The organism is Pseudoalteromonas citrea (genome assembly GCF_000238375.3).
Classification (GTDB): domain Bacteria; phylum Pseudomonadota; class Gammaproteobacteria; order Enterobacterales; family Alteromonadaceae; genus Pseudoalteromonas; species Pseudoalteromonas citrea.
The window spans coordinates 1-48,157 of record NZ_AHBZ03000026.1 but is presented as its reverse complement, the minus strand read 5'-3'; the positions used below and the strand labels follow the sequence as shown (position 1 = coordinate 48,157).

The following is a 48,157-nucleotide window of genomic DNA, read 5'->3' as shown; positions in this document are numbered from 1 at the left end:
GGGTCGCATTATAGGGAGATGCAGAAAAAGCGCAAGCGTTTATTTGAAGAAAAGTGATAAAAACATAGTTTCACGGTAAAAACCTATCGAAATGGCTATTTACCAGACTTTTTAGTTTAAAAAACGCACACTCGCATCGTTTTTAATATCCCAATACATACTAGAAAGTGTCACCGCTCCCTGAAAATGCGCATAAACTATACATATTTATACTCCGAGTGCCTCTTCGCTACATTAAAGGCAAGATGAAAGGCGATGAATTAAACTTTAGCCGCCTTTCATTAAGTACTTTATGGCTTAGTCTTTATAACCCCATGGTGCACTTGGAGGAGTAATTGACTTCGTTAAATCAAAGTCCACTCTAAACTCACGACCTTCACGTACAAGTCGATAAGTAAACTTTTCATCATATATGTACATTTGCCAAGTATTCCCCATTGATTGAGGGATCCCTTGACGAGCAAAAGACTCTTTTGAATACTGATCTGCAGGGAACGACTGTACATTCGCAAAACCTGCATCGATGGTGTGGCCACCATACATGGTTGAATCATCATCGGTCCCATCTTTATGACGATGGTCATGTTTGAGACTCAAACCGCTGCCTGTTTTAGTGATCAACCAAGTACGTGACGCATCACTGCCGACATGAAAAGGCACTTGTAATTCACGTTCATTACATCGACGTACATGCATTACTAACTTTTTGCCTGCAAATGAATTTGGACCCGTTGCATTATCAACAGTGATTTTTCCTTCATACGCTTTACCACAGTGTGCTGCGATATTGTCAAAGAATGCGTCATGAGAAGGAATAGAGACCAAAGGTGCAGGACGAGCAATAGCTACACTGCTCATTAACGTCAGCGCTGTTGCGACCACAAATTTCATAGTAATGTTCCCAAAAATTAAAAACCAAAGGGTAGCTAGCCCTTTGGTTGTTTGCAATTAAATGCGCTTAACTCACCGCGCGATATAGTGGGCCGCTTAAAGTAATATTACTGCCAAGGACGTTCTGACCTTAATGTATGCTCAAATGCATTAATCGCATCATTCAACTGCTCCGTTTCACCAATAAAGTCTAAGCCACTTAATAGTCGTGCTTTAATGTCTGCGCGAACTTCAAAGTTAATTGCATCAAAATAAGGGCTGCGTAACTGCTGTTGTATTAAATCCACCTCAACTTGGATGTCATCATGTTGTTCAGCAATTAAGAATAACGACTCTAACGTGTCAGCTCCTAGGGCAATGCAGAGCATTTGATTGTTACCACAGTTATTAAAGAAAATATCGGCAAAGCTTTCAGCGAGTATAATACTGAAGCCATATTGCTTTAGAGCCCATGGTGCATGCTCTCGAGAAGAGCCGCAGCCAAAGTTATCACGGGTTAGTAAAATTGATGCGCCTTTATAGCAAGCTCGATTTAATACAAAGTCTGGATTAGGGGCACCATCGTCTAAATAGCGCCAATCATAAAAAAGCGCTTTATCAAAACCATCACGGCTCGTCGATGTCAAAAACTGCTTAGGAATGATCTGATCGGTATCGACATTATTTTTATCCAGCGGTGCTAATAGCCCTTGGTGATATATGCTCATTATATCTCCCCTCTTATATCCGTGAAGTGACCCGCAATGGCCGCCGCGGCCGCCATTGCTGGACTAACCAAGTGTGTACGCCCACCACGACCTTGTCGCCCTTCGAAATTTCGATTTGACGTTGAGGCACACCGCTTACCAGCGCCAAGTTTGTCATCATTCATTGCTAAACACATTGAACAACCTGGTTCTCGCCATTCAAATCCTGCCGCTTTGAAAATCTCTGCCAGACCTTCTTGTTCAGCTTGCTGTTTCACCAAGCCTGATCCCGGCACTATCAAAGCTTCAACACCGTGCGCAACTGTTTTACCTTCGACCACGGATGCCGCAGCCCGCAAATCTTCAATACGGCTATTAGTACATGAACCAATAAATACGGTATCTACTTTTGCCTCTGTTAATTTTTGCCCGGCTTCAAGCCCCATGTACTGCAAAGCACTGCGAATAGCATCCGCTTTAATTAAATCGCTTTCTTGCTCAGGGTTAGGCACAACTTCATCAATGCCAATCACCTGTTCAGGGCTGGTTCCCCACGTAACTTGAGGCTGAATGTCTTGAGCATTAAGCTCAACCACTCTATCAAATTGCGCCCCTTCATCAGAGTGCAGCGTACGCCAATATGAAACCGCCGCTTCAAACTCGTCCTCAGCAGGTGCAAATGGACGACCCTTTAAATACGCATATGTGGTGTCGTCTGGTGCAATTAAACCCGCCTTAGCACCCATTTCAATACTCATGTTACACAACGTCATTCTCGCTTCCATCGACAAGGCTTCAATACCCTCACCACAGAATTCAGCCACATAGCCTGTGCCACCAGCAGTCCCTAGCACACCAATTACTGCCATAATCAAATCTTTTGCAGTCACGGTTGGGCGCAATACGCCGTTAATTTGTACCTTTAATGATTTGGCTTTTTTTTGCTGCAAAGTTTGCGTTGCCAATACGTGCTCAACCTCAGAAGTGCCAATGCCATGTGCCAGTGCACCAAACGCGCCATGGGTAGAGGTATGACTGTCGCCACATACAATGGTCGTGCCAGGCAAAGTGATCCCTTGTTCAGGGCCCATAACATGAACAATCCCCTGATTTATTGAGTTTAAGTCATACAACACAATGCCAAACTCTTTACAGTTTTCAGCGAGTGCCATCAGCTGGTTTTTTGAAACTTCACTGGCGGCATCTAAAGATCGGCTTTTAGTGGAAACATTGTGATCCATTGTGGCGAAGGTTTTTTCTGGGCAACGCACCGGACGGTTTTTCTCGCGTAAGCCTGAGAACGCTTGCGGTGACGTCACTTCATGGACTAAATGTCTATCTATATAGAGTAAATCAGTTTGTTCGTTGATCTGTGCAACCACATGCGATTGCCAAATTTTGTCATATAAGGTTTGAGCCACGTGCTACATCCTCAAATAAAGCGGTAACCTGACGGAAATCACCACATTGATTGCAATTAAATTCGCGATACGATGGCTTGTGCCACATCTTGGGTGGTGTAACCACCCTCTGGGTAAATATCCGGTGTACCGACACCTGCTGCAACCGCCTCAGCAACGGCCTTTTCTATTGCACGGGCAGCTTCATCTTGGCCTAGCGAATAACGTAACATTAAGGCGGCACTTAGAATTTGCGCTATTGGGTTTGCAATGCCTTTACCGGCAATATCCGGCGCAGAGCCACCAGCTGGCTCATATAAGCCAAACCCTGATTGATTTAAACTTGCAGAAGGCAGTAACCCCATGGAGCCTGTGATCATAGCGCACTCATCAGATAAGATATCGCCAAATAAGTTGTCGCATAACAACACATCAAACTGACTTGGCTGCTTTACGAGCTGCATTGCCGCGTTATCAACATAAATATAATCTAGTTGTACTTCAGGATAATCTTTACTCACTTCAGTGACCACTTCACGCCATAGCACGCTCGACGCCAAAACATTCGCCTTATCTACCGAGGTCACATGGCTGCTGCGTAATTTTGCAGCTTCAAATGCAAAACGTGCAATCCGCTCTATCTCTTTTCGAGAATAACGCTGGGTATCAAATGCAGCTTCTTGCTCACCTTCCCCTTCACGGCCTTTTTCACCAAAATAAATTCCACCGGTTAACTCTCGCACACACAAAATATCAAAGCCTTGCTCGCTAATATCCGCACGTAATGGCGATGCACCACTTAATGCGGGTAATAGCTGTGCAGGACGTAAATTGCAAAACAAGCCAAAATGTTTGCGTAGCGGCAATAAAGAAGCACGCTCAGGTTGCTCGCTCGGTGGTAAGTGCTCCCACTTTGGCCCACCAACCGAGCCAAATAAAATAGCATCCGCGGCTTCACACGCTTTAAGCGTTGCCTCAGGTAATGCTTCGCCGCACTCATCAATGGCGGCACCGCCAATAGCGTGGGTTTGACGATTTAAGGTGAAGTCAAATTTTTCACTCACCGCATCGAGTACTCTGTCTGCTGCGGCCATGACTTCTGGGCCAATGCCATCTCCGGCTAATACGGCAACTTGGTAACTTGCTTGGCTCATCCTGCTTTCCTTTGTTGTTTCAAATCAGAGACTTTTTGCGCTCTGTTAATTAAATTATAAACACGGACCATAGCCCGTACCGATGCTTCAACAACATCAGCAGCAAGACCCGCACCGTGATATTGCCGTCCGTTATATTTTGCAATGATATCGACCTGACCCAGTGAACTTGCACCCTGACCGGTCGCATCTAAGTTGTACTCAATAACTTCTACAGACATACCGATAATTCGCTCAATGGCTAAAAATGAGGCCTCCACTGGGCCATTACCTGTTGCCGCTTCTTGCTTAGATTGCCCTGCCACTGTCATACCAATGGTAGAGCTGGCAACCGACTGTGAATTAGATGTTGAGTTAACAAATTCAAGTTTAAATTGGTCGTCCTCATCATCCATTTGATTAAAATGGATCATCGCCTCAAGGTCATAGTCGTACACAGTGCCCTTTTGGTCTGCTAATGCTAAAAAGCTGGTATATAAGCTATCCATATCGTAATCAGACTTTTGATAACCCAATTCAGATAAACGATGTTCTATGACATGACGGCCTGAACGAGAAGTCATATTCAGTTGATTGTTTGGGACACCCACACTCTCTGGTGACATGATTTCATAAGTATTCTGCGCTTTTAAAACGCCATCTTGATGAATACCTGAACTATGAGCAAACGCATTTTCACCGACAATGGCTTTGTTTGGCTGTACTGACATATTACAAATTTTTGCAACTTGGCGAGATGCTCGGTAAATTTCTTCACTGCGAATATCGGTATGTACTTTTAAGTGGTCTTGGCGCATCTTCATGATCATTGCTACTTCTTCTAATGAACAATTACCTGCGCGCTCTCCAATACCATTAATAGTACATTCGATTTGTCTTGCACCCGCCTGTACCGCAGCTACAGAGTTGGCGACCGCCAAGCCTAAATCATTGTGACAATGCACACTTAAACGTGCTTTATCTATATTCGGCACATTGTTCATTAAATGACGGATCATGGCAGAGTATTCATCGGGTGTGACGTACCCGACGGTATCAGGCAAATTAATGGTTGATGCACCCGCGTTAATCGCCGACTCTACAATACGGCATAAATCTGCATGTGGGGTGCGCCCCGCATCTTCACATGAGAACTCCACGTCATCAGTGTAATTACGCGCTAATTTAATTGATTTAACCGCCATGGCTGTCGCATCATCCAAGCTCATACGTAGTTTGTGCTCAAGATGCAATGGACTGGTTGCAATAAAAGTATGGATACGACCCCGTTCAGCCGGGCGCAATGCCTCGCCACACGCCTCAATGTCTTTGCTGACTGCACGCGCTAAACCACAAATAACCGGATTACGAACCTCGGTTGCAATGCGCTGTACAGCTCTGAAATCTGCAGGGCTCGAAACGGGAAACCCAACTTCCATCACATCGACGTTTAATCGACTGATGGCGTGCGCGAGCTGCAACTTATCGTCTTCCGTTAAACTGGCTTTTAATGCCTGCTCACCATCTCGTAATGTCGTATCGAAAATCCAAACTTTATCCTGCATACCCTGTTCCTCGGCCCAAAAAATAAAAAACCCCGCAATGTGCGGGGTTGAAAAGTAGTTGCTCAGTTGCGCGCACTACACCCCGCTCTTACATTTAATAAGTAAGAGGTTAAGTAGTAGTGACAAACGTGTTATTTTTTTCATTGAGCAAAGTCGTCCTGTTGATGGATTAATTATGTTTTATCATGTTAAAACACCACAAGGCAAGAATAAAAATTCCTAAAACAATGATAAAAACGCAATGTTATGGACTAAACAATTCAAGAAAAGACTACATATAGAATATAAATAACAAAAAACCTAGAAGTTTAGGATTAAAAACCAACCATCTCACTCATGCCTGATTAGAATAACTTTTTACCTATTTGTTACGTATGGGCATGAGGTTTGTGCACTACCACCTCCACTCATAAATAAACAAGTCAGCAATAAAATGTGTAGTGGAAGATTATAAAGAGGTGGCACTGCCACCTTCGCCATCTGATATTATTTACTTATGAGCATTCTGCTAACCAAGGAGATGTCATACATACACTGCGAATACCTTCCATGTCACTTAACAAAATGGTCGCTCGTTCTACTTCCAATTGCGCAGCGTCGAGTTCACTGTCATTTGCAATCGCCAAAAATGCACTCGCTCGTTCTAAACGCCTAACGGCTGCACCATATCGGCTTTCTATTTTTTGCCAGATAAAGTCATAGTGCGGATCGGTTTTTATACTGTGGGTTTGTAAAACATAATGACCAGACTCTTCATAAGAACGTGTCGTAATGCTTCTCGGTGCTTTCTCGATAGCTTTCAGGTCTTTAGCCAATCCTGAATCTCCAAAAACATAATCAGACAAACGCTGCAACGTCGTTAAGCATGGCGTAATATCACTACCTCGACAATGCTGTGTATTGTTATTCAGCAAGGTGGTTAATTCTGCTGGCAAAGGCGCGCTTGAATTGGCGTCAATACTTAATACTGCATTCGCTGCATACTTCTCTATTAACTTGACTTTGGTGATCGTTTTTTTGAAAAATAGTAGCCGTATCTTAATTTTCGTTACAAAACGTTTGTAGTCAGCTTCTGAGCGAAAGTGTAATCGGGTATTGATAAACACATCTCGGCCATAATCAAGCTGATATATAAACGAATTGCCACAGTCGTTATTTTCATATCCTGCCACTAGCTGGCGATTTTCTAACGTGCTATACCCCTCATCAAATTTCAGGTGTAATTGTGACGTCAAACTCAATTTATCAGTCGAGTTGCGGTGAGTGATCGAGGTAGAGACACTGCCTGCAATAATAAATAAATTAACACCACCATGTACTTCACCAAATGTTCTGCGGCGCACTTGCGTTGCATTTAATCGCTGTAGATAGTCAAGCTCACCCGACATAGCGCTATGGTGAGTAACTTGCCCTGTTATACATGCAGGTTTGGGTTTATGTAACTGCTGATCAAACCCTCTGCCCAAATCTGCTTGAGTATACGACTCAGTATAATAACGCTGGGAAAACACACTAAATGAACAACACAGTATTAATAGGCTCACTAATATTCTCATGCCTACTCCTTAGCATGGGCCAAAGCAGTAAGCTTTGGCCCAAAAATTGTTAGTAGTCAGATTAAAACGCTGTGCCATACGTGCTTAATGCACCTTCACACAAACGCCAGTTTAGAATACCAACCGCAGGGGTTTTGGCATTGATAAAAGTAGGGGCCCAGCGCATATTGCGATATTTAACACTCTCATCTTCAGCAATCACACCTGCTCTTACCGCTTCTTGACGTGCAAGTTCACACTGCTTCCAGTCAAGCCTGTCAGAGGAAGGCAATTGTAGTTGCGTTACATCATAACCTGCTGGGCACGTTTTGCCGCGGCGCGTACAGTCATCTCTCATTTTCTGTACTTCAACCTCGCATGACGTACCAAATGGATTGTCACGACAAAATTGCGCTGCATTGAATAAGAACCATGCATTGTCATATGCCAGCTTTTGAATTTGCTCTACCGCATTACTCTGAGAGTCAGGTAAGTAGGCGTAATAGCTGGTCAATAGACTGGTTGCACGTTGCTCATCAAGTACCGCTTGTTTAAAATCATCTTCAAGCTCACTGATCAGCCACTTAGTCGCATTTCTAACTGGTTGATAATTGGCTACTAGCGGTCTTACAGCTAGAGACGCGCTGTCATAACGGGTGGTGTAATATCTCACCACGTTATAGTCGCTTAATGAGTTCAATTGTGCTCTAAAACCATCTTTAGAGTACTTAACAGCCTCATAGAACATATCAAAACATGGCTTTGGGTTATCCAGTGAACACGTAATGATATTATTTGGAATAATACTCAGTAACTGCTTTGGATCGCCCCCATGTTGAATGGCTCGCACTGTGATCTTCACCGATGATTTGGTGTCATCTTGTAAATATTTTAACTGACCACCCACGTTGAATATGCCACCATATAAATCAACATCAAGGTATCCGCCAATTTCAGACTTATCACGGTTACTGCCATAATCTATCTTTAGATTGACCATAATATTGGCACCATATTCAATGGCACTAACAAATTCATCTCCAGCTAGTTTCTGTAAACGAGCTTGATGTTTATTGGCTATTTCGCTGCCTGCTGGCGATAAGGTATAACCGATGTTGCTATCTTCAGGCAAAAATAGTCGTTTCTTCGGGGTACTGGTTGCACTGAATGTATATGAGCTAGAGTAGGTACTTGAGGCCATCTCTTTTGCTAATGATGCCCCTGCTGATACTCGTACCACTGGGAAGTTAACATCAATGTCCACGCTACCATTTAACGTACTAAGCAAATCGTCATAACTCATGTCGATGCCCGTTTTAAATTTAACCTCTGTGTTACCAAAGGTTTCATCAACACGACCCGCTATCGGCTGTACGTTCAAAAAGCGCTTAGTTTGGCTATCATAAGCCGTTCCAATCGCGACGTGGTCATTGATCAACCCGGAAATAGTCGACCCAGAATTCGTAGACAACTGATTATCTACGCTTGGCGCTTTTGCTAGAGCATATTGACTAGCCATGCTCAATAAGAGCACTGTAGAATATAATGGTTTCATAATTAGTCCTTAACGAATTGTCACCAGGTAGTCTTCAACTTCACCATAATGAATACGGTTACACGCATCATCAGAGCCACCACCTGCATCAGTTGCTACACGCATTAACGTAACACCTTCTAATTGTTCAGCAGGTACATTAACTGCAAATTTAAAGATGCCATCTGACGCGGACTTATATGCCATTTCGGAAGCTGAGAACTGCCCATTTTGATCCCAATCAATCCATACTCTCGCAGCGACAAATGATGGATAATCTGGCTCTTTATTTCCTGGTGTGATCGTCATTGATACCGTACGACCAGCAGGCAAAGTAACAACTTTACCAGATACCGCCGTGTAATCTCGACCTAGCGATTCATGGGTAAAATTATCAATGGAGACTTTAGACACCCATTCCCACTCATTATCAAATGCTGAGTTTTCGCAGTATTGGTGCGTCAATATGGTGGTTTTTAATGCAACAGGTACATATTCTGGCGGCATAGTGCTACAGGCATCTGTCGCACTATTACCAGCATGCCAATCATAAGGATTGGTAAAGTCAGTATTCGCAAAGGTTAAATACTGCGCTTTTCCTTGTGCAAGGCGCTCAGGTGAAAGCCATAGGGCTTTAAGCTGCTTTAATTTCTCTTCTTTACTGACAATTTGCGTCGTGTCGAACGCGCGTTCCCACACTTCCACTAACAAACCGTCGTAGCACTTTTCTAGCCATGCGAAGCGACCTTGTGCCTGCGAAACGGTAAGTAAATCCCCTAACTCATTATAACTTGCAGCCTGTTCAAGCTCGGTGTTTGCCAGTGCACTTGATGCAACGCACAACACAGAAGATGCTGCTAATAATTGTTTTATCATGGTCATATCCTTATTTTAAAACTGCACTAAAGCTGCTGTAATCTCGATAATAACTGAGGTTTTGTGCCTCATACTCAATACAGTAATTGCCTTCAGGATTTTGCTCACAATAATCCACCATATCGGCAAATAAATTTGCATTACTGCGGCTTGATGTCTCAATTTCACGAAGTTGCTCTAGCTCAGAGATAGAAAATTGTGACGCATAGTAACGCTGTAAATTTTTAGCTCTACGATAGGTCAAGCGCTCTTCAATCCAGCGGCTGGTGAGTTCTTTCACTACTAACTTAGTCAGGTAATTAACCGCAACATAGCCCTGTGCAGGCACAAGTTGTTGCAACTGTGGACCAGAATCTTGATAATCGGCCAAATAAGCATCTGTCACGTTATAGTCATCTAGCGAATTAAACTGATTGATATAGTCTGTTTTAAGGTAATTAACGGCAGATTCAAACAAAGCAAAACAAGGCTCTGGATTTAATAAAGTACAACGCATAATGCCATTAGGAATAATGCTTAATAGGCGATTAGGATCGCCGCCACTTTGATAGCCACTCACAGAAATTTTGATTGACTGACGCTTACTGTCATCTAATTTTTGTAACTTACCATCTACCTTTACCTTACCGATCCAATCCACACTCAGATAGCCACCAATGGTGCGTTTATCAGATTCGTTGCGATAATCAATCTTCATGTTGATCACGACATTAGAGCCATACGCAAACCCATGCACAAAACCATCACCTAGATTTTTTGCTTTGTTACCTGGCTGTGCTGTCGCTAAGTCGAGTGCGGCTTGTGTTGGTAGATACCCAGTAGCCGATGATGGCATTAACATACGTGCTTTAGGTTTTACCGATGAGTAAACGGTATAAGTACCAGTATACTTATCTGCACTAATGTCTTTAGCATAATTTGCGCCTGCATCAACTCGTACCGCAGGAAACTTAAAACCGGCATCCACTTTACCATCGATCAGTTTTAGCGCCTGCTCATAACCTAAATCAACACCCACTCTAAAGTCTATTTTAGAGTTACCTAAATCTTCAACTTCAGCCCCCGTGACAGACTGCAAGCCAAGGAATACATTGCCTTTACTCTTATATGCCGTACCCAGTGGTACCGTATCTATATTATCAGTTCCCTCAGATGAGATAGTTACGTCAGTTTCTTTTTCGAATGACGGGACCATAGTCGCAGCAAAGCCTGATGCACTCATCAATGCCAGTAATATAGGGGTATAAACAAAAACTTTCATAATGTCCTCCGTGTACGGCCCCGAAGGGCCGTCATCATTTATCGAATGCTATTTAGGTAGTCTTTGTGCCAAGGCTCTGGCAGACGATTTAAGACATCTTGTTGCGTTTCGACTTCATTCTTAAACTCGTTATCACTTTGCATACCCAGATCACCAACTTGGATACCATTGGCGAACATACTGAATGTTTCACCCTCAAGTTGAATATCATCGTGTTTATTACGTTTCAGACGTAAGTTGTAAACCTTTCCGTCAAACTTCACTTCCTCTATTTTGGTAATAAACTCTGTTTTACCCTTAGTATGAATACGCTCACCTAGTTCTAAATCTTTCGCCCAAACCGATTTACCAGATTGCGTGATCACTGGGTGTGACTCAGTTAACAGTAATTTTTTCCCTTCACGTGTGGTTAATTGGATCATAGGAATAGCTTCAACCCCGATAGAAATATCAGCAATCTCAAGATCTAACCTTTGTGCTGGGTTAAACTGGCTCGCACCTACGACCGAGTCACCGACTTGTAACATCTCGATAGGCAATTGCTTTCCACCAGGCAGAGTGATCAGGCTTCCCTCAGCCAAACAGCTATATACAATTTGCATTTGTGGATAATCTGTTTTATCCCAAGATGAATTTAAACCTGATGAACCAATGACATGTACTTCAGGACGCGCACCTTGACTTGCTCGCAGTTCATTATCTAACGCAAGGTTCATGATCCAGTTAGCATCTTGATAACGGCCATATAATGATGCGTCACCAAACACGCCCTGATTTCTTGGAATATTCCAAGAGATCTTTGTCATTATCCTTCTGCCAGTGCCGATATATTCAACATTTAGATTGTCAGCAAAGAAGTTTTGAATATCAGTGTATTGATGTCCTGAAATAGTAGACGCACCGCCACCTTCTTTTGTTTGAACAAAGATATTGGTGCCAAAATCAGCTGTGCCAGGCTTCTCTACCTGCCCACCATCGACTAACTTAATCGTCCCATCGCCATTTTCTTGTACATTGAGTACTGTCCAATCAGGGCGATATATACGCGTCACTTTACCGCGCATCACATATTCGCCCACAAATGGAATTTTGAGTTTTAATTGGTCATTTGGTGTCGAGGTTGGATAAATATTTTCATAATCACAATCACCATAATTACGGTTCAAGCACACGATGATTTTTTGATCTGGGGTAGTAGCACCCGCTTTAGAGCGGACATCTTTTGGATGAATAATAGTGGCGGTATTGCCATTTAAAATACCAATGTCATTCGCTGTGCTCATATCAGCTGCTGATTTAGCAGCAAACTCTGGTGCCACATAACCCAGCTCAGCCAAGATTGCTTCTTTTGAATATTCAACTTTTGAATTACGGTCTTCAACGACTTCATTACCATTGGCATCGGTTGTTACCACAGTCACCCATGCATCTGCGTAGACACGCTCAGCCGTTTTCAATTTAGCTAATACATCTGCGACTTTTGCAGCGGAGTAAATTGATTTACGTTTTTTCTCTGTTCCATCTCCAAAAAATTCAGCATAACGAGGTAGCGTAATCGAGCTACCCTTCTCATCGACTAAGGTGATATCTATAAGCGTATAGTCAGTAGATGTAATTTCACTATTTAATGCAGAAACAACCAAATATTGATCATTTGTGCCTGGCCAATTTAATACTTCGTAGCCCATATGTTTAAAGAAGGTACACAGGCTAGTATGATGTGCATCACAACTTACTGAGTTTCCACCAATCATTTTCTGGTTTAATAACGCATCAACTTGGTGACCATTTTCTAATTGTTTATTAATCAGAGAGAACAAATGTGGGCGGTTATGTTTATTAAGGCCATACTTGTTTAATCTGTCTTTTAAAGCTTGGTTTTTACTTTTATCGGTTAAATTGGCTTTTTCAAACCCTTGCGCAATATTAAAAGGTGCAGCGGTTTGTGTACTTAACTCTGATTGAGTTGCATACGCTGAGATAGACGCACTCCCTAGTGCAAGCGCAATTGATAAACTGAGGACTTTCATCACTTTTCCTTATTATTTTGTAACTAATCAAATTGAATTTTGAGCACATGCCCAGGGTCCTCATATCTTTGATATGAGGACCTTACTGCTGTAAATTGGTTAAATACTAAATGGCTGGATTAACTGCCGTTGACTGTGAATTCAATATCTTCAACTTCACCATAATCAAAGTTGCGACATCCATCGCTGCCATGTTCTGCGGTTGGGTGCTCTTCTAAACGTGCTCGCAGTACATACTTTCTACTTTTCCACCAAGAGATCCATGGTAGACGAATAGACTGACTGGCTTTAATACGACACTCACCATTACGACAATCTTTGGTATAATTACTATTTACATCGTAGTAATTCGCTTCACCGACCGAGAATGACTCATCACGGTCTCCATCGAGCCAAATTGTAAAGCGCACATCACGGTTATCAGGACTCAATAGATTATCAATGGTGCCTTCATCCAGCACATTACTGCGGATATCAACATTCAACTCAAGGCTATCTTCAAACTCTAGGTTAGTTTGCTGCTTCACATAGCCATTGCCATTGGTGCCCGCAGAGCCTGCAATTAAATGGCGTGCATAAATTGAGGTCCAAAGATGCATTTCATCGATATAAATTGTTTGTGCATTCGCGGGGTTATTTATACCGATTTCACATTGTGCAGGGGCACTCAAGGTAATTTGCTGCGATAGTTCATCAAATTGACCACTACCATCTTGATAATCAACGCGTAAATAGACGGTATAACTTCCATCCACAAGTGGATATTGCACCTCATTAGGCTGCGCTTTTGAACTTCCTTGGTTATCGAAACCAAAACGCCATGTATAACTAGGCTGCCTAATGGCATTAACTTGTGAGGTATTGGTAAATGTAACGCGGTTATCAGCAGAAATTTGGTAAGTAAAGCCCGCTTCAAGTGGTAACTCTGGTATCTCTACATCCGCTTTTAAATCAACCACCTGTGAAGACTTCACATAACCACACGTATCATAAAACGCATATTGGCCACCCAACGAAACCCGCATTAACCCAATACCCGCTGAGGTACTATCCTTGAGTTTAAATTTAACTTGCCCATTACTGATGGTTTGATTGGATACCATCATTTCATTTTCTGAGAACAAGCCATCACGGTTATTATCTAATAATACCGACACCAACTTACCATTGAGCGAGCTATCAAACTTAATCACTTGCTGAACGTGTTTATTCAACACATGTGTGTCAGTTAGCACACTTTGATATGGCTGAGTATTTAATGGTATTTGCTGATCATTAATTGTGAGCGAAGAGATACTAGACTGTGCTTGCGCTTGGACTGGAGGACACGCAGCTTGTACTGCACGACTATAAAAATGTCTATAGCCAACCAATTCAGTGTTGTCAGTTTTTAAAACGGCCAGTTTAAACCGGATCAAGTCATCAGTATTTACTAAGCGTTCTCGCTGTAAAAATGCATGAATTGCAGTGGCGCTATTTTTTTGCCAACGCTCAATTGTTCCATCTCCCCACTCAACAGTAATGGCTTTGATTTGATTTGCTGGAACAGAGCTTAGCGTATAACTTACAACGTCATATTGAATAGACCCTTCGAAATCGAGCGTCGAAAGTTGACTATTTTGCGCAATAATCCCCACCGAATGTAGCGTCGTATCTATTTGCTGTTTGACTTCACTTATACTGCCGATATGACTGAAATGGTTCGCCTGATCAAGCAAACACATCCCTGCATCTTGAACGGATATACCTTTGAAGAAACAATTGATGTTGGCACGTAGGAACAGTTTAAACGCATCTTGAATAGACCAATTTTGAGTTTTTACTAACTCATAAAACGCTTTTCTAAATACCCCCGAGGTTTCGTAAATTGATTGGCTCGGATTATATGATTTAAAATGGTCAATACTTTTACCATCCCAAGATGGCATAGCAAAATATCGTGCACCAGTGTCTTCATACAATACATCCCAACCAAACCACCACTTACGATTGCCTCTGTGGTTGGTGTCACTGTCTAAGGATTTACGATTAAAAGCGCTCGAGCCTTTGTAAGAACCTGACACGTTTTGTGATAAATAATCAAATACCGCAATACTGGCAATATCTGAAAATGCCTCATTCAAAGCACCATCTTGCCCTGTTGCATTAAGTTGGCTATTCCAATATGTCACCGCGTGGCTTGCTTCATGGGATACAATATCTAAGGTCGTATGGTAATAGTGCGTACCACCATAATTACCTGTGCCATAGTTTACATAGGTCTCATCCCAGTTAGCCTGTGAATTACCATGAGTATTATTTCCCACATTTTGAGCCAACTGCTTTAGGCAGAACCCCTGCGAATTACACTGAGTTTGTTGGCTAGGATACATTTCAGTCAATAATTTATGGTAATACTGCATCACCAAGCCCGCATTAAAGTGGGCTTCATTGACACCGGAATAACTAAAATAATCATAATATTGATCATCGACCGCTGTCTGCTCAAAATGTTCATTGCTGTTGCCACACTGATAGCTAGCTGCCCGCGTTTTATCTGCCAAATAGTCGATAGTTTTGACATAAGGGTTCTCTAACGTACATACCCCTTGCTGTTTTGAAACTACGAAAGGATATCCAGAGAAGTCAGAAAACAAATGTGCTTGGGGGTCTGAAAAGGTTAATTCAGATGCAGCTGAATCTGATGGGTCGAATTTATAGGATAAACAGTTCTGCATACTTGCAGGCGCTGGAGAGTAACAAATGGCACCTAATTTTTCATTGCCACCTATACCGCCACCAGCAACAAAGCTTTGTTGAGCTGTGAACCCATCGATGTCGTTTTCTTGGCGTAAAACTTTAAAGCTTTGCGCATCAACGATAAAATTAACACGGTGTGAGGGGGTGATTACGTTTGCAACAAATACCGCTTGCAAACCATCATCATTTAAAATAAACGCTTTGCTCAGTTTAGGCTCACTCACAAACGCAACGCCATCAGTGCTTAAACGATGAACCAGTTTTTCTGTTATTTGTTGAGTACTGAGTGCAAATGACGCAGGGCGTGGAATACTAAAGTCTTTGTCTGCAAGCAGTACATTGCCTAAACCTTGTTCAATATTCCCAGCCTTATCGACCAATAAAACAAATCTATTGTCTAGTACTGGAATATCACCAAGGTAGACTTGGTAATGCTGATAGCGGCTGCTTTCACCTCTTGTCTTTACAGCTCGATAATTAACAGTGAGCTGCGCATTAGGTGTTGACTTGCCAGTAACACGTCTCACAGTGTTAGGCTTTAGAAGATGATCTTGTACTTTAGGCCAAATATGACTTTCATTTACCAAAGAGTGCTGCTCAATAGCATGACTGTTCAACGCCACTCCTACCAAGCTGCTTAACGTTAACCACAACCGCTTTTTCATTCGGACTCCCTCATCGTACCCATTATTGAATTTTTTAGTTTGAACTTAGTTAAAGTGCAAATATTCTATTTAGAGTAAGGGATCAAAATTAACAATCAAATAACAAAAAAGTCTTATATGCGATCAAAAAACAATCAAGCCATTTAGATCAGTCAGTTAGATTAAAACAAAAAATTAACATTGGTATTGAAGGGAAAACCTGACGTAGACATCATAAATACGTACAAAAAAAGTGCTAGTATCGAGATTTTTTTAATGTATTACAACTGAGTATAAAAGGTTATGAAAAGTAAATTCGCGTTAATGACCACCATAATGTGCCGACCCTCGAGCAATATAACGCAGTTGCCAAACTAAACGCTCTGTTAACTCTGCTAATTGCTGACTATCTTGGTCTAATGCATCGGCACCTGCATTAAATACCAAAATCACCATAGCTTCTGCTTGCATATAAGCATGGTTTTTATCACATGGTGTTTCTGTTTCTAAATAGTGTGCTAACTCTAAGGTAAAATGCTTAATTTCCCGAGCCACTGCCGCTCGAAAAGCTTTAGATGTGCCTGAGCGCTCACGTAATAAAAGCCTAAACTGGTTACTCGATGTATCAATAAACTCCATAAAAGTTTGCACCGAGGTGTTAATTACACTACCCCCACTGGCAATACGACGTCTAGCTTGGCGCATTAATTGACGCAACGTCAAACCCGCTTCATCAACCATGGTCAACCCTAATTCGTTCATGTCTTTAAAGTGTCGATAAAAAGAAGTCGGCGCGATACCAGCCTCTCGAGCAACCTCGCGTAAGCTTATATTTGAAAAGCTATGCTCAGCGCTTAACTGATTAAAAGCGGCTTCAATAAGTGCTTGTCGAGTTTTTTGTTTTTGCTGTGCACGAACACCTGACATTTTTCATTCCATATATAATTAGATCAAACATTGTAGAGTCTAATACTTGACGGCAGCAGAATGAAATACTATTTTAGCGTACAAGTGTACGCTGAGATTTAAATAATGAAAAAACCGCCGATTATTTGGACAAATGTGCTGTTCTTTAGCCTAACTTTTTTGGCTGCCATCACATTGGTGCCTTGGTATGGCTATGAATATGGCTATACTGCGACGCATTGGGCTATATTTACAGCCTGTATGTTTTATGCAGGACTATCAATTACTGCGGGTTATCACCGCCTATGGGCCCATAAAGCCTACGATACACACCCTGCTGTACAATGGGTATTCGCCATTGGTGGTGCATTCGCATTACAAAATAGCGCTTTACATTGGAGTAGTGATCACCGTGTTCATCATGGTCAAGTCGATGATCCAGTAAAAGACCCCTATGCTGCCACAAATGGCTTTTGGTATAGCCATATAGGGTGGATGCTACGTGATCACCAAGGCGACAGCTATGGTGATTACAGTAATGCTCGAGATTTACAGCGTAATAAAATCGTTATGTTTCAGCACCGACACTACTTAAAACTCGTGCTCGCCACTAATATTGGTATTCCACTATTACTGGGTCTGTTAGTCGGCGATGTAATAGCAATGCTGCTACTTGCTGGATTACTAAGGTTAGTGTTGAGTCAACATTTCACTTTTTTCATTAATTCATTAGCACATATTTGGGGCTCTCGTCCTTACACAGAAAAGAACACAGCACGAGATAATGGCTTTTTAGCGCTATTTACCTACGGGGAAGGTTACCATAATTTCCACCATATATTTGCCAGCGACTATCGTAACGGTATTCGTTGGTACCATTATGATCCCACTAAATGGATGATACGCGCCATGGCAGCTTTAGGTTTAGCGTATAAACTTAAGCGTACGCCCGTGGAACGAATTGAGAAAGCCAAAGCTGAAACCTTACTGATCAAAACCAAAGTTCGCTTAGCAAAATTGCCTTTAGCGCAAGATAAGCTTACATTGTTACAACAAGAGTATGAATTGCTTCTAAAAAAGCTCCAAACATTTTGTTCTGTGCAAAAAGAATTACTAGAAGCAAAAAAAGATTCCATGCGCGAACAGTGTGATAAATCAACACTCGCAAAGCAGTACCAAGAACTAGAAGCAGCTTGGCACGAGCAAAAACAAGCATGGCTAGCGTTAAATGCGAGGCTGTTAAAACCGTCATTTAGTCTATAACTAAATTTCACAGCCTCTTTAAAGAAATATTGAGGAGAGGCTGTGACTAAACCAAAGCAAACCACTGAAACCCCACAAATACCTAGTTATCAATACGATGCAATTATAATTGGTACCGGCCCTGGCGGTGAAGGCGCAGCAATGAACTTGTCAAAAAGTCAAAAGCGTGTCGCTGTCATTGAGCGTCAACGAGCCGTTGGTGGGGGCTGTGTTCACTGGGGGACCATTCCTTCTAAGGCATTACGCCACTCTGTTAGCCGCCTCATCGAGTACAAAGCGAATCCTTTGTATCGCTTTACTGAAAAGCCACAACGTCATACATTTCAAGATATTTTAAATCACGCCAGTGCGGTTATCTCTAAGCAATCAAACTTACGTAGTAGCTTTTACGATCGTAATCGTATTCATTTATATCAAGGTGATGCGAGTTTTGTTGATGCCCATACCATCAAAGTGCAACATGAAGATGGCTCACAAGAATTACTCACCGCACAGACCATTGTTATTGCAACAGGCTCACGGCCCTATCGCCCCCCAGAAGTTGATTTCAGTCATCCTCGAGTATACGACAGTGATACTATTTTAAGCCTGAAACATAACCCACAACGGGTGATTATTTATGGTGCAGGAGTGATTGGCTGTGAGTATGCATCAATCTTTAAAGGACTGGGCGCCAAAGTAGATTTAATTAATACCCGTGACCGATTACTTGCTTTCATGGATGCAGAGATATCTGACGCGTTAAGTTATCACTTTTGGAACAGTGGTATTGTGATCCGCCATAATGAAGAGTTCGCACAAGTGGAAGGGAATGAGGATGGGGTGATCTTGCATCTTCAATCAGGAAAACGCGTTAAAGCAGACTGTATTTTATTCGCCAATGGCCGAACGGGTAACACCAATGACCTAAACCTTGCTGCGGTAGGTTTAAAAGCGGATGGCCGTGGTCAACTTAAAGTAAACGAGAATTACCAAACTGATTTAGATAATGTCTATGCCGTGGGTGACGTTATTGGTTACCCGAGTCTTGCCAGTGCTGCGTTTGACCAAGGTCGCATTGCCGCAGATGCAATTGTACAAGGTGATAGTGCTGATAAACTCATTATTGATATACCGGCTGGCATTTATACCATTCCCGAAATGAGCTCTGTAGGTAAAACAGAGCAAGAACTAACAGCTGCAAAAATTCCCTATGAAGTTGGCCGTGCGCAATTCAAACACCTCGCTCGTGCCCAAATCACAGGCACCGAAGTCGGTAGCTTAAAACTGCTGTTTCATGCAGAAACAAAAGAGCTCTTAGGCGTGCATTGCTTTGGTGAACGAGCCTCTGAAATCGTCCACATTGGCCAAGCCATTATGGAACAAAAAGGACCTGGCAATAACGTGGAATACTTCGTTAATACCACCTTTAACTATCCAACGATGGCGGAAGCATATCGTGTCGCCGCACTTAATGGTTTAAACCGGTTATGTGACTGAAAGCCTTAAAGGTAAGTCATAAAAAATCGCCACACATGCTGGCGATTTTTTATGTGCTTTGTGACGAGTCAATCAGCTTAAATCTGCGCTAAAAATGATATTGAGCCGTCACTCTCCATAAATTCTCTTGTTCTGTCTCTGCTCGACCAACAGGTGGCCTAAAGCTCGCCTGCGTATCTAAATACTGCCATTCTGCGCCGACTTGCCACTGTTGAGATAGCCGCTTTCTTATATTCACTGTTACTGCGTTAGTTTGGCTCGCGTTAGGGTCAAACTGCCATACATCTTTATCTATCACTTTCGACTGTTCTACACGACCACTCACTCGATATCCCTGCCAAGAGTGACTGAGCATTACAAACCAACTATTAAAGTTATTGTCTACGCCTCGACGCTCTCCCATAGCGGTATTACCAAACATCGCTTGCATAATTAATTGTGTTTGTTTAGATAGTTTACTGCGCCACGCGATACTCCAAAACTTTGTATCCCACGCGTATTGCTGTGTTTTGTGATTTAGAACCGATGGGTCACCATTGTTATCGTACCAATATACCCTGAGTGAATGCCTTTTTAAGTATTCAATATGGGTCCCTAAGTAGTAACCAAAGCGCCCATCTACTTCACTAAAAGGTTCTACAAACTGACCTTGCTGTGCTAATTGAGGTGCCATAAGTGCGTACAATGGCGCAAATTGAATTCGTTCATTAATAACGGACTGCCTATCATGCGGTGTAAAACCCCGCCAGGCTAGTAAACTGCCTGCCGGATCATTGCCCTTATACACAGCCCCCAAAAAACTCACATCATATTTACTACGAAACCGCCTCGCAGGGCGTTTTAGCTCAAACTCTGCACCAAATGTGCGAACTTCTTCCCCGAGCCATGCATTTAACGATGAATATTGATACGTGTAGGGTGATGACCATGCAGCGGCTGTGTTTTCTAACGACATCCGAGGGTAGAAAGCCCCAACGCGCGCGCGCAGCTGATAACGCTTAGACAAAGGCTGATAGCTCAGATACGCTTCTGTCAAACCAAGTTTATGATCTGGGTCTGGCACATACTGCGCAACAACATTTCCTGACCATGCAGAGCTCAGTTCTAATCGCCCCTCAAGCGCTGCACGAGATACATTAATGACATTACTTTGCGTACCAAATCGACTCATTCCCCAGCCACCAGCAGTCCATGCTTTTTGCCTGCTTTGCTCATGCATGCTGACCTCAATAACACCGTGTAACTGCCCATCCACTGCAACAGCATGAGAAGCCATGAAATATAATAGCCCTCCTGCCAGTGTGATGTATTTATTCATAACCATCTGTTTCATCCGTTAAAAAGTCCAGCTTTTCAAGCAAAGGGCGCTTCAATTGATACACCTCTTTTTGTGATGTATCTCTAATTATCAGTGATTGTGATTCTGGTTTATTCAAATTTTCAAATTGCTCATGCCACACTTTTAACACCGCAGTGCCTACTTGCGTGTCGCTTAACGGCAGTTCAACCTTCCCTTGTTCATCCGTTAATCCATACACGCCTGAACTAACCACTAATATATAACCCAACATCCAATCATGAATGTTACACCCCAATTCAATCACACCCGGCTGCGTAAAATGAATGGGTGCCTGCGGCTTATCGCGATATAACTTTAGCTCAAACGCTTTTGGCTGTGAAAAAGAGTAAACATGGTGCAAGATAGAATCAAAGTTAGGGAATTCAACACTAGCCCCTTGCGGCACAATTAACGCGTGCGGTGTGAAGTTGCGATCTCTTTGGCCCATACTATATTTTTTTAATAGTGATGCTTTTTTGACAGGCCATAGGTCACCTTCTAACCAAACAGCTGTCCCAGCAAGTGGCTTACCCAGTGTATCCTTCACTGTTATTTCCAATGCCTGACAAGAGAACCCCATCAAGCATGCTAACCCCATCAATTTTTTCATTTTTTACCAATCATACTATGTGAAATCACTTGTTTTTCAGTATAGATTACCTACACAAAAAACTCGCATTTTTACCACGAGATATAAACAGACCGGTCCAATTGATTTAATCATTCACCATGAATACGTATGCAGCCTATTCACCCATTATTTCCAGCAAAGTATGCTTAAACATTAACACAAAAATGATTATTTAAGAGGCAGTTATGTACGTACGCACCCTAATTTCTTTGGGTATATCCTTATTTTCATCACTCGTATTTTCTGCCAGTTACTCGGTGACTTCACCGAATAAGACTATAACCGTCTTGGTCAATGATGATCACGGACAACCAACATATCGAGTACGATTTAAAGATAAGCTTATTATTAATAACTCAAAGTTAGGATTTGATTTTCAACGTCACCCTTCTATGCGTAATAACCTCACATCTTCCCACGCGCAAACCACAACTCATCATTCACAGTGGCAACAACCTTGGGGTGAAGCGCGGTTGATCACTGACCACTATAATGAGTTAACCCTCACGTTCATCGATAAAGGCACTCAAGCGACGGCTTATAAATTAAGAGTAAAAGTGTTCAACGATGGCCTTGGCTTTCGGTACGAGCTGAATAAACCCCACGCCCTTTATATTACTCGAGAACTGACTGAGTTTGCCTTTGCTCATAGTGACAAAAGCACCGCATGGTGGATCCCCGCTAGAGGCTGGAATCGATACGAATATACCTACAACACCACCGCGTTGCATGATGCAGCACATGTTCATACCCCTTTCACTTTAAAAAATGCAGAGGGTGTACACATCAGTATTCACGAAGCAGCACTCGTTGATTATGCAGCAATGACGCTAAATCAACGCAGGCCAGGTACTTTCATTGCCGATTTAACCCCTTGGTCAGATGGTATCGCAGTCAAAACAAACGGCACCTTTAACACCCCTTGGCGCACCATTCAGATTGGTGAAGATGCCACCGATTTACTCAATTCACACTTAATTCTGAATTTAAACGAACCAAATAAACTGGGCGACGTTTCATGGGTCGAACCAGGCAAGTATTTGGGGATATGGTGGGGTATGCATATCGGGGAAAACACATGGAGTAGTGGTGAAAAGCATGGTGCTACGACTAAAAACACCAAAGAATATCTCAGTTTTGCGGCTCAATATGGCTTTGATGGAGTACTTGTTGAAGGCTGGAACACTGGATGGGATGGAGATTGGTTTTTTAATGGTGATGTTTTTAATTTTGTAGAGAGTTACCCTGATTTTGATATAGATGCTGTGAGCCAACACGCAGAAAAAGTAGGGGCGCGACTCATTGGTCATCACGAAACATCAGGGAATGTCAGTAATTATCGCACACAAATGAAAGACGCTTTTGCCCTTTATCAACGAGCTGGTGTATCACAAATCAAAACAGGGTATGTCGCTGATGGTGGTAACATCAAGCGCATTGATGAACGAGGTCATGCCCGCTTTGAGTGGCATGATGGTCAATTTATGGTTAATGAGTACTTAGATAATGTGATACTTGCAGCTAAATATAAACTCAGTATCAATACTCATGAGCCTATTAAAGACACAGGATTACGGCGCACTTACCCTAATTGGCTCTCTCGTGAAGGTGCACGAGGACAAGAGTTTAACGCGTGGGGCACCCCTCCCAACCCACCGGAGCACACTACATTATTGGCCTATACACGCATGTTAGCCGGGCCGATGGATTTTACCCCAGGTATTTTCGATATGGGCTTTAATGGCTTAGGTGAAAACACTAATCGCCCACAAACCACACTCGCCAAACAACTCGCTTTGTACGTTGTCTTATACAGCCCTATTCAAATGGCTGCCGATCTGCCTGAGAATTACCTTGCCAAGCCAGGTGCCTTCCAGTTTATTCAAGATGTGCCAACAGACTGGGAACAGAGCATCGCATTAGCTGGAGAAGTGGGTGATTACGTCGTCTTTGCTCGTCAAGAACGACAACGCGGGAAGTACTCTGGTAAAGATTGGTATCTCGGTGCTATCACCGATGAACACCCTCGTGTGACCACTATTAAGTTAGATTTTTTGGATAAACACACCCAATACGAAGCCCATATCTATCAAGATGGCGAAAAAGCGGAGTGGAAAAACAATCCATACGATATACACATTAGTAAAAAAAGAGTGAAAGCGACGGATTCGCTGACTTTGAATCTAGCTGCAAGTGGCGGTACTGCGATCCGCTTTAAAGCGCTTTAGTCATTTAAGGATACAAAAATATCAAACTTGTCAGTTTAACGACTCAGTTAAACTGACAAGGTATTAAAGCTACTATGAACTTATTGCTCTAGTTCGCCACCATCAGCAGGAAAGCGATTGTCAGGTTTAACATATAGACCCGTCGCACAGTGATTATTGTTTTCCCATGTGCCATCTTGATAAAGTACACGTGTTACACATGCAGTTGCATCAGCAAAGAAATCAACTTCACCGCGACCATCTTCACTAAAATTACAGTATGATGAAGTATTACAGCGCCACTTCCCAGAATTAATCGCTTGGTGGCTCCAAGTCACTTCTTGCACAGGCTTATCTGCAACAAAACGAAATGCAACACCCGGTCGTGATGTATTTGTCTGTGCACTACACATGTCGGCTGTCCAGAACTGCTTAGTCGCAGTGCCGCTTATCAAGCATTCAACATGAGCCGCTTGTGCAACACCCGCATACGATCCCATTGCTAAAACTGTAGAAATTATTAATTTTTTCATATTTTCAATCCTTGTTACTTTGTTAGAAACACCTTTATGTCACTATTATTACAATACGGCAACAAAAATAGCGAATAAAAAGTAATCAAATGTAAACGAGGGAGGGCTGACGTTCCATTATTATCTTACAACGTCATGAAAGTGATACTTTTTACTTCAATGGGAAAAGTATCTACCACGCTACATATTTAACATGGTGACATGATCGCAGATGCGCACGGATACCATACACACATAAAAAGTGCGCATGGTAAGGTATATGACTTTAAACAGAGTGCCTAGACTACCTCCAGCAGCCATACATACACCATAGGTATATCATTTTTGTAAGTCACTTTAATATCAATCAGCTCACCGCTGACGATTTGGTTAACGGAAAATTGGCTATTGGATAAATAATAATGGCCATCGTCATAGCGAATATCAGCCCCAGATAACACCTCAACCCCTTTTACCTTCGCTAACTCAATTAGCGCATCTTTAATGGCCAAATCAATTGCTGTACTGAGCAATGTATCCGCCGTCATTTTGCCCTTTTCGCCAAAATTACCTAATGCAATCGCTCGACCTTGAAATTGCGGTTGTGTCTTCCAGTCTTCATGCAATTGGAGCGGTATATCATGTCGAGTAATGTTCTTTGATGACATAAATTGGGCAACTAAGGTGTGGCCATACGAGCATGAACGGGTATGTAATAAAGGAGACTGCCACTCTCTTGCAGTCACGTTCCCTGAGCGTGTTCGACTGATACTATGATGCTCTGTACCACTTAAATTTTGGTATAACTCAGTCTGTGTATCCACGATATTTACATGCGATGTGTCTAATAAACTGGCAATGACCCCAGCATTTTTTTGCGCTTGCGCTAATTGCTGATGAGGTGCCACCGTTAAATAACTGACCGACGTGATTGTATTGGGTGTCGTATCACACAGCCAAGACGGTGTACATTGGCTAAAATCACATTGCAGCTCTGTACATTGTGCCATTGGTGACTGTGATAGTCGCGCGATAGCATTTAAAGAGCCATCAAACACATAACTATAAATCACAGAATCAGTTACGTGCGCTGGTAAAAATGTCACCGTGCGACCACTGTCGAGTGTAATTTCTGCCGTCCCCTCGGTACTAATGTTATATAAATCTCGCTCGGTTAGCATGAACGAGTAGTACTGAGCCAACTTATGCAACGCGACTTTTCGGCTGGCTTTAATGGCTTTCTGACCATACAAATCGAGTACAGGAGTGACGCCTATAAACCCTGTTCTTTCTTGTGAAACAGGGTTTTGCAGCCAGCACGGGATACGAGGTGCTTTTGAATATACCTTTTTTATAGTCTCTTTTATGTGTGCTATTTCTTGTTGATAGGTCTGCGGCGTACTATTACAACCCGCGACTGCAGTCACAATTCCAGCCCAACAAATTGACCTCACACCATGGGTGTTCATTCGCTTTTTCCTTGCTTTTTTAAGCCTTAAAAGGCCTTGATACACATTTTCGCACAGCCTACATTCTATTCCCTATAAAAGCTACATCCCATCACTCGACAAAGCACACCGACGTTACATCAAACAAGTACGATAAACGCGCAAGTATGGTGCGTATTTCATACGCAAAAACGACTGGAATACATACGACATTTAAAGATCTTTATCGGCTGTAGATAGATCATTGCACAATAACTGGCTTGTAAGACTCAAAAAACATAAAAATATCAGTAACAAACCCTAAAGAAATAACTTGTTATCAAACGAAAAACAACACCCAATATGGAAACATAAAACACATACAACAACATAAAACACACTTAAAAACATTAAATAAACACACCCGCAACAAAACCAGATCACATAACGAGCAACTTAACAACCGAGCTGGTAATTCACGCAGATGTTACCAGTGAGTGTTTTCTCTGCAGTTGACTCTCATTGTGTATAAATTTAGCAAAAAAGAGCGATCCGCCTTCGATCCCCGATTAAAATTGACCTCATCAACAACGCGCTTTTTTTAAACTTAAGAGACGCACAAAATTTATACTTGGCAGCTATACTCAATCACACTTCACATTACTCAAAAAGTCATAAATACAACGTGACAATAAAACAGATACAAACAAAGAGTGGCCTGTATATTCACTGCCAAGATGAAGGTAAGAAAAGTGCACCCGCTATTATTTTAATTATGGGGCTAGGTGCGCAAATGACGGTGTGGCCCGATGTGTTTTATCATGCCTTAATAAACAATAATTTTCGGGTAATACGATTTGATAACCGTGATGTAGGGCTGTCTAGTCAGCTAAATGAGCACGGTACACCGAGCCTCTTTTCAATCTGGTTTAACAAGCACTTTTCTTTGGGAAAACCCGCGCCTTATTCACTTGAAGATATGGCTGAAGATGTGATCAGCCTGATGAAAGAGTTGAAAATATCGCAAGCCCACCTAGTCGGCGCATCAATGGGAGGGATGATCGCGCAAATCATTGCGGCAAAATACAAAAAGAAAGTCTTAAGCCTCACTTCAATTATGTCGACCCCTGATGTAATTAGCTTTTCGGCCACAACCCTAAAAACAATATTAAAACTTGCGCCTATCAGCACTAAAAATACCACGCGAGATTCAGCAATTAACTACACTATAAAACTCAATCAAATAATAGGTAGCCCACATTGCTTGCCTAACGAATCAACTTTAAGAGCACACGCTAAAGCACAAGTCGACAGGGCGCATAATCCAAGCGGAATAAAACGACAACTTTGTGCCATCACAACAACAGGTAAAAGAGCACATTTACTCAAAAATATAAAAGTACCAACATTGGTTATTCATGGGGCAGCTGACCCACTTTTTCCTGTCTCTGCAGGTATTAATACCGCTAAACTCATAAAAAAAGCCAAACTAAAAATAATACCAGAGCTTGGACACGACTTTCCGCCTAAGTTCATGGAAAAAATCGCAAAGTGGATCAGCCAGCATGTACATAAAGCGGAATATAAAAACCTGCAAAAGAAAATTAAAAAACTCACCAAATAGCCAATGAAATAGGTGTTTTATCGATAGATTTTTAACCAAAATTTGGTCATTATTACTATAATATAATCTAAAAAATAAAATTTAATTTATAAGATGCTGATTTATAATAAAAAAATAATGGCCTTGATATTGCTTTTAATATATAGGCTTGCTCACCAGACAATAACGGAGAATATATGTCAGTCCCTATTTCAGATAGACCTTTAGAAAAAGTAAAAGAAGAAGTCATTGATCAACTGATTTTAAATTATAGCCATGGTGAGATCTCAGCCGACGCTTTTGAACGCCGATTAGATCAAGCATATGCATGTGAAGATCAAGCGGATCTCCATGCATTAACTGCAGATCTTCCGCTACAAACCGATCCTCGCTATCAAGCAGAAAAACTGTCTTGTACCCAGCCTAAGTTCACTGCTTCAACAGAAAGTAATGCGCAATTAACCATTACCTCAATTTTGAGCTCTGATACACGATCGGGCGCATGGACAGTACCCAAAGATATTTATATTAAAAATTATTCTGGGTCCGTTACACTCGACTTTAGAAATGCGGTATTTACACACCCCAACGTTAATATATATATCGATTGTATTTTAGGCAGCGATGAATTTATTGTACCTGACAACATTGATGTCACTACCAGCACTAAAAATATTTTAGGGTCTGTCAACAGTGATAAGACCTCACTTGCTAGCATAACAACTAGTGGACAGCGACCTCATTTACATATTCAAGGCAGAGTTATTTTGGGCAGTGTTGATGTAACGATGAAGCAATCTATGAAGCAGTCCCTAAAACAGTTTGCAGATCATCTTAAAGATCTATTTAGTGATGACAGTAGCGATAAAAAATCACATTAAACACACTCAAACCGATGTATTTTACCGTCGTTCACAAGGTAAAATACATCAGTAGCTTAAATGGTTATGTCCTGCATATGCCATAACTAAACGCATCTAATCGCTCACCTCCAATGAAAAAGTGAGATTTAAAGACCCCCTCTCTGTGCATCTGCATTTTTTCCATTAACCGCCATGATGGCGTATTGTCGACCGCACAGACTGCAACGATTTTCATAACCTCGAGCTTTGAAAATAAATGCTCTATAAATGCGCTTACCGCCTCAAAAGCATACCCTTTACCTATCGCCTCTTTTTTTAGTCTATAGCCGATTTCACCTACCAAACTTGCCTTATTAATATACTTAAACATTACCTCCCCGATCAGCTCATTCGATCCACTAAGTGTAATTGCCAGCGCTAGCCTCTGGTTTTCTTCTCCTAACCAGGGCTGACAATTTTCAGATAAACGCTGCTTTGCCTGTGCCAAAGTGGTTTGATCGCTAATATAGCGAGATGTTTGCGGACAACTCCGATGCGCAAAGCTCGCTTGAAGGTCAGCCATCGTCATCGGTCTTATTATTAATCTAGATGTACAAAACTTCACTCTCTACTCCTTACTTGTTTGCGCGTTATGTGCTGGAAAGCGCCATTAAAAACAGTCGCATGTGGTAATAACTTACACCAAGCCAATAACAACACGACAGCGACTAACAATGTGATCCACGCAAGATCATCCAATGAATCGATTAAATAAGCATTACAGCCTACTGCGAGTAAAGTGAACCCCAATAATTCAACAGCCCCTACCAAAGCATTTGCACTACCCGTTTGTGCAGCATAATGCACACCAAGCAATTGCATATAAGCCGCAAAATATCCGCCAAAAACAACCATCATAAAACCATACCCTAGCAATACACTGGATAAACTGAATGGCAAAAAGATGTAACACATAGCGCTACATATCAATAAAGGCCAAAATAGCGCGAATAAGGTTAACTCATTCATAGTTCGGTGCAGGTATTTGCTCATCAATGCCCCTATGAACAACCCACTCATTGGAAACATCATCATCATGCCAAACTGCTGTTCACTCAGCTGGAAATGCTGCTGTAATAAAAACGGAAAGTACAATTGAGTCGTTAAATAAATAAAAGTGGGTAGCCACTTAAACGCTGCAATCGAAATAAACCGCCCTTCTTGTAACATTAGCCAATATTGTTGCAATAAATACCTAGGTCGAACGGATCTAATCGTCGATATATGAGGATCTGAAGGCAATATCCACCAGCCAATGATTGCTGTAACGCCAAAATACGCAGCCAATACCCAGGCTAAAAACTGCCAACTAACCAACGAGGTAAGCGTGCCACCAATTAGAGGTGCAAGAATAGCCACGCAACTTGATACTAAAGCCAATTTAGCCATCGCCATTTTTAACTGAGCTCCACTTAAGGTAGCAACTAATAATGTCCGACTTATCAACAATGGTGACGCAGCCCCCACGCCTTGCAATATACGGCCAAATGAAAATAGCGCCGCAGAAGTTGAAACAGCACACAACACTGTGCCTAAAATAAAAATACTTTGACCGATAAAGAATACCGGTCGGTCACCAAATTTATCTCGTAGCGGCCCAACAACCAATTGCGACACTCCCAGGAACATAAAGTACCCCGTGATCATTGCCTGACTTTGCGTAGCGCTTAACGCCAAACTTTCTGCTATTTGCGGCAGTGCAGGCAAAAAGATTTGGCTTGCCAGCTGTGAGCACGATAGCAGCAAAATAGCTAATCCCAACATGTCCCCTAGCCTCTGTGGTTTAATTCTTAAACACTATATTCTTTACTTTGATGACAAAAAACACTGTAATTGGCAAAACATTATTTCTTCATAGGAACTAATATGGATTGGCTAACTGCAACCCGCAGCTTTACTGCACTCGTTAAACATAAAAGTTTTACCATCGCAGCTGAGCACCTAGAGATTTCAGCTTCAGCAATGAGTAAACGTATTGATTGGTTAGAAAAACAATTGGGTTTAAGTTTATTCACGCGTACGACTCGACAGGTCAACCTCACGGAAGCAGGAAATAGCTTTTTACCCAAAGCAAACGCACTTCTCACTCAATTTGAGGTAATGATCAATCACAGTTATGAGAGCACCAAAGTGCCTATGGGTACCTTAAAGTTAGCTGCAACACTTGCCGTAGGCAGTCGCGTGTTGTTGCCGCACATTAGGCAGTTCTTAAGCCTATATCCACAAGTGAACGTGCAGCTTAATGTCCTTAATCCAGGGGCATTACCAGATTTACAAAACGATTTAGTGATAACTCGACAATATGACGAATTTGACTCATTAGCACATAAAGGAACACGGCTATTAAACTATCAAATGCAGTTGTTTGCCTCACCAGATTACATTGAGAAACACCCCCCAATAAAAAACCTGCAAGATCTGCAAGCACACAGAATGCTGCTCAGTAACTATTATCAAAAAAAAGGCCATATTGAGCTGAGTGACGGAACGCGCTTCTTGTTTCAGAATTACAATTTTGTGTCAGACAATTTAGACTCGATTTTAGAGGCGGCTATTCAAGGTATGGGACTGATTTTTATCTCTTCTACTTATATCAGTAAGCAACTTGATGAAGGCAGCTTAGTGCCTTTATTGCCTTCTTTACACTCCGCAACAAAACAGCTTTGGGCTTACTATCCAAAAAGCGCCTTCGTGCCACTCAAAACGCGTTTATTTATCGACCATTTAAAAGCAGGGCTAACGACGATATAACCGTTAGCCCAAAAAGAAGTCGATGTTCACCGGTATATTATGAGCTACGTAATGACAGTTTATCTAAATGCGGCGTAACAAATTGGCTCAACAGCAGTGAGCACGCAGCTAGCCCCGCACCAAAATAAAATACTAGGGCTTGGTCGTATAACCACACAACACCGAACGCTGCTGGAATAACCACTGCCGCAATATGATTAATGGTAAAACTCACACTGGCCGTCGCCGCAATATCCTCAGGATCCGCTATTTTTTGGAAATATGTTTTTAACGCAATAGCCATCGCAAAAAACAAATGATCAATTAAATATAGTGCTGCGGCAAACATCGCAGAGTCGACCACCGCATAACCAATAAAAACCAAAACAAGGCCAGCGTACTCAATAGTTAGCGTTTTCTGCTCTCCTACTTTATTGATCATTTTCCCTATTTTTGGCGCTACAAAAATATTAATAAGGTGATTAACCATGTATAGAGCGGTGATCTGCGCCACGTCAAAACCGAACTTTTCAACCATTAAAAACCCCGCAAACACCATAAAAATTTGCCTACGCGCTCCAGAAAAAAATAGCAGTATGTAATACAGGCTATATTTTTTACGTAAAATAATTTTTTTGTGCTGGGTGGATGATATGGTAAAAGCTGGAAACGCAATAATAAGGTATATCGTGAGCAATAGCCCAACCCCGCCGATTGATAAATATAACCATTGGTAGTCTGTCGAAAAGAAGGTAACTGACAACCAAATAGCAGCATAGGTCAGCAATGAGGCCAGTGACTTAATGGACATCAGCCGCCCTAACTGTTGCGGGGCTTCATCCTTACTGAACCATTGTAAACTCAATGATTGATTAATTGTTTCAAAGTAATGAAAGCCAATCGACATTAACACCGTTGTGGCATACAACCCATAAATGCTGGGAAATAGGCCCGTGACAGCAACCCCAATTGACAATAAGCACAAACTGACCAAGGCAAAAGTTTGCTCTTTAAGCACTAAAAGTACAAAAACAGCCGTAAAAGCAAGTAAACCAGGGATCTCTCGCAAAGATTGCAGCATTCCCATATGTGCCCCAGTAAATTGGGCAGCCTCAATTGCAAAGTTATTGAGCAACGCCATCCATCCAGCAAACGTGATTGCCATAATAGATGTAGCGATGGCTAAAAAACCAAATGGAGAACGCATAGTAACCAAACTCATTTTGTTATTCATATTTCCCTTCCAAAGCACAACAAAGTTTATGATCAATTCTATCGATTGTTTAAAGAACCAGGTTATTGTATGCTCAGAAATAAATGACCAAAACCACCTAAAATGACAGAAAGTTTATCAGATCAGACATCTGGTCAATGGGATAGTGTAAAAGCGCGTATAAAACTTACGCACATAGATAAACCTATTTATCCGCGCCCAACAACAATGCCACCTTGGCAACACGTGCAAACTCATCAACATACTTGGGGTCAATTAGCCTACACCAGCAATGGTGTATTGACGGTTGTGACCCCTGTTGGTCGTTTTGCCATTCCACCTGATCAAGCTTTATGGATCCCACCAAACCTACCCCATGAAACCTTTTGTCGCTATGGCGGGCATTTTCGCAGCGTCTATATCGATAAAAAATACGTTGATGTTTTAGGTGACAACGCCAAGTTACTGCATGTCGATGAACTCTTAAAAGCAATGATTTTGGAAGTGTGTCAGTGGCGAACTGACTATGCATTAGATGAAAAAACACTGCGCTTTGTACAAGTGTTTATAGATAGGTTAGAAATGGCCCAAACCAGCGCCTTTTTCTTGCCAACCGCCCAAGACAAACGCTTGATACCTATTATAAGTGAACTACATGCCAACCCAGGTAACCCCCTTACATTAGAACAATGGAGTAATCTTGTAGGTGCATCCAGTCGTACACTTAACCGTTTATTCAATAAGAGTTTTGCTATGAACTTTAGCCAGTGGAAACAAAAACTCAAAGCGCTACGCGCGGTTGAAATGCTTGAGGGCGGTTATACTCAGCAGACCATTGCAGAACAACTCGGTTTTGAATCAAGCTCTGCGTTTAACACGGCATTTAAAAAAGCATTTAACTGCACACCTGGGCAATATTTAAGAAAATAACGAGGTACTTTCCTCCCCAAACATCTCATATTCTGCATGGTAATAATATCCTAGAGGTATACCGTAAAATGATTACTTTCATACCGATAAATAGTACAATTATTACTGAAAACTTCTTTATTAATGATACTAAGAACTAGGAAACTATGAATAAATTACACTCCACTAAAGGATTAGCGGTATCGCTTCTTGCTTTAGCTTTGACGGCATGTGGTGGCGGCAGTTCTAACTCATCGACTGAAACACCAGCGACAGGTACAACACCTACAACACCTACGCCACCTACAAATGTAGCACCTGAAATACCAGATATCTCTGATTTAACCGTTATGGAGCGAGCAGAGCTAACTATTACTGCAAACGCAACAGATTCTGATGGCACAATTGCAAGCTATGCATGGGAGCAAGTTTCCGGCACTACACTTGCAATAACAGGTTTAGAAACGGCAAGTATTCAGTTCACTGCACCGGATATAGATGCGTCTGAAAATATTGTTTTGCGCCTTACTGTTACAGATGATAAAGCGGCGAGTACAAGTAAAGACTTCTCAGTATCACTTAAAGCATATGAGGCTATCTCTGCAGAAAAAATTAGTGACCAAGCCCTATTGAGCTGCGCACTTAGTACGAATATGGATATGGGCTCAGATTCCCTGACATGTATTAACAGCCCAGTATCAACATTGGATGACTTGAGCAAGTTTACAAACTTGAAATCAGTACATTTAGAAGGTAGTCAAATTTCAGACATTGCGCCTTTAGCCAATATAAGCTCACTCCAAAATCTCAGCTTAATAAATAACCCAATTGATGATATCACTGTTGTTGAGCAACTAGAGTCTTTAACGACGTTATCAATTGTTCAAGGTGCCTACGGCTTTGAAGACCAGACTATCAGCCTAGACAAGTTTAGTAATTTAACACAGCTTACATTTAATGCAGAACAACATTATTACCATAATAGATTGCATATCAAGTTCAATACACTACCAAATACTCTAACACACCTGAACTATGTGGAAGGTCGTGACTTTGATGAAGAACATTTAAGTACACTCACGAATCTCACCCATTTAAAGTTAGACTCTGTATATGTGAATGAAACCCATATAAAACCCCTCATTAACCTAGAAAGCTTAGCACTGCATAGTATTAATAACCTCGAATCACTGTCATTTCTGACTGTAATGCCCGCAATGAAAGAGCTTTCATTTGAAAATATATCAGCTGCCGACTCGACTGCACTCTCTCTTTTAACAACCTTGACATCTCTGTCATTAGTAAATCACAACTTCACAGATTTAACCTTTATTGGCGCAATGACTAACTTAGAAAAGTTAGTGCTCAACGATCGATATTCCAGACATGATTTTGATATTACGCGTCTTGAAAACCTGACTAAATTAAATGAGTTGGTAATTACTAACTACAGACTAGTGAGTACAGAAAAGTTGGCAAGCTTGGCCCAAATGACATCTCTGATACTAAACAATACTGGTCTGAACTCAATCAGCTTTGTAAAAAGTATGTCTGAGTTATTAAAACTTGATGTGAGCAACAATTCAGAATTAAATGACATTGATTGGTTAGAATTCACCCCAAAAATAGAGTACTTGATTATTGAACGCATAGGCAGCATTAGTAACTTATCCGTTATTAGTCAGCTACCAAACCTATCAGAGCTAGCACTAAGTACAAGTTCGCACTACAGCACTCATTTAGACGCAACTATTTTGCAAAACTCATCTCAGTTAAAAAAACTAAAGGCTAAAACTAGTACAATTGAAAATATCGAAGTCATACAAAACATAGTCGCGTTAGAAGAATTAAATCTACACTTGAGCACTCTGGATACATTACCAAGCTTAGAGGCGCTACCTAACCTAAAAAATGTATCGATCCGCACTGCTAATAGTGAGCTTACTGATATCTCTCAATTATCTCAAAATACCAGTCTAAACTCGCTGGAGTTAAGCGGATTCAGGAACGTAACCGATATCAGCGTATTATCTGGCTACTCTAGCCTAAAAGAGCTCAAACTAACTAGTTTTGAAGTATCAGATATAGCTCCAATCACACAGTTAACCAGCCTGACGAGCCTCTCTCTGAGCTATTTTGATGAGCTTTTATCAGCAAAAGCATTATCAAGCTTAACCAATTTAAATACATTAGATTTAGAATCTTCACATAACATTCTATGTGCCGACTTAGAGTTCCTTAAAAATACGTTCACGGATAGTAATTTCAAACAATCTTATAGCTGTATTGAACAACCCATTAACCTTGAACTAATTACTGATCCAGCTATAGCCGAATGTCTAAAAGATGTAAGAGACGCGGCCACAGTTACACAAATTAGTACATGTGGTTCTTCAGCAATCGAGTCGTTCGCGGGAATAGAGCAGTTTTCAAACCTTACCTCTCTTAATCTCCGATATCTTAATTCTGCTGAAATACTGAACAGCCCTGTACTCACTCAACTAGCAAACTTGGACAGAATTGAACTGTATAATAGTACATTAACTAATTTAGAAGGAGTGACACTGCCTCAGCATGTCAAAAGGCTGACCATCAGAAGTACGGAAAAATTTAGCATTAGCACATTTGTTGCCCCCTCATTAACGTCGCTCAATTTAAACTCTATCACCTTACTAGACCCTGCAAAGCTCAGCAGGTTTCCAGAGTTAACACACTTAGACTTAGACAACACTGATATTCGTGATGTATCTGCCTTACATACATTGAACAAGCTAGAATACCTATCATTAAACAGCAACTTTAGCCTACCATGTGCTGATATCGAGGCCCTAAAGGCGGCTAGGCCTAATTTAGACCTTCGTTTTTGGTCTACAAATTGCAGCGAGTAATTTAGCAGCTTGCATTATTTTATGAGCGTCTTAAGTCATATTTATTGACGCTATTTTGGTCATAGTGCGCCTACAACTTTGAAGGTGCATTATGATTTTTTTTCAAGATGGCATTTCTTTGTTATATCTTTGAAATCTTTTCTTCAATAAAAAATATAGCCCCCGAGCTGTGCAATTGGCATAAACATCTCATAAAGAAGTGAAAATTGAGATAATCTCACCTGTTCCTATTTGTAATTGCATGAAAAAGAACTGAAAACAATTCATTTACATTTCGTTTGCATTTGTATGTCAGTCCCCATATTCTCGTTGGCTGATACAACACACAACATGGAAAAATTACAATGAACAAGCGAAATTCATTATTTAAAAAGGTGTCTCCAATCATCGCCAGTAGTGCTTTATTTTTGAGCGCAACCTCAGGTGCAACCGAAATTACGCCAAACATCGTCGGTGGCCAACCTGCTGATACCAGCCAATGGCAATTTTACACCCAGATACTCAATTCAAATGGTTCAACCGCATTTTGTGGTGGTAGCTACATTGGTGATGGCTATGTATTAACAGCCGCGCATTGTGTTAAGAATAAAGCGGCACGCTTTTTACACGTTAAAGTCGCTGGGTTTGTACTTGGCGGTAATGACGGTGACCGTATTCAAGTAGCTGAGAAGTTTGTCCACCCACAGTACAACTCAAACACGCTAAATCATGACGTCGCGCTTCTAAAGCTAGAGCGCACGCCAACATTAGGTCGTCAGGTTGCACTTGCACAAAGTAACATCAATCAATATGTGCGTAATGGCGACTTCATTACCGTTGCTGGATTAGGCCGTTTAAGTGAAGGCGGCAGCCGCCCATCGAACCTACAAGAAGTCAGCGTGCCACTTGTGTCTGACCAAGTCTGTAATCAGTCTGGCGGCAGTTATGCCAATGTTGGTGATGTGGCATTCTGTGCGGGGTTTGCACAGGGACAAAAAGACTCATGTAGTGGTGATAGTGGCGGCCCTATCGTTGTTAATTCTGGTGGTCAAACCGTTCAGCTGGGTATTGTAAGCTGGGGCGTGGGGTGCGCTCGTCCTGCAAAGTATGGCGTCTATGCCGATGTAGCTGCGTTAGGAAGTTGGATTGATAGCGTAAAAGGCGGCGCACAGCCTATCTCTGTTTCTTACACACAATCGCAAACTTTGCCTAACTTTAAGCTAGGTGAGCAAGTAGCCCATACATATACCATTAAAAATACTGGTACTAGCGCATTTACCTTTGCCAGCGTTGCACTAGAAAACAGTGGTGTTGCATCTACCCCGGTTAAATCTATCGATAGCTGTAGTGCCAGTACATTACAAGCAAATCAAAGCTGTCAGGTAAATGTTGAATTTACGGCAACCGCACCAGGTACTGCCAATGTTGCCCTTAAATTTAAGCTTGATGGAAGCCAAACAACTTACTCTGCAAAAATTACGGCCTTAGCAACAAGCTCTGACAGCAGCTGTAAGGGGACTTGGAACGCAAGCTCAGTATACGATAAGCCAGATCAAGTAACTTACTACGGTAAAGTATACGAAGCCCTATGGTGGACACAGGGTGACATTCCAGCAGACTCAGGAAAATGGGGTGTATGGCAAGAGATTGGCGTTGATAGTAGCTGTAAGCAATAAATAAAACATACTTTTTATTTCACAATACACTGGCTCAACGATTTCGTTGAGCCTTTTCGCTAAGGAATAACGGCAAAACCCCACATTTTATCAAGCGATGGGTCTGTTTATCGCACAAGATGTTCCCGCTCTCCCTTAACGCACTTTTATCTGTATCTATTTAAAGAGATTAGATAATATAGCGGCCATTAATCAGTCACTTCAATACCGAAGTACTTAAATATAAGTGAACATATGAACACCGCTTTTTCTCGACGTTTTTGCGAATTAGTAGAGCAATTTTCAGGGGGTAACAAGCGACAGTTTGCCGAACTTACTGGTAAGTCTCCCTCTCATATTTATCGTATTTGTAGAGGGTTAAGTCGCCCTTCCATGGTGTACTTAGAGCACCTTTACGGGCTATTTAAAATTGATTTGAATTGGCTACTCACTGGCGAACAACCCAGTGATAAACCTTACCATAATTCCGATGAGCAATTGTTACTAGTCCCTAAGCTGGATGTCGAGGCAAGTGCCGGTTTTGGTAGCATCAATGGCGCAGAAGATGTCACCGAACAATTTGCACTGAACAAACGCTGGTTAAGCTCACAATTGGGCGTGCATGGAGAGCGCTTAGCGTTTGTTTCAATTCGTGGTGACAGTATGCTGCCCACATTACATCATGATGATATGGTCCTCGTTGACTTAAGCCAACAGCACCCAGCTCATGAAGGTGTATACATCATACAAACCAATGAGGGTTTGATGGCGAAACGATTAAAGAAAAAAGCTGACTCAATTGATGTGATCAGTGACAACACTGACTACCCTAGTTGGCAAATAAACCAGGATAACGCTGAGCATCATGCAGTTGCTGGCAGAATTGTATGGTGTGGCAGGAATATATAACGATTACGAGTTAAAGCCTAATACAGTGGCTTTAACTCGTGCCCATTCGCTATCGTAATTAGCGTTTAACGACAAATATACCTTCGAATTGCGCAACCACCACATCTTCATCATAAACCGTCACCGGCACAATGTATTTTGCTTTGCCATCAGTTTCTAACTCGAGTAACTTACCGCTACATTCACTGATACACACAGTGGCTCTCGGCGCTGTTGTAAGTGGCTTTAAATATTTAATATTGGCATCAGCCAGTACAATATTGCCTTCAAGGTTTAACTCTTTTAAAGCTAAATAGGTTGCACCCCAGCCAGTCAACGTTGCCATACTATATACGGAGCCCGCAAACATAGAGTTATGTAAATTTAAGTTAGCTTTAAGGTCAGCACGCGTTGAAAATTGCCAGTCAGTATAACTTTCGACTTTAATGCCCATCGCATCACTGATCGGAATAGATTCTCGCCAAGTGTCTTGTAGCACTTGTGTCCAATCAGGGTGGCGGAACCAGCCAGGCTCTGACGGGTTTTGTTTTACCATCTTCCAATGTTGAATGTCACCAAATGCCAAATGCGCTTTTTCAACCACTTTATAACCATGACCTTCATAAAATGCCAACGCGCGCTCACGAGCATACAAGACCAGCTCATCCGCATTCTGATTCCATGCTAACTTTTCTAGTTCGTGCAGTAACCGACCACCTAAACGCTGCCCTCTGTGCTGCTCAGAAACCGCCATATAACGTACTTGGGCTTGTTGCTGCGTATTAAAGTGTAACCGTGCAACTGCGAGTACGTCACCCTCATTGTTTTTAATAAAACGATGTTCTGACTCTTGTTCTAAATCGTCCTGTTCTGACCCTCGAGGTTGATCCCAAGGGGCACGAAGTACTTGCCAACGCAACTGATAATAGTCTTGCCAATCTTCGCTACTTTGTGGTGCGGTTACTTGAAACATAAAAATTCCTGTTGTTGTCCGTCTAAAGATGATTTTTATGACTCTCACCTTACTAAAAATTCACGTTACTGAATATAACATTTAAGTATTACGCATTTTTCTTGCGTAAATATTGCTTAACAAAGTGGCATTGTAGGAACGCTCTACTATGCTGATGTAATTATGATGAATTTTATGACTGCCGAGGGCACAGTCGCTAACCAATTTGTTAAACAAAGTCATGAATTGGGTCATCTACTTTATTGGCATAAACATGGCAGTGTTAGTATACAAATAAGGCAAGACAAAACCTTGCGCTGGTTATTGATCAACGACACCTTACAATCTGTTGTGGAAAGAAACCACCCAGAGAATCTACTGTTTCCTCACTTACAGCAACTCGCCCGACTTTGGCACTTATACACACCCCCTAATAAGGTCCTTGAACTTGGCCTTGGCGCGGGTGCAATCAGAGACTACCTCCATACTACTTATCCAGAATGTGATGTGCTGTCGGTTGATAACAACCCAGATATCATTCGATGTTATAAGCGCTACTTTAGCGGCGACCATACCTGTGCCGTGGCCTGTATGGATGTTGATGATGTACTGACCAATGACAATCAATACGATTGGATCATTCTCGATTTATTCAGTGAGTTGGACGCACCGCTATTTTTATTCCAGCATCAGTTTTATCAACAACTCAGAGCCTGTCTGCGCCCCGGCGGAAAGCTATTCATTAATTTTTTAGCCGAACATGAATCACAACTAAAGCAAGTGACGCACTTAGTCATTACTAACTTTGGTAAAAAGCCCCACATAGAACAAGTGCCGCTCTATGCCAATCATATCATTGTGGTCAGCCGCTAACCTTCTAGCATAAATGTCACAGGCCCATCGTTATTCAATGTCACCTGCATATCGGCACCAAATTGACCGTTAGCGACTTTTATTCCGAGTAATTTAGCGCGTTCAGTAAAGTAATTATACAATGCTTCAGCTTGTACAGGCGTTGCAGCAGATGAGAAGCTCGGCCTCATCCCCTTTTTAGTACCCGCCGCCAATGTAAATTGCGATACAATCAGTAACTCACCTTGAATGTTTTGTACACTTAGATTCATTTTCCCTGCTTCATCGGTGAATATACGGTAATTCGCTATTTTATGGAGTAACTTATCTGCCGTCGTTTCATCGTCGTGCTTTTCCACACCCAATAGGACTAAAATCCCTTGTTGAATTTCGCCAACTGTTTTTCCCTCTACCACTACACTGGCATGTTTAACTCTCTGAATTAACCCTTTCATACTCTTTTCTAAGTCATAAATAATCTTATATAAATAGTACCTCAAAGCGCGCTAGCTGCCTATCTGCGCTAACCATTAATGAGATAGCTTACATGCCAGTAAATCAGCCGCTCTGCGAACAGCTTCGACATATACATCACTGGCACTACAGTGACCTAACCCATCCAGCACAAATAATTGTGAGTGTGCTTGGTGTGCCAGCCGCTGTACTGGAGCAAATCGGCAAACTAAATCATGTCGGCCATGAATGAACCAGGTGGGGATCTCTATTAAGTACTCAGCAACCGATTGTAATGGGCTAAGCTCAGACATAATCTCTGGACTAAAATAATGACACATCAACTTAGCTTGTTGCAGTACACTTTCGCTATCTTCTAAATGATAACGGCCAGCTAATGCACCAAGCGTTAGCTGTCGATCCCATGCATGCCAACGCTGTGCTGCTTTATGCTGCGCTAACTCATCATCACCCGTTAATGCGAGCAAATAGTGCTTTAATATATGCAGGGAGTCAGATTCATTATTTTTAAATACTTGATATTGCTCTGGGTAAAACTGAGCACCAGCGCTATTAGGCCCATATAACCACTCAAGATCATGATCCGCACCTAAAAAGCTCGCCCATAAAATCAAACCTTTCACCTTATGCGCAAAATGGCTAGTGTATAATAGTGCTAATGTTGCACCCCAAGAGCCGCCAGCTAAAATACATTGACCAATAGCTAAGTGTTCTATTAAGCGTGAAATATCATCGACTAAGTATTTGGGAGAGTTATGCGTGAGTTCTAGTGGGGTCGAAGCACCACAGCCCCGTTGACTAAATAAAATAATGCGATATCGCTTAGGGTTAAAGTATCCAGCACTTTCTCGACATAAACCAGAGCCCGGGCCACCATGGCATACTATGACTGGTTGCCCATGCACATCGCCATATTCTTCAACATGGATCTGATGGCCTTCACCTACAGGTAAATGAAAGCTTCTTACTGGTTCACTCACGGCATAGCGTTGAGTCATATTACACACCTTTTTTGTTAAAGGTGTCTTTTAAGGCTGTTTATTCTCCAAAAGAGCGCGTGTTTGGCGCTCTCCCAAACACACCGTAAACTCCGCACCAAGTAATACGACAATCCACGACAAATAAACCCACACAAATAAAATCGGCACAGTTGCAACAGCGCCATAAATCACTTCATACGAAGGGAAGTGACTTATGTACATCGCAAATCCTTTTTTGGTTAATTCAAATAACAGCGCAGCAAATAATGCCCCGGGTATAGCAGCTCGAAAAGACACACGGGTATTAGGCACTAAAGTATAGAGCATAATAAAGCCGGCCATAGAAATTACATACGGTAAAAGCTTTAATAAGAAACCACTAAAACCAGGTATCCCCTGATCTGCAAAAGAAACCAAAGAAACAATATAGGAGGTTACGCCAATACTTGCCCCTAATAATACCGGGCCCAGTGTTAAGACCATCCAATATATCGCAAATGAAATCATCATTGGCCGCTTTTCTTCCACTCGCCAAATCCGATTTAATGCACTATCTACATTCCTGATCAGTAGCAATGCAATGGCCGCTAAAAAGCCAATACCTACGGCTGTCATTTGATTTGCGTTACCAGTAAAAGCACTAATATGTGCTTTTATAGAATCTGTTGACGTTGGTACAAAGTTTGTAAAAATAAAGTTTTCAATCGCCAGCCGTGTTTGCTCAAATCCAGGAAAAGCCGAAAAAATAGCAACACCAACGGCAATCAATGGTACCAGCGACAACAAGGTAACATACGCTAAATAACCCGCATTAACAGTGATTTGGTCTTCTTTGCACCGTTTAATATATGAAAGCCACCATTCAGGCTGCCTTAATCCCCATGCTTTAACTTGAACTATACTTTGTTCAATATTTTTATTCATAATGTACTTAATTTCCAAAAACACTTTGCACATCATAACAATCAGCTACATAATTTACAGCAACATACTAAGAAAATAGGTTGAATATGAAACGCTTTACACTCGCAGCTGCCTTATGCATTTCATTGGCAGGTTGCCAAACTGCATATTATTCGGCAATGGAAAAAGTCGGAGTTCATAAACGAGAAATTCTAGTAGATAGAGTAGAGGCGACTAAAGAATCTCAACAAGAATCTCAAGAAGAGTTTCAATCAGCCCTTGAACGACTGACCACACTGATTAACTTTGATGGTGGTGAATTACAATCTGCCTATGAGCAACTCAATGATGATTATGAATCCAGTTTATCAGCTGCCAATGATGTCAGTGGCAACATAAACAAAGTAGAAGACGTCGCCGAAGCGCTTTTTAGCGAATGGGAAGACGAGCTAACTCAATATTCTAGCGCTGCACTCAAAAGAGAAAGTGAGAAAAAACTGAAACAAACACAGCGCCAATTTAATAAATTACTACGCTCCATGCGTAGCAGCGAAGATAAAATGCAACCTGTGCTTTCGTCTTTAAAAGATAATGTATTGTATTTAAAACATAATTTAAATGCGCAAGCGATAGCGGCAATCCGTGGAGAATTTAAAAGCTTAAAAAGTGATATTCAGTCTTTAATTGATGATATGAACCGTTCTATCGCAGATTCGAACAAGTTCATTGAACAAATGAATTCTTCAAATACCTAGCCGAAACTATTTAAATCTATAGAGGTACTAGAGCCTGTAATTTAAATTGTGTATCTGCTTATAATTAAGCCAGTAATGGCTGAGGATAAGCAATATGGATAAGAAAGCTCTAGAAGCCTTCGCTCGCGAAGCAGCTAAGTCGATTAAGACTCCTTCTGATCTTGATGACTTTAGGAAAATGTTAACCAAGGTGACGGTTGAGACAGCCTTAAATGCTGAACTTAATGAGCACCTCGGTTACGAAAAAAACTCACCAACTAACGATAGTAACAGTCGAAATGGCTACTCATCTAAACGCCTAATTACAGACGATGGTGAGATCCAGTTAGAAGTCCCTCGTGACCGTGACGCGTCCTTTGAACCCAAGCTTGTTCGTAAACATCAAACCCGATTTCAATCGATGGACGACAAGATCTTAAGCCTATATGCCAAAGGAATGACCACCCGTGAAATCGTCGCAACATTCAAAGAAATGTACGATGCGGATATCTCCGCCAGTCTAATATCTAAAGTTACAGATGCTGTTTTAGAACAAGTGGTTGAGTGGCAATCTCGCCCGCTTGATACGGTCTATCCCATCGTTTATCTCGATTGCATCGTCGTGAAAGTACGCCAGAATAAACAGGTTATCAACAAAGCCATTTATCTCGCACTTGGCGTAAATATGGAAGGTCAGAAAGAACTTCTTGGGATGTGGATGTCCGAAACCGAAGGAGCGAAGTTCTGGCTTAGCGTGCTCACCGAACTTCAAAATCGAGGCGTGAATGATATCCTCATCGCGTGTGTAGATGGCCTGAAGGGCTTTCCTGATGCCATCAACGCTGTTTATCCAAAAACTCAAATTCAGCTCTGTATCGTACACATGGTGCGAAACTCAATGAAATACGTCCCATGGAAAGACTACAAGGCAATTACCGCTGACTTAAAAGAAATCTATCAAGCAACAACGGAAGATGAAGCCCTGTTGGCGTTAGAGCACTTTGGTGATAAATGGGATGAAAAGTACCCTCAAATCAGCCGCTCCTGGACGGCTCATTGGGATAATCTCAATACTCTATTTAGCTACCCTCAAGATATTCGTAAAGCTATCTACACGACAAATGCTATTGAATCTCTGAACAGTGTGATCAGAAAAGCGACCAAGAAACGTAAACTGTTCCCGACAGATGAATCCGCTAGCAAGGTGGTGTACTTAGCGATAATGGATGCTTCCAAGAGGTGGACAATGCCTATTCATAACTGGAAGCAAGCTCTAAACCGTTTTATGATTATGTTTGAAGACCGACTAACTGAATACTTGTAACTAAGAGCAGTTACACAGAATTATTTACAGGGTCAGGTACTACGTACCTCGTCTTTCTTGTAATTATTAAGTCTAATACGACTTTTAAACTCCTGCCTTTGAATGCAATTAATCAATTTAATGACCACCAATAATAGATCAGGAAAATACGCAGCCAATTTAAGAAAGATTTCAACATCTTTGTGGTGAAGCTTAAAGCCCATCTATTAAAGAAATCAACAGAGTCTAAATTATGTGCTCTATAAACCATCAACGTAGTTCAAATTAATGTGATTGGTGTAAAGATAAGCTTCATGCTCAATATGACTATATCAATCGTGGATCCTGACCTTCGTCAGGAGGACTCCAAAGTGAAGCGCTGTCTCTAAATAAATACTCCGTCTCCCTGAACTGGTTTGTAGTGGCATAGTTAATTTGGCCACCCATTAAGAAAGAAATGTTATGCTAATAAGCATACAAATTTGGGTGTAAAAATGACGAAATTAAAACGTGCAACGTATTCTGCGGCAATCAAATTAGAAACAGCTCAGCTTGTGGTTGACCAAGGCTACACACAAGAAGATGCAGCTAAGGCGATGGGGGTTGGTAAATCAACTGTTAGTAAGTGGGTCACTCAATTAAAGCAAGAACGGAATGGCCAGACACCCACAGCGTCACCAATGACACCCGAACAAATTGAAATTCGTGAGCTTAAAAAGCAAATTCAACGCATTGAATTAGAAAAGGATATATTAAAAAAGGCTACGGTGAATTCAATAGGTCAATGCAACACCTTATAATTGACTATTAATTAGGTAGTTATGACTGATTTATCAAAACGTGGTTTAAGTGATATTGAAAAGCTAAAAGCATGGTTCTTATGGCGTGAAGGTAAAACGCTTAGCGAAATAGGTTTGACGCTTGATAGACATGCTGGTTCTATATTCGGTGTACTTAAACTAAAAGGTGGAATATCGCCAGTGCAACGAAAGCGTCGACTATCGTTTCTTTCTTTAGAAGAGCGAGAAGATATATCAAGAGGTTTAGCTTCAGGCTTATCTATCAGGGCAATAGCTCGTAATGTAGAAAAGGCAGCGTCAACAGTAAGCCGTGAAATCAAACGCAATGGTGGCATTGCCAAGTACCGTGCAGTTACGGCTGATAAAAATGCGCTAGAGCGAGCATTAAGGCCGAAACAATGTAAATTACAAAAAGGTAATCCACTTAGCGATTTGGTTGAGTCTAAACTACTAGATGACTGGTCACCTGAGCAAATTTCTGGATGGTTAAAAATAAAACACCCAGCATCATCTGAAATGCATATCTCACATGAGACTATTTATAAAACGTTATTTATCCCATCACGCTATATTTTCGAAAAAGCAGTCCTTAGCCATCTTCGCTCAAAACGTAAATTGAGGCATGGTAAACGCTCAACAAATAAGGGGATCTATAAAGGCATTATTGATGCTAAAACAATTCATGAAAGGCCCCATGAAATTGAAACACGAGCAACTCTAGGTCATTGGGAGGGCGATTTAATATCAGGAAGTAGCAACTCACATATAGCAACATTGGTTGATCGAAAAACACGGTATACCGCTTTGGTACAAATTAATGGTAAGGATACTAAGAATGTAGTAAATGCACTTATTCTGAAGTTTAATGGTTTACCAAAGGCACTTAAAAACACACTAACGTGGGATCGGGGAATGGAATTAGCAGACCATAAAAGATTTACTAAAAATACGAGTACAGATGTTTATTTTTGTGACCCGAGTAGTCCGTGGCAAAGGGGAACAAATGAAAATACAAATCGCCTTTTAAGACAGTACTTCCCCAAAAAGACAAGTCTACATGGCTTTGACCAAAGTTATTTAGATAAAATCGCTAATAAACTAAATAATCGACCAAGAAGGATATTAAACTATTTAACTCCTAATGATATGATTAAAAACCATGTTGCACTGACCACTTGATATCACCACCGCTCTCTTGATGTCCGACTCCCTGAACAATTCTCGTTAATTGAGAAGTTAAATCAACGAGAGCGTTACCCGATTAGCGTGTTGTGTAGCGTATTCAATGTGCATCGCAGCAGCTATAAATATTGGGCCATACGGGATACAACCCCTACACCAGAGCAAATAAGGCTAGAAGCTGAAGTTAAAGCCATACATTCAATGAGCAGCGGTTCAACTGGGGCACGGACAATCGCGGCAATCGCAACGAATAACGGTTTTGAATTAAGCCGTTATCGCGCCTCTAAACTGATGGTTAAACTAAAACTCGAGAGCTGCCAAGTACCACAACATCATTATAAACGCAGTGGTAATGAGCATCTTGAAATCCCAAATTTGTTAGATAGGCAGTTTGATGTTGTTGAGCCGAATACGGTGTGGTGCGGTGATGTGACGTATATTTGGACAGGCAATCGCTGGGCCTATTTAGCGGTCGTTGTTGATTTATTTGCACGTAAAGTCGTTGGTTGGGCAATGTCGTTGTCGCCAGATACTAACTTAACGCTAAAAGCGCTTGAGCTCGCTTATGAAAGCAGAGGCAAGCCAAGTGAATTGATGTTTCACTCAGACCAAGGAAGCCACTATACAAGCTTGAAGTACCGCCAACGTTTATGGCGCTATAAAATCACACAAAGCATGAGTCGGCGCGGAAATTGTTGGGATAATGCGCCAATGGAGCGATTTTTTAGGAGCTTTAAAACGGAGTGGATGCCAAAGGTTGGATATGAAAACTTTAAAGAAGCTAAATATAGTGTGAGTGATTATATCAACGGATATTACAACAACGTTAGGCCACATCATTATAATGCTGGTTTAGCACCAAATGAATCTGAGGTTAGATACCAAGATTCTAAAACTGTGGCCAAAATTAGTTGACCACTACAGTTCCAGGGTTCATAGTTTTCACTTCCTTTTAGAAGTACAGAAATGTGTAAAAATAACAACGGCAAGCATGAGTGTTTTGGATCCTGACCTGCGTCAGGAAAACAACGGTGTGGGCGAAATCAAAACATCGCCTCTAAATACAAAACTCCGTCTCCCTGAACTAGTTTCAGGGTCCATAGGGTTTTTATTCTAAGCTTTCTCTAACCCTTTTCCCTAAGCAGCTTTCCC

At 41.6% G+C, this 48,157-nt stretch carries 37 protein-coding genes and 2 pseudogenes; 16 read left to right on the top strand and 23 right to left on the bottom strand.

Annotated elements, in window-relative coordinates:
* Positions 1-297: 297 nt before the first annotated feature.
* From PCIT_RS18275 to fabR, 12 genes are all read right to left on the bottom strand, one after another.
* Positions 298-891: a hypothetical protein gene (locus PCIT_RS18275; protein ID WP_010367273.1), complete on the bottom strand. Its 594-nt coding sequence runs from the start codon at positions 889-891 to the stop codon at positions 298-300.
* A gap of 107 nt (positions 892-998) precedes the next feature.
* Positions 999-1,598, bottom strand: a complete 600-nt coding sequence (leuD, locus tag PCIT_RS18270; protein WP_010367272.1) for a 3-isopropylmalate dehydratase small subunit — start codon at positions 1,596-1,598, stop codon at positions 999-1,001.
* Positions 1,598-2,998 (bottom strand): 3-isopropylmalate dehydratase large subunit, encoded by a 1,401-nt coding sequence (gene leuC / locus PCIT_RS18265; protein WP_010367271.1) that lies wholly within the window; start codon positions 2,996-2,998, stop codon positions 1,598-1,600. Before leuC ends, leuD begins: the two co-directional genes overlap by 1 nt.
* A gap of 56 nt (positions 2,999-3,054) precedes the next feature.
* Complete coding sequence (gene leuB / locus PCIT_RS18260) at positions 3,055-4,131, bottom strand: 3-isopropylmalate dehydrogenase (RefSeq protein WP_010367270.1); 1,077 nt, start codon at positions 4,129-4,131, stop codon at positions 3,055-3,057.
* Positions 4,128-5,675, bottom strand: a complete 1,548-nt coding sequence (gene leuA / locus PCIT_RS18255; RefSeq protein ID WP_010367269.1) for a 2-isopropylmalate synthase — start codon at positions 5,673-5,675, stop codon at positions 4,128-4,130. The genes leuB and leuA overlap by 4 nt, the downstream gene beginning before the upstream one ends.
* A 494-nt stretch (positions 5,676-6,169) precedes the next feature.
* Positions 6,170-7,231 (bottom strand): hypothetical protein, encoded by a 1,062-nt coding sequence (locus tag PCIT_RS18250; RefSeq protein WP_010367268.1) that lies wholly within the window; start codon positions 7,229-7,231, stop codon positions 6,170-6,172.
* A 61-nt stretch (positions 7,232-7,292) separates the two neighbouring features.
* The gene (locus tag PCIT_RS18245) at positions 7,293-8,765 is read right to left on the bottom strand and encodes a hypothetical protein (protein ID WP_010367267.1); all 1,473 of its coding nucleotides are present in this window, start codon (positions 8,763-8,765) and stop codon (positions 7,293-7,295) included.
* Positions 8,766-8,774: 9 nt separating this feature from the next.
* Positions 8,775-9,620, bottom strand: coding sequence for a GEVED domain-containing protein (locus PCIT_RS18240; RefSeq protein ID WP_010367266.1), 846 nt, complete (start codon positions 9,618-9,620; stop codon positions 8,775-8,777).
* A 10-nt stretch (positions 9,621-9,630) separates the two neighbouring features.
* Positions 9,631-10,881 carry a hypothetical protein gene (locus PCIT_RS18235; RefSeq protein ID WP_010367265.1) on the bottom strand — a complete coding sequence of 417 codons (1,251 nt, stop codon included), beginning with the start codon at positions 10,879-10,881 and terminating at the stop codon, positions 9,631-9,633.
* A 38-nt stretch (positions 10,882-10,919) separates the two neighbouring features.
* The gene (locus PCIT_RS18230) at positions 10,920-12,911 is read right to left on the bottom strand and encodes a Hint domain-containing protein (RefSeq protein WP_010367264.1); all 1,992 of its coding nucleotides are present in this window, start codon (positions 12,909-12,911) and stop codon (positions 10,920-10,922) included.
* 119 nt (positions 12,912-13,030) lie between these two features.
* The gene (locus PCIT_RS18225) at positions 13,031-16,315 is read right to left on the bottom strand and encodes a M4 family metallopeptidase (RefSeq protein ID WP_010367263.1); all 3,285 of its coding nucleotides are present in this window, start codon (positions 16,313-16,315) and stop codon (positions 13,031-13,033) included.
* Positions 16,316-16,615: 300 nt separating this feature from the next.
* Positions 16,616-17,221: an HTH-type transcriptional repressor FabR gene (gene fabR / locus PCIT_RS18220; RefSeq protein WP_010367262.1), complete on the bottom strand. Its 606-nt coding sequence runs from the start codon at positions 17,219-17,221 to the stop codon at positions 16,616-16,618.
* A gap of 105 nt (positions 17,222-17,326) precedes the next feature.
* On the opposite strand from fabR, the gene PCIT_RS18215 reads away from it, so the two are divergent.
* The gene (locus tag PCIT_RS18215) at positions 17,327-18,463 is read left to right on the top strand and encodes an acyl-CoA desaturase (protein WP_010367261.1); all 1,137 of its coding nucleotides are present in this window, start codon (positions 17,327-17,329) and stop codon (positions 18,461-18,463) included.
* A gap of 42 nt (positions 18,464-18,505) precedes the next feature.
* Positions 18,506-19,942: a Si-specific NAD(P)(+) transhydrogenase gene (sthA, locus tag PCIT_RS18210; protein ID WP_084622637.1), complete on the top strand. Its 1,437-nt coding sequence runs from the start codon at positions 18,506-18,508 to the stop codon at positions 19,940-19,942.
* 88 nt (positions 19,943-20,030) lie between these two features.
* Here sthA and PCIT_RS18205 read toward each other — a convergent pair whose 3' ends face one another.
* Positions 20,031-21,260: a hypothetical protein gene (locus PCIT_RS18205; protein WP_157592790.1), complete on the bottom strand. Its 1,230-nt coding sequence runs from the start codon at positions 21,258-21,260 to the stop codon at positions 20,031-20,033.
* On the bottom strand, positions 21,253-21,891 hold the full coding sequence (locus tag PCIT_RS18200) for a methylamine utilization protein (RefSeq protein WP_040696781.1): 639 nt from the start codon (positions 21,889-21,891) through the stop codon (positions 21,253-21,255). Before PCIT_RS18200 ends, PCIT_RS18205 begins: the two co-directional genes overlap by 8 nt.
* 206 nt (positions 21,892-22,097) lie before the next feature.
* Between PCIT_RS18200 and PCIT_RS18195 the strand changes: the two genes are divergently transcribed.
* The gene (locus tag PCIT_RS18195) at positions 22,098-24,140 is read left to right on the top strand and encodes a glycoside hydrolase family 97 protein (protein ID WP_010367256.1); all 2,043 of its coding nucleotides are present in this window, start codon (positions 22,098-22,100) and stop codon (positions 24,138-24,140) included.
* A gap of 80 nt (positions 24,141-24,220) precedes the next feature.
* Here the strand turns inward: PCIT_RS18195 and PCIT_RS18190 are convergent, their stop codons facing one another.
* Together PCIT_RS18190 and PCIT_RS18185 are read right to left on the bottom strand one after the other, a co-directional pair.
* Entirely contained in the window at positions 24,221-24,652 is a 432-nt protein-coding gene (locus PCIT_RS18190; RefSeq protein ID WP_010367254.1) for a hypothetical protein, read from the bottom strand.
* A 278-nt stretch (positions 24,653-24,930) separates the two neighbouring features.
* Entirely contained in the window at positions 24,931-26,100 is a 1,170-nt protein-coding gene (locus tag PCIT_RS18185; protein ID WP_010367253.1) for a hypothetical protein, read from the bottom strand.
* Positions 26,101-26,743: 643 nt separating this feature from the next.
* Here PCIT_RS18185 and PCIT_RS18180 point away from each other — a divergent pair.
* Both PCIT_RS18180 and PCIT_RS18175 read left to right on the top strand, forming a co-directional pair.
* A complete protein-coding gene (locus tag PCIT_RS18180) occupies positions 26,744-27,682 on the top strand; it encodes an alpha/beta fold hydrolase (protein ID WP_010367252.1) in 939 nt (312 codons plus the stop codon).
* A gap of 176 nt (positions 27,683-27,858) precedes the next feature.
* Positions 27,859-28,542 carry a DUF1707 SHOCT-like domain-containing protein gene (locus PCIT_RS18175; protein WP_010367251.1) on the top strand — a complete coding sequence of 228 codons (684 nt, stop codon included), beginning with the start codon at positions 27,859-27,861 and terminating at the stop codon, positions 28,540-28,542.
* A 64-nt stretch (positions 28,543-28,606) separates the two neighbouring features.
* Here the strand turns inward: PCIT_RS18175 and PCIT_RS18170 are convergent, their stop codons facing one another.
* Together PCIT_RS18170 and PCIT_RS18165 are read right to left on the bottom strand one after the other, a co-directional pair.
* The gene (locus PCIT_RS18170; protein ID WP_084622635.1) at positions 28,607-29,128 is read right to left on the bottom strand and encodes a GNAT family N-acetyltransferase; all 522 of its coding nucleotides are present in this window, start codon (positions 29,126-29,128) and stop codon (positions 28,607-28,609) included.
* Positions 29,125-30,327: an MFS transporter gene (locus PCIT_RS18165; protein WP_010367249.1), complete on the bottom strand. Its 1,203-nt coding sequence runs from the start codon at positions 30,325-30,327 to the stop codon at positions 29,125-29,127. Before PCIT_RS18165 ends, PCIT_RS18170 begins: the two co-directional genes overlap by 4 nt.
* A gap of 102 nt (positions 30,328-30,429) precedes the next feature.
* On the opposite strand from PCIT_RS18165, the gene PCIT_RS18160 reads away from it, so the two are divergent.
* On the top strand, positions 30,430-31,314 hold the full coding sequence (locus PCIT_RS18160) for a LysR family transcriptional regulator (RefSeq protein ID WP_010367248.1): 885 nt from the start codon (positions 30,430-30,432) through the stop codon (positions 31,312-31,314).
* A 37-nt stretch (positions 31,315-31,351) separates the two neighbouring features.
* Here the strand turns inward: PCIT_RS18160 and PCIT_RS18155 are convergent, their stop codons facing one another.
* A complete protein-coding gene (locus PCIT_RS18155; RefSeq protein WP_040696788.1) occupies positions 31,352-32,515 on the bottom strand; it encodes an MFS transporter in 1,164 nt (387 codons plus the stop codon).
* A gap of 114 nt (positions 32,516-32,629) precedes the next feature.
* Here PCIT_RS18155 and PCIT_RS18150 point away from each other — a divergent pair, with 114 nt between their 5' ends.
* From PCIT_RS18150 to PCIT_RS18135, 4 genes are all read left to right on the top strand, one after another.
* Complete coding sequence (locus PCIT_RS18150) at positions 32,630-33,436, top strand: AraC family transcriptional regulator (RefSeq protein WP_010367246.1); 807 nt, start codon at positions 32,630-32,632, stop codon at positions 33,434-33,436.
* Positions 33,437-33,582: 146 nt separating this feature from the next.
* The gene (locus tag PCIT_RS18145) at positions 33,583-36,303 is read left to right on the top strand and encodes a PKD domain-containing protein (protein ID WP_010367245.1); all 2,721 of its coding nucleotides are present in this window, start codon (positions 33,583-33,585) and stop codon (positions 36,301-36,303) included.
* 344 nt (positions 36,304-36,647) lie between these two features.
* A complete protein-coding gene (locus PCIT_RS18140) occupies positions 36,648-37,958 on the top strand; it encodes a trypsin-like serine protease (RefSeq protein ID WP_010367243.1) in 1,311 nt (436 codons plus the stop codon).
* A gap of 234 nt (positions 37,959-38,192) precedes the next feature.
* Positions 38,193-38,846, top strand: a complete 654-nt coding sequence (locus tag PCIT_RS18135) for an XRE family transcriptional regulator (protein ID WP_010367242.1) — start codon at positions 38,193-38,195, stop codon at positions 38,844-38,846.
* Between the two features lie 58 nt (positions 38,847-38,904).
* Here PCIT_RS18135 and PCIT_RS18130 read toward each other — a convergent pair whose 3' ends face one another.
* Complete coding sequence (locus PCIT_RS18130) at positions 38,905-39,798, bottom strand: bifunctional GNAT family N-acetyltransferase/hotdog fold thioesterase (protein WP_010367241.1); 894 nt, start codon at positions 39,796-39,798, stop codon at positions 38,905-38,907.
* Positions 39,799-39,960: 162 nt separating this feature from the next.
* Between PCIT_RS18130 and PCIT_RS18125 the strand changes: the two genes are divergently transcribed.
* Complete coding sequence (locus PCIT_RS18125; RefSeq protein WP_021032223.1) at positions 39,961-40,650, top strand: spermidine synthase; 690 nt, start codon at positions 39,961-39,963, stop codon at positions 40,648-40,650.
* Here the strand turns inward: PCIT_RS18125 and dtd are convergent.
* From dtd to PCIT_RS18110, 3 genes are all read right to left on the bottom strand, one after another.
* Entirely contained in the window at positions 40,647-41,084 is a 438-nt protein-coding gene (gene dtd, locus PCIT_RS18120) for a D-aminoacyl-tRNA deacylase (RefSeq protein WP_010367239.1), read from the bottom strand. The genes PCIT_RS18125 and dtd overlap by 4 nt on opposite strands.
* Positions 41,085-41,159: 75 nt before the next feature.
* Positions 41,160-42,101, bottom strand: a complete 942-nt coding sequence (locus tag PCIT_RS18115; RefSeq protein WP_010367238.1) for an alpha/beta fold hydrolase — start codon at positions 42,099-42,101, stop codon at positions 41,160-41,162.
* 30 nt (positions 42,102-42,131) lie between these two features.
* On the bottom strand, positions 42,132-43,007 hold the full coding sequence (locus tag PCIT_RS18110; protein WP_010367237.1) for a virulence factor BrkB family protein: 876 nt from the start codon (positions 43,005-43,007) through the stop codon (positions 42,132-42,134).
* Positions 43,008-43,093: 86 nt separating this feature from the next.
* On the opposite strand from PCIT_RS18110, the gene PCIT_RS18105 reads away from it, so the two are divergent.
* The 5 genes and pseudogenes from PCIT_RS18105 to PCIT_RS18085 all read left to right on the top strand — a co-directional run.
* Positions 43,094-43,741, top strand: coding sequence for a DUF2959 domain-containing protein (locus tag PCIT_RS18105; protein WP_010367236.1), 648 nt, complete (start codon positions 43,094-43,096; stop codon positions 43,739-43,741).
* A gap of 94 nt (positions 43,742-43,835) precedes the next feature.
* Positions 43,836-45,044 carry an IS256 family transposase gene (locus PCIT_RS18100; RefSeq protein ID WP_192992771.1) on the top strand — a complete coding sequence of 403 codons (1,209 nt, stop codon included), beginning with the start codon at positions 43,836-43,838 and terminating at the stop codon, positions 45,042-45,044.
* 473 nt (positions 45,045-45,517) lie between these two features.
* Positions 45,518-45,784 (top strand): annotated as a pseudogene (locus tag PCIT_RS18095) (transposase); the annotation flags it as partial.
* A gap of 60 nt (positions 45,785-45,844) precedes the next feature.
* The gene (locus PCIT_RS18090; RefSeq protein WP_010368163.1) at positions 45,845-47,002 is read left to right on the top strand and encodes an IS30 family transposase; all 1,158 of its coding nucleotides are present in this window, start codon (positions 45,845-45,847) and stop codon (positions 47,000-47,002) included.
* A 6-nt stretch (positions 47,003-47,008) separates the two neighbouring features.
* Positions 47,009-47,920 (top strand): annotated as a pseudogene (locus tag PCIT_RS18085) (IS3 family transposase); the annotation flags it as partial.
* Positions 47,921-48,157 lie beyond the last annotated feature (237 nt).

Bases quoted from the DNA above. Each gene is read 5' to 3' on its own strand.
- PCIT_RS18275 (WP_010367273.1), bottom strand. From the start codon at position 891: ATGAAATTTGTGGTCGCAACAGCGCTGACGTTAATGAGCAGTGTAGCT.
- leuD (WP_010367272.1), bottom strand. From the start codon at position 1,598: ATGAGCATATATCACCAAGGGCTATTAGCACCGCTGGATAAAAATAAT.
- leuB (WP_010367270.1), bottom strand. From the start codon at position 4,131: ATGAGCCAAGCAAGTTACCAAGTTGCCGTATTAGCCGGAGATGGCATT.
- leuA (WP_010367269.1), bottom strand. From the start codon at position 5,675: ATGCAGGATAAAGTTTGGATTTTCGATACGACATTACGAGATGGTGAG.
- PCIT_RS18250 (WP_010367268.1), bottom strand. From the start codon at position 7,231: ATGAGAATATTAGTGAGCCTATTAATACTGTGTTGTTCATTTAGTGTG.
- PCIT_RS18245 (WP_010367267.1), bottom strand. From the start codon at position 8,765: ATGAAACCATTATATTCTACAGTGCTCTTATTGAGCATGGCTAGTCAA.
- PCIT_RS18240 (WP_010367266.1), bottom strand. From the start codon at position 9,620: ATGATAAAACAATTATTAGCAGCATCTTCTGTGTTGTGCGTTGCATCA.
- PCIT_RS18235 (WP_010367265.1), bottom strand. From the start codon at position 10,881: ATGAAAGTTTTTGTTTATACCCCTATATTACTGGCATTGATGAGTGCA.
- PCIT_RS18230 (WP_010367264.1), bottom strand. From the start codon at position 12,911: ATGAAAGTCCTCAGTTTATCAATTGCGCTTGCACTAGGGAGTGCGTCT.
- PCIT_RS18225 (WP_010367263.1), bottom strand. From the start codon at position 16,315: ATGAAAAAGCGGTTGTGGTTAACGTTAAGCAGCTTGGTAGGAGTGGCG.
- fabR (WP_010367262.1), bottom strand. From the start codon at position 17,221: ATGTCAGGTGTTCGTGCACAGCAAAAACAAAAAACTCGACAAGCACTT.
- PCIT_RS18215 (WP_010367261.1), top strand. From the start codon at position 17,327: ATGAAAAAACCGCCGATTATTTGGACAAATGTGCTGTTCTTTAGCCTA.
- PCIT_RS18205 (WP_157592790.1), bottom strand. From the start codon at position 21,260: ATGAATAAATACATCACACTGGCAGGAGGGCTATTATATTTCATGGCT.
- PCIT_RS18200 (WP_040696781.1), bottom strand. From the start codon at position 21,891: ATGAAAAAATTGATGGGGTTAGCATGCTTGATGGGGTTCTCTTGTCAG.
- PCIT_RS18195 (WP_010367256.1), top strand. From the start codon at position 22,098: ATGTACGTACGCACCCTAATTTCTTTGGGTATATCCTTATTTTCATCA.
- PCIT_RS18190 (WP_010367254.1), bottom strand. From the start codon at position 24,652: ATGAAAAAATTAATAATTTCTACAGTTTTAGCAATGGGATCGTATGCG.
- PCIT_RS18185 (WP_010367253.1), bottom strand. From the start codon at position 26,100: ATGAACACCCATGGTGTGAGGTCAATTTGTTGGGCTGGAATTGTGACT.
- PCIT_RS18175 (WP_010367251.1), top strand. From the start codon at position 27,859: ATGTCAGTCCCTATTTCAGATAGACCTTTAGAAAAAGTAAAAGAAGAA.
- PCIT_RS18165 (WP_010367249.1), bottom strand. From the start codon at position 30,327: ATGTTGGGATTAGCTATTTTGCTGCTATCGTGCTCACAGCTGGCAAGC.
- PCIT_RS18160 (WP_010367248.1), top strand. From the start codon at position 30,430: ATGGATTGGCTAACTGCAACCCGCAGCTTTACTGCACTCGTTAAACAT.
- PCIT_RS18155 (WP_040696788.1), bottom strand. From the start codon at position 32,515: ATGAGTTTGGTTACTATGCGTTCTCCATTTGGTTTTTTAGCCATCGCT.
- PCIT_RS18150 (WP_010367246.1), top strand. From the start codon at position 32,630: ATGACAGAAAGTTTATCAGATCAGACATCTGGTCAATGGGATAGTGTA.
- PCIT_RS18145 (WP_010367245.1), top strand. From the start codon at position 33,583: ATGAATAAATTACACTCCACTAAAGGATTAGCGGTATCGCTTCTTGCT.
- PCIT_RS18140 (WP_010367243.1), top strand. From the start codon at position 36,648: ATGAACAAGCGAAATTCATTATTTAAAAAGGTGTCTCCAATCATCGCC.
- PCIT_RS18135 (WP_010367242.1), top strand. From the start codon at position 38,193: ATGAACACCGCTTTTTCTCGACGTTTTTGCGAATTAGTAGAGCAATTT.
- PCIT_RS18130 (WP_010367241.1), bottom strand. From the start codon at position 39,798: ATGTTTCAAGTAACCGCACCACAAAGTAGCGAAGATTGGCAAGACTAT.
- PCIT_RS18125 (WP_021032223.1), top strand. From the start codon at position 39,961: ATGATGAATTTTATGACTGCCGAGGGCACAGTCGCTAACCAATTTGTT.
- dtd (WP_010367239.1), bottom strand. From the start codon at position 41,084: ATGAAAGGGTTAATTCAGAGAGTTAAACATGCCAGTGTAGTGGTAGAG.
- PCIT_RS18115 (WP_010367238.1), bottom strand. From the start codon at position 42,101: ATGACTCAACGCTATGCCGTGAGTGAACCAGTAAGAAGCTTTCATTTA.
- PCIT_RS18110 (WP_010367237.1), bottom strand. From the start codon at position 43,007: ATGAATAAAAATATTGAACAAAGTATAGTTCAAGTTAAAGCATGGGGA.
- PCIT_RS18105 (WP_010367236.1), top strand. From the start codon at position 43,094: ATGAAACGCTTTACACTCGCAGCTGCCTTATGCATTTCATTGGCAGGT.
- PCIT_RS18100 (WP_192992771.1), top strand. From the start codon at position 43,836: ATGGATAAGAAAGCTCTAGAAGCCTTCGCTCGCGAAGCAGCTAAGTCG.
- PCIT_RS18090 (WP_010368163.1), top strand. From the start codon at position 45,845: ATGACTGATTTATCAAAACGTGGTTTAAGTGATATTGAAAAGCTAAAA.